This window comes from Mesorhizobium sp. P2_C4 (genome assembly GCF_056404575.1).
In genome coordinates this window covers 500,090-556,509 of sequence record NZ_JBFUDT010000001.1, presented here as the reverse complement: position 1 = coordinate 556,509, position 56,420 = coordinate 500,090, and the positions used below count along the sequence as shown (strand labels likewise).

Here is a 56,420-nt window from a genome sequence, read left to right as displayed (position 1 = left end):
CCACTTCCCGCGCGGCCTGCTTCAGCGCGTCGAAAGCCGGCGGCAAGGGGTGGCGGACGAGATCGGTCCAGGTCGTGCGCGCGCCGATCGTCCAATGGGTCTCGGTTTCAGCGATGCCGCGCAACGCCGCGAGGCCATTGATGTCGAGCACATTGTCGCGAAACGGCTTAGCGCCTTGCGCCGGATAAAAATCGGTACCGCCGGCAAGGATGCGCCAAGGCGCTTCGCCAAGCAAAGCGAGCGCCTCGTCGACCGTGGTGGGTTTCGCGTAACGGATCACGCTTTGCCTTCCCAAAGGGGGATCTTGCGGAAGAACCCGCCGACGTAAGAGCCGGGCAAATTCATTCGTATGCAAATGATATCAAGCCGGCAGGATTTGTCAAAGCCAGAGTTTGCGCCGCTGTGTGCATCAATCCCGCGCACAAGCATTTGTTATGCCGTTGGCGGTTGACGCCGCCGCCCATCTGGTCAAGTTTCTGCATCCGGTCGCATCAGCGGCATTTCTTCACTGGAGCCTGAGACAAAAGAGGGAGGCCCCATGGCCGACGAAGCGCTTGTTGTCATCGACTTGCAGAACGATTTTTGCCCGGGCGGCGCACTGGCTGTGGCCGGCGGCGACGAGATCGTGCCGCTGGTCAACGATCTGATCCGGCGCACCGAGCATGTCGTGCTGACGCAGGACTGGCACCCCGCCGGACATTCGAGCTTTGCCTCCAGCCATCCGGGCAAGCAGCCCTACGAGACCATCGACATGCCCTACGGCCAGCAGACGCTGTGGCCGGATCATTGTATCCAGGGCAGCCTGGGTTCGGATTTTCATTCGGGCCTCGCCTGGACCAAGGCCGAACTGGTGATCCGCAAGGGCTTTCGCCCTGATATCGACAGCTATTCGGCTTTCTTCGAGAACGACCACACGACGCAGACCGGGTTGGCCGGCTATCTGCGCGAACGCGGCATCGACAGTCTCACGCTGGTCGGTCTCGCGACCGACTTCTGCGTCGCCTTTTCAGCGCTCGACGCGGTGAAGCAGGGTTTCAGGACGACGGTGCGGCTCGATGCCTGCCGCGGCATCGACCTCAATGGCTCGGTCGCGACGATGCTGAAGCGGATGCATGAGGCCGGCGTGGTGCTTGAAGACCATTTGTCGGACTAACGGGACTGTGAAGCGTCAAGGGGGCTTCACACGATTGGCGACGGCCCTGGCTGCATGCATACCAGCTGTAGCCATCCTCCTGTTTCCGCAATTCGCCTTCGCGGCTGAGAGCCCCGAATTGCCCGGTGCCGCCATGTCGCTTTGGTGGGCGCTGCCTTTCGCTGGTCTGCTGTTGTCGATCGCCACCGGGCCTTTGCTGTTTGCCCATATCTGGGAGCATCACTACGGCAAGATCGCAGCGCTCTGGGCGGCGCTGGTGGTGGTGCCACTGGCACTCGCCTTCGGCATGAATTCGGCCACGGAGGCGGTGCTGCACACATTGCTCACCGAATATATGTCGTTCATTGTCCTGCTCTTCGCGCTGTTCACCATTTCGGGCGGCATTCTGGTGGCCGGCAACATCCACGGCACGCCGCTGGTCAATGCCGGGCTGCTGCTGGTCGGGGCGATCCTCGCCTCGGTCATCGGCACCACCGGCGCCTCGATGATTCTGATCCGGCCACTCATCCGCGCCAATGACGCCAGGCGGTACAACGCCCATGTCGTGATCTTCTTCATCTTCCTAGTGTCGAACATTGGCGGCTCGCTGACGCCCTTGGGCGACCCGCCATTGTTCGTCGGCTTCCTCAGGGGCGTGGACTTCTTCTGGACGACCGCCAACCTCTATCGCGAGACGCTGTTCGTTGGCGGCGCGGTGCTGGCGGTCTTCCTGGCCATCGACATCATCCTGCACCGGCGCGAAGGCGGCGCGCCCAAGATCAAGGATCCGACGCCGGTTACGAAAGTGCGCATCCTTGGCCTGCCCAACATTCCGCTGCTGGCCGGCGTGATCGGCGCCATCCTGCTTTCGGCGACCTGGAAGCCGGGTATTAATTTCTCGATCCTGGGCGTGGGCCTCGAATTGCAGAATCTGGTGCGCGACGCAATCATCCTGGCGATCGCTTTCCTGTCGCTTGCCGTGTCGCGCAAGAGTCATCGCGAGGCGAACGGCTTCAACTGGGGGCCGATATCAGAGGTGGCAAAGCTGTTTGCCGGCATCTTCATCTGCATCGTGCCGGTCATCGCCATTCTCAGGGCCGGCCACGGCGGCGCGCTGGCGCCACTGGTGGCGCTGGTCACCTCGCCCACCGGCCAGCCCAATGACCTCGCCTATTTCTGGCTGACCGGGGCGCTGTCGTCCTTCCTCGACAATGCGCCGACCTATCTGGTGTTCTTCGAACTCGCCGGCGGCAATCCGCAGCATCTGATGACCGAGGCTGCATCGACCCTGGCGGCGATTTCGGCGGGGGCGGTGTTCATGGGCGCCAATACCTATATCGGCAACGCGCCGAACTTCATGGTCTACGCCATCGCCAGGCATCGCGGCGTCAAGATGCCGGGCTTCTTCGGCTATATGGCGTGGTCGGGCGCGGTGTTGATCCCTGCTTTCCTGATCGCCGGCTTCCTGTTTTTCGGCTGAGCCGACAAACCAACCGGTGCTTGCGTATGCGGGACCGGCAATTTCTGCTATTGTCGAGGGGTGCGGGGTTAGGTCGGGGGCGACATTGACCATCGAGAAGCTGCCCTATCTGTCAGCCGAATTCCTGGATGGCCTGGTGATTTCGACATCCGATGTGGTCAACGAAATCGAGCGGCAGATCATAGGTCAGAGGCGAGGCGAAGTGTGGTGTGCGCCGAAGGCAGTGGTGCTGCCGGGCGACGACCGCTACATCATGGCAACTCTCGGAGTCGCGACCGAACCCCGGGTGCTGGCCACCAAATCGCTGGTGGTCAATCCCCGTAACCCCCAGCGAGGACTTGCAACCCTGAACTCGCTGGTCACCCTTCTCGATGCTGAGACGGGACTGCCGCTTGCTGTGGTCGATGGCAATTGGGTGACTTCGAAGCGCACGGCCGGTCTAAGCTGCGTGGCGGCCAAGCGTCTGGCCCGGGCTGGCTCGGCGTGTGTCGCATTTATCGGGTGCGGCGTTCAGGCGCGCGCTCATCTCGAGGCTCTGGCCGATCTTTTCCCGTTGCAAGAGATTCGGGCCTTTAGTCGGGGCAAAGGCAGTCGTGAGGCACTATGCCAGATAGCTGAGACGCGCGGTCTAACTGCAGTACCGAGTGATACTGCCGAAGCGGCGGTCGAATCTGCTGATATCGTGGTGACGACAGTCACTTTGGTGCCCGAGCCTGTTCCATTTCTGGATGCGCGCTGGCTGAAGGCTGGAGTCTTCGCGACCATGACCGATCTGGCCCTGCCTTGGTTGCCTGAAACCATGGCTGTCTTCGATCGCATCGTCATAGACGATTTGGCGCAAGAGGCGCAGATGAGCAAGCCGATGGTGAGGCCCGAACTCGTCGCCGGCGACCTGACAGGTTTGGTCAGCGGCGACGTGTCAGGTCGTCAAAGCGCGAGCGAGCGAACAGCTTTCGCGTTCCGTGGCATGGCGGTCGGCGATCTCGCAATAGCCGGCCTGGCATTTGTACGCGCGAAAGCGGCTGGCGCGCTGGCTGCTTAGCACTCGACCGTTACCTGATCACCCGACCCCCACATACCGCCGCACCGCCGACGGGTCGGCGCGCAGGTCCGCGACATCGACGGTTTCGCGGTTGCGGCCGTTCTCGATGAAGCAGACGCGGTCGGCGACCGACAGCACGGCGTCGACGCGCTGCTCGACGAGGATGGTGGAGACACCAAGCTCGCGCAATTTCGACACCGTCTCGCGGATTTTGGCGATCATCGACGGCATCAGCCCTTCGGTCGGCTCATCGAGCAGAAGCACCTGCGGTTCGATGCACAGCGCCCGCGCCATGGCCAGCATCTGCTGCTCGCCGCCGGACAGTGTGCCGGAACGTTGTCTCAACCGCTGGCGCAGCAATGGAAAAAGGTCGAGCACATTTTCCCGCGTCGCCTTGCCCTTGCCACGCGCCATCAGGCCGATCTCGATGTTTTCGGCCACCGTCATCTCGGCGAACAGCCGCCTTCCTTGCGGCACATAGGCGACACCGGCTTTCGGCACTTCATGCGCCGGCAGCCCGGTCAGCTCCGTACCATCGAGGCTTATCGAACCGGCACTCGCGGGAACCAGGCCCATGATCGCCTTCAGCGTCGTCGTCTTGCCGGCGCCGTTGCGGCCGAACAGGCACAGCACCTCGCCCTTGTTCAGCACGAGATCGAGGCCATAGAGCACCTGGACCTCGCCGTAGAAGCAGTCGAGCCCGGAGATGGTCAGCGCCCTTGTTTCCGTCATGGCGCCGTCCCCAGATAGGCCTCCTGCACCGCGGCGTTGTCGCGAATCGCCTGAGGCGTGCCTTCGGCGAGAATTTTGCCGGCGTTGAAGACGGTGATGCGGTCGGCCAGTTGCATGACGACCGGCATGTTGTGCTCGATCAGCAGCACGGTGGCGCTCTTGGCGATCTCGCGCACCAAAGTGATGAAATTGTCGATCTCGCTGTCGGCCAGCCCTTGCGTCGGCTCGTCGAGGATCAACAGGCGCGGCTTCAGCGCCAGGCCCATGGCGACCTCCAGCAGGCGCTGGTGGCCGTAGGACAATTGCCCCGCCGGCATGTGAGCACGGTCGGCAAGGCCGGTGCGCTCGAGCGCTGCCATGACGCCGGCTTTGACCGCTCCCTTCGAGCGGCCATCGGTCAGCGTGCGCTGCACCGGCAGCGCGACATTGTCGTAGGCGGTGAGGTTGGCGAAGACGCTGGTGATCTGGAAGGTGTAGGCGACGCCGAGGCGGACCCTGGCATAGGCGGGCAGGTTGGTGATGTCGGCGCCGTCGAAGACGATCATGCCCGAGGACGGCTGGATGCGGCCGCTGACCAGGCTGACGAAGGTGGTTTTGCCGGCGCCGTTGGGGCCGATGACGGCGCGGATCTCGCCCGGCATCAGCGCGAAATCGACGCCATCGACGGCGCGCAGGCCGCCGAAATTGCGTGACAGCCCCTTGGTGGTCAGCAGCGGCATCATGGCAGCCACCCAAGCCAGCGCTGGCGGATGCTGCCCAAAATGCCCTTGGGGAAAAACAGCACCAGCAGGATGAGGGCGATGCCGACGATCAGCAGATAGGCGGAGGTAAAGCCGCTGGTGATGTCGGTGACGTAGTACATGAACAGCGTGCCGATCAGGGCCCCGAGCGTTGTGGCGGCACCGCCGAGCAGGACCCAGAGCAGCGGCAGGATGGAATATTGCACCGAAGCGAAGCTCGAGCCGATATAACCGAACAGCAGCGCATAGGCGGCGCCCGACGCCGCGCAGATGGTGCCGGAGACGACGACGGCGACGAGCTTGTTTGAGAAAGTGTCATAGCCGAGCATTTTCGTGCGCTCCTCGTTCTCACGGATGGCGACCAGCACGCGGCCATAGCGGGAGTGGACGATGGCAAGCGTGACGAGCAGCACGACCGAGAACAGGGAGAGCGCAGTCATGTAGCGCACGGTCGGATTGGTGAGATCGAGCGATGTCGCACCGAAGGAGAGCACACGCGCCGGCTGCGGCACCACCATGCCCTGGTCGCCGCCGGTCCAGGCGGCGAAATAGAGGATGATGAGATAAAACACCTGCGCGAACATCATGGTGACGATCATGAAGGCGACACCGGTGGTGCGCAGCGCCAAGAGGCCGATCACCAGCGCCAGCAGCGCGCCGCAGGCAAGCCCGGCGGCAAAGGCGGCAGGCACGCTCCAGCCGAGATGGATGACGGTGAGGCCGGCACCATAGAGGCCGGCGGAAAAGAACATGGCGTGGCCGAGGCTGAGCAGGCCGACATAGCCGAACAGCATGTTGTAGCCCATGGCGAAGACCGCCAGCACCATGATGCGGGCAATGAGCCCATGGTGATAGTCGGGCAGGACGAAGCTCAAGGCGAAGAGCAAGGCAATGACGCCGAGATGCAACGCATAGGCCTTTGCCGGCGAAGCCTCGCTCATCGCGACGCCGTGCCGAACAGGCCTTGCGGCCGGAACACCAGCACCATGGCGACCAGCAGCGTGGCGATGATCTTGGCCAGGGTCGGCGAGAAGAACACCGAGATGATGCCGTCCGACATGCCGATCAGCGCGGCAGCGACGACGGAGCCACGCAGCGAGCCGAGGCCGCCGATGATGACGATGATGAAGGAGAGCAGCAGCGGGTCCTGCCCCATCAGATAATGCGCCTGGCTGATCGGCACGATCAGCACTGCGGCGACGGCCGCCAGCATGGCACCGAGCGCGAAAACACCGGCATAAACCCGGTCAACCGGAATGCCGAAGGCCTGCGCCGTCTCGCTGTCATATTGCGTGGCGCGCATGACGAGGCCGATTTTGGTGCGCGTCAGCACGAACCATGTCGCGAGCAGCAACAGCGCGGACGCGGCGATGATCGACAATTTGTAGCCTGAATAGCCGAACCAGGGCAGAAGGATGCGGTAGCTGAAAGGCGGCTCCACCGGGCGCGCCTCCGGGCCGTAGAAAGTCAGCGCCAGCTGCTGGATGATGTAGAGCATGCCGATGGTGGCGACGATGGTGGCTTCCGGATTGTAGTTGAGCCGGCGCAACACCAGCCGTTCGGCGACCAGAGCAATGGCGCCAACGATCAGCGGCGCGATTACCAGGGCCGCCAGGAAGCCGAGCGCCGGATGGCCACCGATGGCTGTGGTGATCGCCCAGGCCAGCACCGCGCCCAGCATGAAGAACTCGCCATGGGCAACATTGACGACGCGCATGACGCCGAACACCAGCGACAGGCCAAGCGCCGTCAACGCCAGCACGGCGGAAGTGACGAGGCCTTCGAGGGCGGCGAGGAGGAGATGGGGTCCGAAGTGCATGGGCTAAGCTCCGGCGGATGCGCGAGGCACCCCCCTCTGGCCTGCCGGCCATCTCCCCCTCAAGGGGGGAGATCGACTGTCGCGACGGCTTTCGCCAATCGCCAAGGTCGGAAGGTGATCGCCATCGCAGGAACTGCCAATCTCCCCCCTTGAGGGGGAGATGTCCGGCAGGACAGAGGGGGGTGACTCGAAGCGCACTATGCTTGAGGGGCTAAGCTCACAGCGCCTGCGTCGTATAATCCCCCTCAGCCTCATAAAGACCGTCCTCGATCTTGGTCTTGTGCACGACCTTCAGCTTGCCGCCTTCGACCTTGGAGATGTTCTGGATACCAAAACACTGGTGGATCTTGCCGTTGAAGGTCTTTGCGCCCTGCGGGTGCTCGGGACCCTCGGCGAACTCGGTCAGCGCCTCGGTCGCCTCGACCAGCTTGGCGCGGTCTTCCGGTCCCTTGTAGCCGGCGTCTTCCATCGCCTTCTTGACGACGTAGAGCGTTTCCCAGCAACCGAACATGTGCGACGCGGTGGAGACGTCCTTGGCATCGCCGACGGCGGCGCCATTGTCGTCGATGCCGACGGCGGCGCGGTAGGCTTTTTGTGCAGCGGAGTCATCGGCCTGCGCGTAGCGCGGCGAGCCTTCCCAGAAATGGCTGCCGTCGAGAAATTCGAGGCCGGGGCTGTTGATGTCGGTGGCTTCGAGTGAATCCATGAAGCCGAACAATTGTGGCCGGCTGGAGCCGTAGAATTCGCCGAGTTCCTTGACGAAGGTGAGCACGGCCGGACCGACCATGACGTGGTAGATGACCTCGGTTTCGGCGGGGATCTGCGGAAAATATTTGGTGAAAGACGACTCCGTCGGCGGGATGGCGATCTGGGCGATGACGTCGGCGCCTTGCGCCTTCAGTGCCGGCGGCAGGTAGTCGCGATGGTCGTAGCCGAAGGCGAAATCCGGGAAGATCTGTGTCACCTTCTTGCCGGCATTCGCGGCGATCCACGGCGCCATCGACTGGATCTGGCTCTTCACGTCGGTGATGCCGGGCTGGAAGACGTAGCGATTCAATTTGGTCGAGGCGACGTGGTGGCCTTCGCTGACGACGAAATAGGGGATCTTGTTCTCGCCGGCCGCCGGCGCCGAGCCGATGACAACATGCGAAAACAGCGTGCCGAAGACGATGTCGGTCTTGTGCTGGGTGGCGAACTTGCCGACCACCTCGGCGCCACGGGCGGGATCGGTGCCGTCATCCTCGATCACCAGCTCGACCGGACGGCCATTGATGCCGCCGGCATCGTTGATCGCCTTGACCGCTGCGGCGCTCGTCTTTTCGTACCAGCGGCCATAGGCGGCGCCGATGCCGGTGCGGTGCGACTGGAAGCCGATCTTGATCGGCGCCGAGCTTTGCGCCTGGCTGTAGCGGACGAAGCCGGGGGCGAGGGCAAGGCCGGCGCCGGCGGCGAGGCCCTTCAGCGCGGTGCGGCGGCTAAGGGCGGTTTTGGAGAGATCGAAAAACCCATTCTTGTCGGTCACGGCAGTTCCCCTGTTTTTGAGTTTTGACTGGCTGTAACGAGGCAAGGCCACTCCCAAGTGGGAGGGCAGAAATCGCATGTGTACAAACTAAATCACCAAAGCCTCGATGTGGCAAGCGAGCTTTCCGCAAAGGCATGCTGGTCGCCTTGTTTCATCCGGCAGTCGGCGTGGCAAGCAACCAGAGGCCGAAGACAGTGTAGGCGATCATCAGCAGGGTGAGCGGCAACTGGCTGAGCGCGGCTCGGGTGGGAACCGGGTGCAGCCGCCAAGCAAGACCGTGGGCGACAAGCACGGCGAGCATGTGGCCGGCGATGATGATTCCGGCCTGTACATTCCACAGCCACCAGGCGGAGTCGGCGCCGGCGACCACGCCGGCTTCGATCTGCATGTCGGCGGTGCCGAACAGGTTCCAGCCCAGCGCAAACGGGTCGGAAAGGGCAGCGACGGCATACTGGCCATCGACCAGCAGCGCCGTCAGATAGTGCGCCACATGATAGGCGAGCGCGATCGGCACGATCGACCAGACCAGCAGCCCGGCGGCATGACTGAACGAGTGCGGACTGGCGGCCAGACGTTGGCCGAGGATGACCGCGAGCGCAAAAGCGGCTGCCAGCAGGACAAAGGTCAGCACGAGGCCAAAATTGCCGATGCCGATCACCGCCGTGCGGCCGGGAAATTCGAGCGGATTGACGCCGAACAGGCCGAGCCAGAAGAAGGTTTTCGACAGGCCGTCGAAGGAGACGGACGACAGGCTGAGCAGCAGGAAAGCGATGCCGCTGAGCGACAGCGGCTCGGCGGCGAGCAGCTTGGCGCCCGGCCAGCAGAGATTGAGCCGGTCGTCATCGTTGCGCTCGACAATGGCGAAGCGCGCCACCATTGAGAAAAAGACAGTCAGGAATTCGCCGCGCCGGCTCCAGTGGGGATAGCCGAACGCCAGCATGGCGACAAAGGTGCCCAGCCAATAGAAGCCGGCAGCAAAGGCCAGCCGCGCCGGATCGTCGGGCGCAGGGTCGATCAGCTCGAACCAGGCGAAGGCGAAGAACAGCGCGACCGCCGGCCGCCAGCCGAGCCACACAGGCAGGCGCGATGCCGGCGTTTCGACGTTGGAACGACCAATCAGGCGAGTGGCGATGCGCCACGGCCCGTACCACGGGTTCAGCCACGACCAGAGGTCGCCGAGCAGGCCTTGCAGCAGGGCCAACCCGACCCAGAGCAGCGTCCAGATCACCAGGGGCAGCGGATTGGAGAGCGGGTCGCGGCTGCCGAACAGGCCGGTGGCGATGAGAATTGCAAAGCCGGCAAAGGATAGCAAGCTGATGAGTGTGCGTGGACCGTCGCTGAAGGCGAAGAGTGAGAGGCGCCGGCGCCAGAAGCGGTCTAGCGCGTCCGGTGGGAGCAGCGCCAAGACAAGGAAGCTGGCGGCAACGGCGAGCGCGCCGCCGGCGACGTAGTAGCCGGTGGGGAGAAGCAGGACATGGCCGCGGTCGGAGGCGTGGGCGAAGGCTGGGGTGGGCGACAGGAGGGCCAACGAAGCGACAAAGCCTAGAATGGCCTTGGTTGCCGGGCGACCGCGCTCTACGGCGCCCCCCTCTGTCCTGCCGGACATCTCCCCCACTTGGGGGGAGATTGGCAGATCGTTCGGTCGGCGCTCTTCTTGCAGCGTCGAAGATTCGCGAAGGCAGAGATGAAAGCCAATCTCCCCCCTCGTGGGGGAGATGTCCGGCAGGACAGAGGGGGGCGCGAAGGAACTCATACTATCCCGGAGTTCCTCACCACTCACACCTTGACCAGCTGCTCCACGCGATCCTTCTGGCCGAATATCCGCAAATAGCGGTCGATCTCTTTCAGGTCACCCGTCGCCTTGGCCGGATTGTCGGACAGCTTGACCGCCGGGCGGCCATTGGCTTCTGTCACCTTGCAGACCAGCGAGATCGCGTCGAGGCTGTTGGTTTCGGTCGGCGCGCAGCCTTCGAAATCATTGGTCAGGTTGGTGCCCCAGCCGAAGGACATGCGCACCTTGCCGCGGAAGTGGCGGTAGGTTTCCTCGATGGTTTCGACCTCGAGCCCGTCGGAGAAGATGAGCAGCTTCTGCTTGGGGTCCCTGCCCTTTTCGCGCCACCACGAAATGATCTTCTCGCCGCCTTCGATCGGCGGTGCGCTGTCGGGGCGAAAGCCGGTCCAGTCGGCGACCCAGTCCGGCGCGTCGCGCAGGAACGAGGCGGTGCCGAAAGCATCGGGCAGCACGATCAGCAGGTTGCCGCCATAGTAGCGCTGCCAGTCCTGCAGCACCTTGTATGGCGACTGCTTCAATTCCTTTTCCGAATCGGCGAGTGCGGCAAACACCATCGGCAGTTCATGCGCGTTGGTGCCGAGCGCTTCGAGGTCGTTGTCCATGGCCAGCAGCACGTTGGAGGTGCCGGTAAAAGCCTCGCCGATGCCTTCCTTCAGCGCTTCGACGCACCAGCGCTGCCACAGGAAGGAATGGCGGCGGCGGGTGCCGAAGTCGGAAATGCGGATGCCGGGCAGCGCCTTCAGCCGCTCGGTCTTGGCCCACATCTTGGCCTTGGCGCGGGCGTAGAGCACGTCGAGCGCGAACGGGCCGAAGGCGCGCATGGCCGCGCGCGATCGGAGTTCGTTGATGATGGCCAGCGCCGGTATCTCCCACAGCGTGGTGTACATCCACGGCCCGCTGAAGGTCAGCTCATACTGGCCGCCGTGCCTGGAAAGCTCGTATGCGGGCAACCTGAAATTCTCGAGCCAGGCGAGGAATTCCGGTTCGAAGATCTGCTTGCGACCGTAGAAATTATTACCGCCGAGCCAGATCATCTCTTTCTTCGAGAAGCGCAGCGTGCGGGCATGGTCGAGCTGCTCGCGCAGTTCGCCTTCGTCGATCTCGTCGGCGAGGCGCACCGTGGTGGTGCGATTGATCAGCGAGAAGGTGGTGTCGACCTTGGGGTACATGCCCCAGATCATCTGCAGCATCAAGAGCTTGTAGAAGTCGGTGTCGAGCAGGCTGCGCACGATCGGGTCGAGCTTCCAGGTGTGGTTGTAGACGCGCCGCGCTATATCGGTCTTTGCCATATCTCGATGCCGCCTTCGCTCGCTCCCCGCAAAAGCCTCTTAGCATTGAATTTTTGAAAGCGCCTCCCGCTTTGCGGCTGGCCCGACAAAAAGAAGGCCCTGCGGCCAGCCTCAGGTTGCGGCCTTGGTGCCGATCACGCGCAATGCGGGGCGTTTCCGGCGAATGCCGATGCGGCCCGCCACCGGCGCGTCGGCGCGGCTGTCGGCCTGCTCCTTCTCGGCGAACAGCCAGTCGATGAACAGCTGCACGATCGGCGTCGATTTCATCTCGTTGCGGCAGACGACATAGAAATCGTCGACCGCCGGCACCGACAGGCTGAACGGCGCCACCAGCAGACCCCTGGCGAGCAGCGCACTCGCGGTCACCGAATCGCCGAGCGCCACGCCATGGCCATGAACCGCGGCCTCGGTCGCGACGCGCGCATCGCCGAGATGGTGGCGGCGGCCGCGCTCCAGATCGAGCCCATCGGCGGCGGCCAGCCAGGTGTGCCACTCGCGGCCGTCATCGCCATGCAGGAAGACATGATCGGCGAGATCGCGGACCGTGCGGATCGGCCGGTTGTTGATCAGCGTCGGGCTGACCACCGGAAACAGTTCGAGGCCCGACCATTTGCGCATCCAGCAATCGGTCCAGCTGCCGTCGCCATAATGCACGCAGACATCGATCTGCGGGGCGCGGATGTCCTTGGCGTCGTTGGATGGGATCAGCGTCAGCCGGATATCGGGATACTGCGCCATGAAGCTGCCGAGCCGCGGCGTCATCCACAAAAGCAGCAGCGCCGGAACGCAGGAGACCGAGAGCGTGCCGGCGCTGGCCGGCCTGGTCATGCGCTGCGTGGCGGCAGCAATGCCGTCGAAGGCGGTCGACACCGCCGGCAGCAATTCAGCGCCGTGCGGCGTGAGCTTTACCCGCTGGCCGGTGCGCTCGAACAGTTTTACGCCGAGCGATTGCTCGAGCGCCTTGATCTGGTGGCTGATGGCGCCGTGGGTGACATTCAGCTCGGCCGCCGCCTTGGTCAGCGAGGCGTGGCGCGCCGTCGCCTCGAAGGCGCGCAGGGGATTCAGAGGTGGCAGACGTTTGGCCATTGATGTCCGGATTCACTGTGAGATTTTCTCACAAGCAACACCCTAACAATATCAATTGATTTTTCAATGCGGCTGCCGGACACTTTGGCAGGTCAACAGCATCAATGACGTGAAATCTGCAGGCAGCCAGCGGGACAGCGACCCGGCCGGATGACGGTCAGTTCGCAGACGTAACCTGCCGCCGCATGCACCAGCCCGGCAGGAGGAGACCGACATGGGTTACGATCGTGGCAAGCTCGACGCGTTGCGCCGCAAATATGGCGAGAGCCATGGCGGCGAGATGTTCGACCCGAAGTTCCGGCAGGTCGCCGACAAGATCTTCAACAAGAGCGGCACAAGGCTGGCGCCCTATTCCGGCATTCCGACCTTCCTCGCCGCACCCTATCGCGAAATATCAGCCGACAATCCGGATTTCGGCGATCTGCAGGTGGCGATCATCGGCGTGCCGATGGATCTCGGCGTCACCAACCGGCCGGGCTCGCGCTTCGGGCCAAGGGCGCTGCGCGCCATCGAGCGCATCGGCCCTTACAACCATGTGCTGGAATGCGCACCGACGCATGAACTGCGGGTCGCCGACATCGGTGACGTGCCGTTCCAGAGCCGCTACCGGCTGGAAACCAGCCATGAAGACATCGAGCGCCGCACCAACCAGATCGTCGATGCCGGCGTCATTCCGCTTTCAGTCGGCGGCGACCATTCGATCAGCCATCCGATCCTGAAGGCGGTCGGCAAGAAGGCGCCGGTCGGCATGATCCATATCGATGCCCACTGCGACACCAGCGGCCTGTTCGACATGACCAAGTTCCACCATGGCGGACCGTTCCGCAACGCGGTGCTGGACGGCGTGCTCGACCCGTCGCGCACCATCCAGATCGGCATCCGCGGCTCGGCCGAATATCTGTGGGAGTTCACCTACGAATCCGGGATGACCGTGGTGCATGCCGAAGAGGTCACTGGGCTGGGCATCCCCGCCATCATCGAGAAGGCGCGGAAAATCGTCGGCGACGGCCCGACCTACATTTCCTTCGACGTCGACAGCGTCGATCCGGCCTTCGCGCCGGGCACCGGCACGCCCGAAATCGGCGGACTGACGACACGCGAAGTGCTTGAACTGCTGCGCGGTCTGAAAGGCCTCAACATCGTCGGCGGCGACGTCGTCGAGGTGGCGCCTCAGTATGACGCGACCACCAACACCGCGCATGTCGGCGCCCAGGTGCTGTTCGAGATCCTGAGCCTGATGGTGTTCAGCCCGGCAATCACCGGCAAGGGAGCCTGACACTCAAACACATCCCAAGGCGGCTGCCGCGCTGGAGCCGGCGGCTGCACTCAAACAAACAAGCTTCCAGAAGGGAACGACAATGACACTTCACATGAAACTCAAATCATCCATTGCCGCCGTGCTGATGCTCGGCGCTACCGGCTTTGGCTTTACCTCACAGGCCAATGCCGACGCCGTCGACGACATCACCAAGGCCGGCGCGATCAACGTCGGCATCTTCTCCGACTTCCCGCCCTTCTCCTCGGCCAGCGCCGATATGAGCATCAAGGGCTATGACATCGACGTGGCGCAGGCGATCGCGGATTCGCTCAAGGTGAAGCTCAACCTGGTCAGCGTCACCGGCCAGAACCGCATCCCGTATCTCACCGACAAGCGCGTCGACATATTGATGAGCGTCGGCTACTCCAAGGAGCGTGAGCAGGTGATCGATTTCGCCGCTCCCTACGCGCCCTACTACATCGCCGTCATCGGCCCGGCAGCGCTTGCGGTCAAAGGCAAGGAAGACCTCGCCGACAAGTCGATCGCCGTCAACCGCGGCACGCTGGAAGATACTTCGCTGACCGAGGCTGCACCGGCGTCGGCCGATATCAAGCGCTTCGACAACTACAATTCGGTCATCCAGGCCTTCATCTCGGGCCAGACCCAGCTGATGGTGGTCGGCAACGACGTCGGCGCCCAGGTGCTGGCCAAGCAGGACGCGCTGCAGCCGGAGCAGAAGTTCCAGCTGCTGACCTCGCCCTCGCATATCGGCCTCAACAAGAACGAGGACCGCTTGAAGACAGCGGTCAATGACGCGGTCGCCAAGATGCTGGCCGACGGCAAGCTCGACGAAAGCTCGAAGGCCTGGCTGAAGACGCCGCTCAATCCCGACAACCTCAAGGATTGATGTGCCGTGGCCTTTGCTTGGCTTCCAGGTGCTGTGGGCGACATCGCGCGCGGAGCGATCACGACGGTCTTGCTGATCGTCGTGACCACTCTGGTGGGAACGCTGCTCAGCATCCTCGGCGCGGCTGGCCGGCGAAACGGCCCGCCGCTCGTGAAGCGAGCGATCGCCATCTATGTCGAGGTGATGCGCAACACGCCGTTCCTGGTGCAGCTGTTCTTCATTTTCTTCGGGCTGCCCAGTCTTGGCGTCAGGCTCGATCCGCTGCTCGCGGCCATGCTGGCGATGACGCTCAACATGGCGGCCTACACGATCGAGATCGTCGGTGCCGGGCTTGACGCGGTGCCGCGCGGGCAGACGGAAGCAGCTCTCGCACTGGGCTTGAGACCCCGCCAGGTGTTCATCAAGATCGTGCTGCCGCAGGCGCTCAAGGTGATCTATCCGGCGCTGACCAGCCAGATCGTCATCATGATGCTGGAGTCCGCCGTGGTGTCGCAGATTGCGGTGCGCGAGCTGACCTACGAGGCCGACATGCTGCAGGCCCGCACCTTCCGCTCCTTCGAGACCTACCTCGTGGTGACGATGGTCTACCTCGTCCTGTCGATGGGCTTGCGCCGGCTGCTGGTCACAGGCGGACGCCGCGTGCTGGGGGCTGGCGTGACATGATCGAATTCACCTTCTGGGACATCGTGCGCAACCTTCTGCTCGCCGCCCGCTGGACGGTGCTGCTCTCGCTGGCCGCCTTCATCGGCGGCGGCATCGTCGGCATGGTCGTGCTGTTCTTCAGGATCGCCAATAACAAGTGGAGCCAGCGTATTGCCTCCGGCTACATTGCGCTGTTCCAGGGAACGCCGCTGTTGATGCAGCTGTTCCTGATGTTCTTCGGCCTGCCGATGCTTGGTCTTCGTATCGAACCGTGGACCGCGGCGGTGCTCGGCCTCACCTTCTTCGCCAGCGCCTATCTCGCCGAGATCTGGCGCTCTGGTGTCGATGCACTGCCGCGTGGCCAGTGGGATGCCGGCGCCAGCCTCGGCCTGCACTATCTGCAGGAGCTGAGACTGATCATCCTGCCGCAGGCGTTTTCGATCACCCGGGCGCCGACCGTCGGCTTCCTGGTGCAGCTGATCAAGTCGACGGCGCTGACCTCGATCATCGGCTTCGAGGAACTGGTCAGGACCTCCAACGCCATCAACAACGCCACCTTCGAACCGTTCAAGGTCTACGGGCTGGTGGCGCTGATCTTCTTCGTCATGTGCTTTCCACTGACGCAATACGCCCGCACGCTCGAACAACGAGCGGCGGCCCACTGACGCCAGGCGGCGAAACAGTGCGTGAAGGGAACCGCCGGTTAGCCGGCATCAACTGAGGAGAAACAAGATGAACAGACTGATCGGAAAATCCCTGACACGGCGCGGCGTGCTTGGCGCCGGCCTTGCCACGGCCGGCGTGCTTGCCATGCCGTCGATCCTGCGGGCGCAGGAGAAGTCGCTGAAGGTCGGCGTCTATGGCGGCTACTTCAAGAAATCCTTCGACGAGCATGTCTTCCCCGATTTCACCAAGGCAACCGGCATCGCGGTGGAATCAGTCGCCGAGCCGACCGGCGAGGCCTGGCTGGTGCAGCTCGAACAGGCGGCCAAGGCCGGCCAGGCCCCAGCCGACCTCTCGATGATGTCGCAGACCTCGACGCTGAAGGGCCAGTCGACCGAACTTTGGACGCCGCTCGACACCTCGAAGTTCAAGCACTATGGCGACCTGCTGCCACGCTTCATCAACAAATATCCGGATGGCCGCGTTGCCGGCATCGGTGCCGTCGCCTGGTGGATCACGCTGGTCAGCAACACCGACGTCTACAAGGATGCGCCGACGTCATGGGCGGCGCTTTGGGACAAGGCCAACGAGGACAAGCTGGGCCTGCTGGCGCTCGCCTCCAACTCGTTCCTGCTCGAAGTGACGGCCAAGACCTTCATGGGCGGCACCAACGCGCTCGACACCGAAGAGGGGCTGAACAAGGCGTTCGAGAAGCTCGCCGAGGTCAAGCCGAACGTCCGCCTCTGGTATCGCGACGAGGCGCAGTTCGAGCAGGCGCTGAAGTCGGGCGAAATCCCGATGGGCCAGTATTATCACGACGTCACCGGGCTCGCGGTCGCCGACGGCTTCCATGTCCGTTCGACCTTCCCGAAGGAAGGCGGCATCCAGGATTCCGGCAATTGGGTGCTGTCGCGCGCCTCGACCAAGGTCGAAGAGGCGCATGTCTTCATCGACTATATGAGCCAGCCTTCGATGCAAGGTGTGATGTCGCGCAAAGTCGGCACCACGCCGACGCTCAAGAAAGAGGTGCTCGACCTGACGCCGGAAGAGTTCGCCTCGGTGTCGTCGGAGATCGAGCCGATCATCCCGCGCTACGACCTCTATACGTCGAAGGCCGACTGGATCAACCAGAAGTGGACCGAGCTGATCGTCGGCTAAGCCGAACAGCTCGCCTTACATCGCATATTGCCTCTCCCCTGCCAGGGGAGAGGTCGCCGATTGCAGATCGCCGCAATTCCCTTTCGCTTCGCGAAGTGGGGAAGCGGGCCATTCGCACTATCCTCCGGTTAACAGGATCAACTCATGTCCGGACTAGACATCAACGCCATCACCAAGAAATTTGGCAATTTCGCCGCGGTCGACAATGTCCAGTTAAACGTGCCGCACGGCACGTTCGTGTGCCTGCTTGGGCCCTCGGGCTGCGGCAAGACCACGCTTTTGCGCATGATCGCCGGGCTGGAGGAGCCGACCAGCGGCGCCATCGTGCTCGACGGCGAGGACATCACGCCGCTGCCGACGCACAAGCGCAATCTCGGCATGGTGTTCCAGTCGCTGGCGCTGTTTCCGCATCTCTCCGTCGGTGACAACATCGCCTATGCGCTGCGCATTCGCGGCGCCTCGAAGGAAGAGCAGAAAAAGCGCGTCGACGACTTGCTGACGCTGATCCATCTGCCCGGCTTTGCCGACCGTCCGGTGGCAAAACTCTCCGGCGGCCAGCGCCAGCGTGTGGCGATCGCCCGCGCCTTGGCGCTGTCGCCAAAACTGTTCCTGCTCGACGAGCCGCTCTCGGCACTCGACGCCAAACTGCGCGAGGCCATGCAGGTGGAACTGCGCCAGCTGCAGCAGCGGCTGGGCATCACCACCATCGTCGTCACCCATGACCAGCGCGAAGCGATGACCATGGCCGACCTCGTCGTCGTCATGGGCCATGGCAAGATCCTGCAGGCGGCGCCGCCGATCGAGATCTACCGCAAGCCGGCCGATGCCTTCGTCGCCGACTTCATCGGCATCACCAATCTGTTGCCGGCGGAGCTGGACAGCGCTGGGCGCACCACCATCCTCGGCACCGCCATTCCCGGCCTTGCCATGCCCGCCGGGTTGACCAAGGCTTCGGTATCGATCCGGCCCGAGGACGTGCATCTTGGCGAACCCGGCAGCCGCGCCATCACCGGCCAGGTGAGCTTCGTGCGCGATCTCGGCGGCACCATCGAGACCTTCGTCGAGGTCGGCAGCACCAGCATCATCGCCGTGACGACGCCGCGCGAGCGGCTCAACGTCGCGGTTGGTGCGCAGGTCGGCGTCATGCTGCCGCCGGAGAGTTGCGTGGTGCTCGGCTCATGAGACGCGAAGCTCCCAAGTCGGTAGCCGACTACACACCTTTGTTCTTTCCGGGCCTGATGCTCGTCGTCTTCTTCGTCGTGCCGTTCTCGACGATGATCGCGGTGAGCTTCTTCAAGCGCAACCCGGCCGGGTTCTACACGCCGGATTTCGTCTTCGACAACTATGCACGCTTCCTGTCGGTGTTCTTCGGCGGCGTGCTCGGCTTCTCGCTGATGCTGGCGGTGCTGGTCGCCGTCTGCTGCGTCGCCATCGCCTTTCCCTTCACCTACCTCCTGACCAGGCGACCTCGCTCCGTGCAGACGCTTTGGCTGGTCGGCCTCTTGTCGGTGCTGTCGCTGTCGGAGGTCATCATCGGCTTTGCCTGGTCGACGCTGTTCTCGCGCACCGCCGGCATCACCAATCTGTTTGTGGCGCTGGGGCTGATGGACAAGCCGGTGGCGCTGCTGCCGACCTTCGGCGCGGTGCTCACCGGCATGGTCTACCAGGCGCTGCCCTATACGATCCTGGTGCTCTATCCCGCGCTTGTACGCCTCGACCCGACATTGCTCGAGGCCGCGCGCACGCTTGGCGCTTCGCCGATCAAGGCCTTCTTCAACGTCGTGGCGCCGGCGCTGCGAAACACCATCGTGGCGACGCTGATCATGGTCTTCGTCTTCGCGCTCGGCTCTTATCTGTTGCCGCAGATTCTTGGCCGGCCGCAGCACTGGACCTTGTCGGTGCTGATCACCGACCAGGCGATCTACCAGTCCAACATGCCGTTCGCCGCAGCAATGGCGGTGTTCCTGGTGCTGATCTCGCTGGCTCTGGTCGGCATGACGCTGCTCGTCGGACGCCGGGAGAATGCGCTATGATCGAGACCTTGCTTCGCCGCTTCTATTTCACTGTCGTCGCGCTGTTCCTGGCAGCGCCACTGATCGTCGTTGCCGGCGTGTCGGTTAACGAGAAGCAAGACCTGGCCTTCCCGCCGGTCGGCTTCTCGCTGGCCTGGTACGGGCAGATCTTCAACGATCCGGAATGGCGTCTGGCACTGATCCATTCGGTGACGCTGGCCGTCTGCTCGGCAGCCATTGCCGTGGCAATCGCATTGCCGCTGGCCTGGTTCCTGTGGCGGCGCATCGCGCCATGGGCGAACATCTTTCAGGTGCTGGGGCTGGCGCCGTTCATCCTGCCGCCTGTCATCACCGCGCTCGGCTTCCTCACCTTCTGGGCGACGGTCGGGCTGTTCGGCCAGTTCTTCACCGCCATCATCAGCCACGCCATCTTCTTCGTGACGCTGCCGCTGGTGACGCTGTCGCTGGGCTTTGCTTCGATCGACCGCTCGCTGGTCGAAGCTGCCGCGACGATGGGCGCCGACGACCGCACCGTGCTGAAGACGGTGGTGCTGCCGCTGATCCTGCCTTACCTCGTCTCGGGCTACGCCTTCGCCTTCGTGCTGTCGCTCAACGAATACATCGTCGCCTATATGACGATCGGCTTCACCACCGAGACGCTGCCGATCAAGATCTTCAACGCACTGCGCTACGGCTACACGCCGACCATGGCCTCGGTGTCGGTGTTCTTCGTCGCGGTGGCGGCCCTGGTGTTCGGTTCGATCGCCAGGTTCGGCGATATCCGTCGGCTGCTCGGCGCCATGTCGTCCGACGGCAACTGAGTGCATCCATGCAAAGGCAACCCCCGACAATTGGTCAGGACCTCCAACGCCATCAACAACGCCACCTCCGATGAGCGCCTTCCATTTGGCGCCCTGGCTGACGTTGCGCCGGCAGAGTGGCGCTTGGCGGGGGTGATGCGGCCGGCAGTGTCGAAACACCGCGGGCTCGATTTCATGAAGATATCAAGGACGAGCTGAAGCGGTGGCCGTGTGAGTTTGAACAGCAGCATATGACCCAAAGCAGACTCTCAGGGGCGACGGGGCATATGACCGCTTATTTGCGCTCCAGAAGCTATACTGACATTGTATTACTCCTTTCGATGGTAGGTTTCATCCAATAGTCGATTAGATTATCCGGCTATGGCCGCTATCACAAAGAGGTACGCTATCACAAAGAGGTACAAGAGCGGCGCCAATCGGAACTCGTGCATTTGTTGCTAGTCCAAGAGACGCAAAAGGGACGCACGAATCGTGCCTAAGCCAAGAAGATTCCGGCTTGCGGGCCGGATATTTTGCTGACATATTTCCCTGTTTCTGAGTTTTGAACTGTGGCAATGGGGGCATAGGGATGGCCAAAGAATCTTCGAGTACCGCTTCTTCAGAAAAGAAGGCGGACGTAAATCTGACAGGTAACGCAGAAGGAAACGGGCTGAACTTCATGGGGGTCCAGGCTCGCGAGAACGGGGGCCCCGGCGACGCTGTAGGTGTCGACAAGATACGTGATCTGCTGTTCGGCAACCAGATGCAGGACTATGACCGCCGCTTTTCCAAGCTTGAAGAACGGGTCTTGCAGCGCTTCAAGGATGTCGAATCCGACGCCAAGCGCAATCTCGACATGTACGAGACAAATGCAAAGAAGCAGGTCGATTCGCTTGCGGGGCAATTGCGGAGTGAAAAAGATTCACGAGCCGATGCCGACAAGGAGATTGACCGGAATCTTCGCGAGCAAAACCAGGCACTTGAAAAGCAGGTGCGCGCGTTGTCGGATCAATTGAGCGAGCTTGAGCGCGACGTTGCAGACCGGATAAATCGAAACGATCATTCGCTGCGTGAGGAGATCAAGCAGAAGAATGAAGGCGTTCAGATGCTGATTGAGAAAATGTTTGCCGATCTCAGCAACGTCAAGACCGACCGAAATCTTTTGGCCGGCCTGTTTGTCGAGGTTGCAAAATGCCTGAATCAGGATCCCGTCGGCAGCAAGAACAACAACTCGGACCGTAGCTGGAAAGTGAGTTGATGGGACCTTGACGTCGAGCGTCGACCCAATCAGCCTTCCACAAAGAACAGCCTCGAACGATACAGAGATTGATCGCGAGGCTCTGGCTCGTCTTTTGATCGAAATTGCCCGGAACGTTGATCCGGACTACCGAGCGCGTTTCGACGGAGTTCCAACCGCCGATCCTCGCATGGAAACGCTGCGCCAGTTGCTGGTCAGCCGCGAAATTTCAGAGCTTTCACGGGTTACGCATCTTCTCGACGAACCGGAGCAGCTTGCGGCAGCAGTGGGCGGCGTTCTTCCGAGTGCGGCCGCACGAGCGCCTCATGCGCAGCTCGGCGAGGCCCTTGCGCCAGCTGTCGAAAGAGCTGTGCAACGGTCGATCCAGAAGAGCCCGCGCACGCTGACGGATATATTATACCCGGTGTTTCTGCCGGCAATTCGCAAGTCGATCGGGGAAAAGATCGACCAGACCTTTCAGTCGCTGAATGAAACTTTAAGACATATATTTACCTGGCATGGGCTCAAGTGGAGGCTTGAAGCCTGGAGAACGGGGGCAAGCTTCTCGGAAGTTGTTCTGAAGCATTCCCTTGTCTACCGCGTAGAACATGCCTTTCTCATTCATCGCAATTCCGGCCTTTTGATAGCGCATGTAACTGCCGATAACGCGACGAGCGAAGATCCTCAGCTTATTTCTTCGATGCTCAGCGCAATTCAGGATTTTGTGAAGGACTCATTCAACGAGAAAGAGCAGAGCGGCCTGGACACGATCCGTTTTGGCGAGCTTCGTCTCTGGTCGGAAGTTGGACCGTTTGCGACCCTGGTTTCGGTGATCCGGGGAAATCCGCCAGAGGAATTGCATGAAATCGTTCGCGATGTATTGCTTCGCATCCATGAGGAATCCTCCCAGGCTTTAGAGCAGTTTGACGGCGACGGTTCGCAGTTGGCCTCCGTAGAAGCGCAGTTGCAGACCTGCGTCGAGCTGAAGCAGGAAGAATCAAACGACGGGTTTCCCTGGCTGGTGGTGGCTGCGGCCCTGCTGCTTTTGAGTCTGGCAGGCGGTTGGTTCTTTCTTTCCTGGCAATCCGGGCACCGTTGGCAAGCCTATGTGTCGCGACTGGAGACCCAGCCGGGCATCATCGTTGCCGAACAAAAGATAAGCGGCGGCGAATTCTATGTCGCCGGCCTGAGAGACCCGCTTGCTGTCGACCCGCAGTCGCTGCTGTCAGGCACGGAGGTCGATCCCGCCCGCGTTCATTCGCAGTGGCGGTTCTATCAGAGCCTTGAGCCGGAGTTCGTGTTGAAGCGGTTGACGGCGTCGCTGTATCCGCCGGATACAGTACGACTTTCGATCGTCAATGATCGCATCGTTGCCGAGGGTGAGGCTCCCGACACCTGGATAGATCGAGCGCGCGCAGCGGCCCGGCAGCTTTCGGCAGGCGGGCCGGTATTCGACATCTCCAAGGTTCGTGATGTGAGCCCCGAAACACGCGCGGCGGAGCGCTGGCAGGCCTATGTGTCGCGACTGGAGGCCCAATCGGGAATTATCGTGTCCGAACAAAAGATACGCGATGGCCAATTCTATATTGCCGGCCTGAGGGACCCGCTTGCCGCCGACCCGCAAGCTCTGCTGTCCGGAACGGAGGTTGATCCTGCCCGCGTTCATTCGCAGTGGCAATTCTATCAGAGCCTTGAGCCGGAGTTCGTGGTGAAGCGCCTGACGGCGTCGCTGGCTCCGCCGGATTCAGTGCGACTTTCGATCGACAATGGTCGCATCGTTGCCGAGGGTGAGGCTCCCGACACGTGGATCAACCGGGCGCAGGCCGCCGCCCAGCAGCTTTCGGCAGGCGGGCCGGTATTCGATATCTCCAAGGTTCGCGATGTGAGCCCCGAAGCACGCGCGGCGGAGCGCTGGCAGGCCTATGTGTCGCGACTGGAGGCCCAATCGGGAATCATCGTGTCCGAACAAAAGATACGCGACAGCCAATTCTATATTGTCGGCCTGAGAGACCCGCTTGCCGCCGACCCGCAGTCGCTGTTGTCGGGAACGCAGGTCGATCCCGCCCGGGTTCATTCGCAGTGGCGGTTCTATCAGAGCCTTGAGCCGGAGTTCGTGTTGAAGCGGCTGACGGCGTCGCTGTATCCGCCGGATACAGTACGACTTTCGGTCGTCAATGATCGCATCGTTGCCGAGGGTGAGGCTCCCGACACCTGGATAGATCGGGCGCGCGCAGCGGCCCGACAGCTTTCGGCAGGCGGACCGGAATTCGACATCTCCAAGGTTCGTGATGTGAGCCCCGAAGCACGCGCGGCGGAGCACTGGCAGTATTATGTGGCGCGACTTGAGGCCCAACCGGGAATCATCGTCGCCCAACAAACGGCGAGGGGCGGACATTTCTACATTTCCGGCCTGAGAGACCCGCTTGCCGCCGACCCGCAAGCTCTGCTGTCCGGAACGGAGGTTGATCCTGCCCGCGTTCATTCGCAGTGGCAATTCTATCAGAGCCTTGATCCGAAGTTCGTGGTGAAGCGGCTGACTGCGTCGCTGACCCCGCCGAAATCGGTCCGGCTTTCGATCATCCAGGGTCGCATCGTTGTCGTGGGCGAGGCTCCTGCCACGTGGATCAACCGGGCTCAGGCCGCCGCCGAACAACTTTCGGCGGACGGAGTGGTTCTGGATGTTTCGCAGCTGCGTGAGCTGGACCTTGCAGAACTCAATCATTTGAGAGAGGCCATCCAGACGACCGATATTTTCTTCTCTTCCGGCAAAGTTGTGCCGGGACCAGAGCAGGTGCCGGTTCTCGACAGGTTGGCGGATCAAATAAAGGAATTCGCCCAAAGTGCCCGCAACTCAGGCGTAACGGCGCGGTTTATGTTGACCGGGCATTCGGACACCACGGGCCGTGAGACGGCCAACGCGTCGATCAGCGCCGCCCGCGCCGAGACAGTTCGTGCGCTTCTCAACAAGCGCGGCGTCGCTCCGGAACTGCTGCTGGTTCGCGGCGCGGGCACCTTTGAGCCGGCAGTGCCTGAAAATAGTCAAACTGGTAGCTCCACCAATCGCCGGGTTTCGGTTACGGTAAACCTGGACTAGGGCGGGGCCTAAGATGTTGCAAAAAAAGATCTGCATGTTGGGCGGGTTCTCCGTCGGAAAGACGAGCCTGGTTCGCAGGTTTGTGCAAAGCATCTTTTCAGACACCTACTTGACCACGGTGGGAGTGAAAATCGACAAGAAGAGTGTCGCACTTCCGGACAAAACCGTGGATCTGATTTTGTGGGATTTGGCCGGCGAAGACGATATCGGCTCATTCCGCGTCAGCCATGTCCGAGGTGCGACCGGGCTCGTGCTTGTCGTCGATGGAACCCGTGCCGCTACTCTTGCCGCGGCGCTCACGCTGCGCGAGCGGGTCGAGGCCGAATTCGGCGCCATGCCGTTTGTATTGCTGTTCAACAAATCCGATCTGGCCGATCGGTGGGAAATATCGGATAGTGAGATTGACGAGCTGAGGCAATTTGGATGGCAAATCTATCTAACAAGTGCGCTTTCGGGCGAACATGTCGATGATGCGTTTCTTCAACTTGCTTCGATGGTCACTAAATAGACCATGCATAGATTGCCAAGACAAGTCGGTGACTGGATTTACAATTTCTTCTACAACGAGCACTCTATCGCATATGTGAAAATTGACGCCCAGCTTTGCATAGCGGCGAAGGGCGGCAACGTTAAACATTACGGGCTCTCATCCCTCCGTATCGGTAAGCCAGTTACCGATCAGCTTGAATTCATGGAGGGTTTGCTGCCTTGCCCGGAGCTTCCATATCATATGGCCATGGTCGAACTGCCCAGCGGACGTGTCGCGGACCTTCATCTTTTTGCTGACGATGCCTTCGTGTGGCTGCTCTTTCTCGACGCCACTGCCGAACGCGACAACAAGCAGCGGCTGCAACAGAAGGCTTATGAAATGACGCTCCTGCAAGAGAGGGAGCGTCAACTCAACGAGAAATTACAATCGACGAACGAGGCGTTGAGGAAGAGCCAAGAAGGATTGTCGCGTGAATACCAGCGCGCCGAAACCCTGCTCCTCAACATTCTTCCGGCGTCGATCGCGGAGCGGTTAAAAGCGCGGGAACAAATTGCAGACAACCACGCAGAGGTGAGTGTGCTTTTTGCCGACATCGTCGGTTTTACGCAACGAGCGCGGAGCGTCGGAGCCGAGACGACGCTCGCTATGTTAAATTACTTCTTCAAGGCGGCGGATCTGCTCTCGGAACGATACGGCTGCGAAAAGATCAAGACAATCGGCGATTGTGTGATGGCGGTCGCTGGCCTGCCCGTCGCGCGATCCGATCATGCAGAAGCCCTTGCGCACTATGCACTTGAACTGCGGAAGGCGGTCAAGCTCGAACGCTTCGCAGGAGAACCGCTAAGACTCAGAATGGGAATTCACTCCGGACCAATCGTCGCGGGCGTCATAGGCGAAAGGCGGTTTGCCTATGATCTGTGGGGCGACACCGTTAATCTCGCCGCACGTATTCAAACGTCCGCGGAGCCCGATGAAATCCGTATTTCGGATGCAACTCGCAAACTGCTTGGACCGGATTTTGCTTGCGACCCACTCGCGGAAACGGAATTGCGTGGTACAGGTCGTGTGCAAATGTGGCGGCTCACGGCCTGATTCCCTGCATCACCATGTAGCTCCAGCCGGCCACCATCGGCAGGCAATTGGCAACCTTGCCATCGCATCCTCCTCCTGACGAGTCAGGATCGATGACACACCATTACAGTCCGGGACTGCACACCTAAATTAGTGCGGTCAAGCCGTCGGCGCCGCGCTACGCCGTTCGAGCGCGGTCTTGCGGATGATTTCCGCGATCTCCGGGCTGCTGCTGCACAGCATCTGGAAATCCACCGCGTGCAGCGACAGGAGTGAGACCGCCGTTGCGGCGCTGACGGTCGCCATACGCGGTTCGCCGCTGATCAGCGCCATCTCGCCGAAGAAGGCGCCAGGGCCAAGCTCCACCGGGTTCGGCGTCGCGACGGTGACGCGCCCCTCCACAACGAAGAACATCCGGTCACCGGGCTCGCCAACGCGGCAAATCACGGCGCCCGCCGGCACCGTGCGAGTTCTTAACGCGGCCACGATGTCGACCAGCACGGCCGGGCCGAGCTTCTGAAACAACGGCACGGCGGCGACCAACTGCCAGTTGCGGACGAATTCCCCGCGGCGAACTTCCTGATAGAAGCCGGTGGCAAGAATGCCGGCCCAGAGCGCGAAGATGCCGATGCCACTCATCATGACCGCCCCGGCGAGGACGCGGCCGGCGAAGCTTTGCGGAATTTCGTCGCCATAGCCGGTGGTGGACAGCGTGACCACCGCCCACCACATTGCCTGGGGGATGCTGCCGAACTTTTCCGGTTGGATGCCGCGCTCGATGACATATCCCGCGAGCGCGACACCGAACAGAACGACGCCGAAGAGCGTGGTGACACCGACCAGGTTGCGCGCTTCGTTGGCCAGCACCCTGCCCAGCACCGGGAAGAAGGTCGAGTCGCGCAGCGGTTTCAGCAGCCAGACGGCACAGTAGAGGCTCCAGTCGGGCGTGCCGACGAGCAGGAATGCCGCGAGTGGAACCACGACCGCGAGCACATCGATGGCGATTTCGGCCGTGTTGTTTTGTACGTCTCCCGCCCGGCGCTTGAGCAGCGTCGCGGCCAGTTGCAGGAGATAGGCGCCCCAGATGACCGCGAGCAGGGCAGCCAGTGCCAGTCTGCTTCGTCCGGACATGTCCGGCATCGTGAGCGCAGCCACCGCCAACAACCCAGGCGCAGCCAGCACCGCGTTGAGCGGCGCGTAAATTCTTAAGAAAGGCAGAACCGACATTCTATGCCCACGAGCCGCTACTACCTTCCAAAATAGATGCCTTCAAGGCAAGCGCAAAGGTGTGCTTACTGTCGCTGCGATGTGCATCACCCACGGTGAACACAGATGTCGGGGATCGCTTCGTGACCAAACGCGGACGGACAGGCCATAACCGACGAGAATGACCCGATCCGGATAAATGTAATAGCGACGAAAAATATCGGACCGTCGCTTTCACTCGAGCCCGATCCACACAAAGCCATCCTGCTTTCGGCAGGGATAAACGATCAGCTTTGTGCGGTTTTTCGAAATGTCACCCAAATATTCCATGCCCGCCCTGGTACCGTCGTGCTCCAACTTGGCCCAGTCCCTGATTTCGCCGGTAAGCAGGTCAAAACAACTCTGATGCCAGCGGCAGACCAAGCCAAGATCTGCAGTGATCGTGCTCTCCGTGTGTGGGAGTTTCAGCTTTTCGGCTTGAGTGGAACTTCGGCGTTCGTAGAGCGGCAGATGAAGATGCGGGCAGGCATTGTTGAAGGCGCAATAGTTGTCGGATCCGCGAACGACGACGATGTCGTAGTTTTCAAAATCGAGTATCCGGCGTTCGTAGGGCTGAAGCTCGTCGGCGGCGAAAGCGCGAATCCACCTCCTGCCGCCCTGACGGATGGTTTCGCGAAGCCCCCTGGCATTCAGGTTGGCGTCAGTTTCGGGCTTCAGCCTGACGATTTCGAACAGGCTTGTGCGCTCGCCGACGCCGCGAAGGCGTACCCTGACGAAGTCGCCGATTTCTACCTTGTCGGCGATCTGGTCGCGGAGGGCCTCGGATATCAGCAATCGCGTACCGGCGTCTTTGTTGGCGGCCTCGACCCGGCTGGCCAGATTTACAACGTCGCCGATGGCCGTGAGACGTTCATGTCCAGCAAAACCCAATGTGCCGATGACGGCTTCGCCATAGTTGAGGCCGATACGAATATCGAAATCGATGCCATACATCGAGGCAAAGAACGGCTTCAGACGATCGACTGTGGCGAGGGTCTGAAGTGCGGCGTTCACGGCGCGGAGCGGAGCGTCGGGCTCGTCGTCGATACCGAATATTGCCATCAGCCCATCGCCGATCAATTTGTCGATGAAGCCGCCATTCTGCTCGATGATGTCGCCGACCTGGGCGAAGTAGCGATTGAGCAGATACATTACGTCGTAGGGGGAAAGTCGCTCCGACAGCGCTGTGAAATCGACAATGTCGCTGAAGAAGACCGCAACATGCCTTGCTTCGCCGCAACGCGTCGCGGCAGAAGTGCCAAGCTGGCTGGTGATCATCATGTCGGTTTCGTCCAGCACCAGGCGTCGGACGCGAAGCTCGCCTTCCGGCCTGAGCTGACAGGCCAGCCGAACCTCATCGGCCAATCTCAACCGGTTCGCCATCAGGGCTTCGTCCGAGTTCCGGTCCGGGCAAGCCTCAATGCCGTCGAGAACCCAAACGCGGCATGTCGAGCATTTCGCCCTGCCGCCGCATGCGTGGGCAAATGGTACGCCCGATCTGAGAGCCGCCTCAAGCAACGTCTCGTCGGCGCCCACGTCGAAATCCACTCTGTCGGGTAAAGCGGTTACTTTGGTCATATCACCGAACACAGGTCCGTCGCGCTAACTGGCTTGTCAGTGTAGCACCAATCGGCTCAGGCAGCGCTCTTTGCGAGGAACGACCGCTCTGCATCGGTAGTGATCGTCCGCCTGGCGGAACACGAATGTCGGCTGGTGGCGCTCAGCGAACCCTTCGATGGCTATCACGGCGCGCCGTTTAGCAACCGCCGGCCATCCGTTTCAATGCCCTAGGGCGAGCCGCGGCACGATCCGGTCGCGGCGCAGCCAGCGCGCCAGCAGCAGTGCCGCCACCACCGCCAGCCCCGACGACAGGCCGATCCAGATGCCGACGCCATGGAAGCCGAAGCGGAAGGCCAACAGCACGCCGAGCGGCAGGCCGACGCCCCAATAGCCGATCGCGGCATAGATCATCGGCACCTTGGTGTCGTGCAGGCCGCGCAGCATGCCGGCGGCCACCGCCTGCGCGCCGTCGAAGATCTGGAACAGGGCGGCAAACACCAGGAACGACACGGCAAGTGCCACCACCCTGGCATTGGCCGGGTTGCTGAGATCGATGAAGGCGCTGATCAAGAGATGCGGCCACAGGATCATCACCAGCCCCATCAGCGCCATGAAGGAGACGCCGATGACAAAGGCGGTCCAGCCGGCGCGCGAAACCCCTTCCGGATTGCCGGCGCCATGGGCAAGCCCGACGCGCACCGTCACCGCCTGGTTGAGGCCGAGCGGCACCATGAAGGAGATCGAGGCGATCTGGATGGCGATGGCGTGCGCTGCCAGCGAGGCCGCGTCGATCAAACCCATGAGAAGAGCTGCCGCGTTGAAGATCGTCACCTCGAAGGCGAGAATGCCGGCGATCGGCAGGCCGAGCCGCAGCAAGCCTTTGAAGCGCGGCCAGTCGGCCCGCCAGAAGCGTCCGAACAGGCGATAGCGCCGGAACCTTTTCTCGAGCATCACCACCACGGCCAAGCCGACGAACATCAGCGTGCTGGACAGCGTGGTGGCGAGGCCGGAGCCGGCAATGCCCATCGACGGCACGCCGAGATTGCCGAACATGAACACCCAGTTGAAGAAGACGTTGCAGGCGACGGCGACGAACACGATGACCAGCGCCCAGCCCGGCCGCTCCAGCGCCGAGATGAACGAGCGCAGCACGATATAGCCGTAGAAAGGCAGCACCGCCCATTCCAGCCAGCGCAGGTAGATGCCGGCCTGATGCGCCAATGCCGGTTCCTGGCCCATGGCCAAAAGCACGCTCTCGCCATGCCAAAGTGCGAACCAGATCGGGATGCTGATCAGGATCGCCAGCCACAGGCCCTGGCGCACGGTGCGGCGCAGGTCGCGCACCGAATGGCGGCGGCGGCCAAGCTCGGTCGCCATCATCGGCGATGTCGCCAGCATCAGGCCGAGCCCGAAGATCAGCGGCATGAAATAGAGGTTGGCGCCCAGCGCGCCGCTGGCCAGCGTGTCCGGTCCCAGCCGCCCCATCATCATGACGTCGGTCGCGGTCATCGCGGTCTGGCCGAGATTGGTCAGCACCATCGGCCAGGCGAGCGCCAGCGTCGCCCTGATTTCCTGACGCCAAAGATTTTCCGGTGCGCGAGCACCGGCTTCGATCGCAGACATTTTCCGCTCTTTCCAGGTACGGCACGTCGGCAAAGGCCGGAAGCCGCATTTCAAACAGCAAAACCTTCGGTTTCGCGGCGTTTGGGCGGTGTTTTGAACGAAACCCTAGACGAAGGCAAGGGAGGAGGGATGGTGAGCGATTGAGCCAGCAGCAAGCCGGAAGCCGCCGGCGCCTCGTTCACTTGCAGGCCCGGGGCTGCTACGGATTGCCTGGAGTATCGGCAGCCGACGCAGTGCCGGGAGGTTTGGATGCAGTTCCGACAGCGAAAAAACCCGGCCGCGATCCCGCGGACAGCGCCGTCCTTCGAGCACATCGTCACCGAGGCGAGCGACAGTTTCCTGTGGCGGCTCGATGACTATCCGTGGGAGCGCAACGTCTGGAATTTCCACCCGGAATACGAAATCCACCTGCTGCGCAAATCCTCCGGCGTTGCGCTGGTCGGCGATCATATCGGCGAATTCGGCCCGGGCTATCTCTCCATCGTCGGCGGCGGCCTGCCGCATGACTGGGTCACGGCGGTACAGCCCGGCGAACTGATCGAGGGCCGTGACATCGTCCTGCAGTTCGATGCGCAAAGGCTGCGCGGATCGGCCGGCCTGCTGCCGGAACTGCGCGAACTCGAACCGTTTCTGGAGCGGTCGCTGCGCGGCATCGTCTTCCATGGCGATACGGCGCTGAAAGGCGCCGAGATGATGGAAGGGATGGGCAAGGTGCATGGGCTCGCCCGACTCTGCCTGTTCCTCGAACTGGTGGACCTGCTGGCCAGGACCGACGAGTATGAGTTGTTGTCGTCGCCGGATTTCTCGCCGGTTCTCGATGCCGTTTCGCTCGACATCGTCCAGCGTACGCTGACCTACCTGTTCCAGCATTTCGCCGAAGATTTGAAGCTGCCGGAAGTGGCGGAACTGGCCGGGATGAGCGAAAGCACGTTTTCGCGTTTCTTCCAGAAGAACACCGGCAACAGCTTCAGCGACCACCTTGCCAAGCTCCGGCTCTGGCAAGCCTGCAAGCTCTTGGCGGATACCGATATTGCCATCACCGACATCTGTTTCCAGGTCGGCTACATGAACATCTCGAACTTCAACCGGGCCTTCATGCGCAAGCACAAGATGACGCCGTCATCCTATCGTCGGCTGTCGCGGCAGCGGCTGACAATGCGGGCTTAAGCGCCCTCAAAACCACCGCTTCAGACTCAACCAATACTTGTGTGACGGGGTCTGCAAGTCTGCGCCGGTTTTTGCGCTGCACAATGCATAAAAGTACAGGTCAACTGCACCGGGGCTTCTAGCATGGCCCGCCACAACTCCGCATTTTGGCGATGGGTGGCTTGTCGCTCGGGCGATGGTGAGGATCGCACAACCCGAGGACTTGCGCTTCCTGCGAAGTGTTCCTGGAGGAGAAAAGATCATGCAACCAATTCGGCTCGCTGCGAGCTTGAGCGCAGCTTTCATGCTTTCCGCTACCGTATCCACCGTGGCCCTGGCGCAGGCGCCGGTCTGCTCGGCGCCGGTCAAGGTGTTGGCGCAGCCACGTGACGGCCTGACGCTGCTGGAGGACTCGAAGGACGAGTTCCAGAAGCTCGCCGGCGCCAGCTTCCAGATCGACTATCTCAACGAAAACGACCGCCGGGCCAAATCGCGCGCCGATGCATCCACCGTCGGCAATTACAACGTCTACTATGTCGATGAGGCCAACGTCGCGCTGTTTGCCTCGTCGAAATGGATCGTGCCGCTGACCGATTATTATCCGGCTGACTACGACTACGTCGATTTCGATCCGGGCCGCCAGAAAGTCGCCACCTATGACGGCAAGGTCTGGTTCGCGCCGCTGACCGGCGGCGGCGACCTGATGGTCTATCGCAAGGACGTGCTGGAAGCCGCCGGCATCCAGCCGCCGAAGACGCTGGACGAACTGATCGCCGCCGTGCCGAAGCTGACCAATCCGGACAAGGGCATGTACGGCATCGCGCTGCGCGGCGCGCGCGGCTCGGGCGCCAATGTCTGGCGCTGGATGCCGTTCTTCAAGGCCTATGGCGGAAAATGGTTCGACGGCGACAAGCCGGCTTTCAATTCGGATGCCGCGGTCAAGGCAACGGAGACCTATCTGCAGCTGTTCAAGGATTCGGCACCCGGCACGCAGACTGGCAGCTGGGATGAATCGACTGGCGCCTTCCTGTCGGGCCAGGTCGCCATCCTCGTCGAATCGACGCCGCTGTCAGGCATGTCGGTCGATCCGAAGACCTCGCAAGTGGTCGGCAAGGTCGGCTTCTTGCCGCCGCCGGCGCCGCTGACCGGCGGCGGCTATGGCCATGGCCTGGCCATCGCGGCAAAAGCCAATGCCGACGACGCCTCCAAGAAATGCGCCGGGCTGTTCATTGCCTGGGCAACGTCGAAGGAAAACGAGAAGCGCCGGCTCGACGCGCATCAGTTCGGTGAGCTCAACCGCACCAGCATCCTGTCCAGCAAGGAATTCGCCGACATCTACGGCGCCGACCTCGGCCAGGCGCTGGCCGAGACAGGCAAGGTCACGGCGGTCAACTTCTGGCAGGACCCGCGTTGGCCGGATCTCGGCGACCGCTGGGGCATCATCCTCGAGGAACTGGTCACCGGCACCCGCACCGACGTCAAGGGCGGCCTCAACGAGCTTGAAGCCTACGCCAACGAGCTGGTGAAGAAATAAGCCATCCTCCCGCCTGCGGCGCGCGATCCACGGCATTCAAGCGAATGTCGGGATCTGTGCGCCGCAGGATTTCTGCTCTGCATGCCAAGCGTTCGAGACACGCGAGATAGCCACCAATGCCGCGACGTTCATCCCTGCCGGTCACCTTTGTCGTTCCGACGCTCGCCATCCTTTTGGTGCTGTCGATGGTGCCGACGCTGTATGCGATCGTCATCGCCTTGCAGAACCGCGAGCTGAGTTCGGCGACCTATTCCTATGTCTGGTTCTCGAACTTTTACGACCTGTTCTTCGACCGCCGCTTTCTCAACGCCGTCTGGGTGTCGGTGAAATGGGAAATCGTCACCGTTGTCGCGACGATGGTGGTGGCCATTGGCCTCGGCGTGCTGATGTTTGAAGTGGCGTCGCCGCGCCTGCGCAACATCTACTGCCTGCTGTTCATCATCCCGGTGTTGCTGCCGCGCGTCTCCGCCGCCTTCGTCTGGAAATTCGCCTATCACCCGCTCTATGGCATCGCCACCTACCCCTACAGGCTGCTGACCGGTGGGCTGATCTTCGATCCGCTGTCCAAGCCGTCGACGGCGCTGTTCGCCGTCGCCTCGGTCGATGTCTGGCAATGGGGGCTGTTCTTCGCCGTCATCGTGCTGAAGCTTTTGGAAACGCTGCCGCCGCAGCCGATAGAGGCCGCACGGCTCGACCACGCCAGGCTCTGGCAGATCCATGCCTATGTGACCTTGCCGATGCTGAAGGCGCCGCTGATCAGCCTGATGTTCGTCAAGATGATCGAGTCGCTGCGCTCCTTCGACCTGATCTATGTGATGACCCGCGGCGGGCCGGGCGTCGCCACCGAAACGCTCGACATGTACGCGTTCTCGCAAGGCTTCATCGAATCCGGCAAGGTGTCCTACGCCTCGGCGATGGCCGTACTGATGATGATCGCCACCGTCATCACCTTCACGGCGCTGTGGAAGCGGGTGCAGGCATGAGATCATACCGCATGAAACCGGGCCGCCTGATCGCCAAAGCCATCCTGGCCTTTGCCGGCTTCATGGCGGTGTTTCCGCTATTGTGGACAGCGCTCAATTCGCTGAAGAACAATGTCGACATCATCACCCGCGTCCCACGTCTCGTGTTCACGCCGACGCTGGCCAACATCAGCTATATTCTCGGCCGCGACAGCGTCATGACCGGGCTGCACAATTCGGTGATCGCCTGTGGCGTCGCGGTGCTGATCGGCGTGGTGCTCGGCCTGCCGGCGGCTTACGCGGTGGCGCGCTACCCCAACCGCTGGGCCGGCGACATCCAGTTCTTCGTGCTGTCGCTGCGCTTCTTGCCGCCGGTGGCGGTCGCCATCCCGCTGATGGTGATCTGGCTGCAGATCGGCCTCTACGACACGCTGGCGGCGCTGATCGTCACCTATTGCCTGCTCACCATCTCGGTGATCATGTGGCTGGCCATTCCCGCCTTCCAGGCCGTGCCGAAGGAGGTCGAGGAAGCCGCCTTTGTCGATGGCTATGGCGCCTATTCGGTGTTCTGGAAGATCGCTTTGCCGGTCGCGGCGCGCTCGCTGATCGGTGCCGTCGCCTTCAGCTTCGTGCTGGTCTGGAACGAGTTCCTGATCGCGCTGATGCTATCCAGTTCCAACGCCAAGACCTTGCCGATCGTCGCCTCGGAACTGTCGCAGCAAGGCATGAACGTGCCGTGGGGCATCCTGAACGCCTCGGTCGTGCTTTTGTCACTGCCGCCGCTGCTGTTTCTCGGTGTGCTCAGTGGCTTCCTGAATTCCGTTTTCCGGCAAAAAAAGACCTGAAGTGAGGACGACCCGATGCGGGCTTTGGTACTTGAGAAAAAAGGCGAACTGGCGCTGCGCGAGATTGCGTTGCCGCTCGATGTCGGGCCGGACGATGTCAAAATAGCCATCCACACGGTCGGCGTCTGCGGCAGCGACGTGCACTATTACACCCACGGCGCCATCGGCAGCTATGTCGTGCGCGCGCCGATGGTGCTGGGCCACGAAGCCTCGGGGATAATCGTCGAGGTCGGCGCCAATGTCAGGACGCTGAAGGTCGGCGACCGCGTCTGCATGGAGCCGGGCGTGCCGAACATGTCGTCGCGGGCGACCAAGCTCGGCATCTACAATGTCGACCCGGACGTTTCCTTCTGGGCGACGCCGCCGGTGCATGGCGTGCTGGCGCCTTATGCGGTCCACCCGGCCGCGTTCACATACAGGCTGCCGGACAATGTCTCGTTTGCCGAAGGCGCGATGGTCGAACCCTTTGCCATCGGCATGCAGGCGGCGGCCCGCGCCCGCATCGTTCCGGGCGATGTCGCAGTCGTCGTCGGTTGCGGCCCGATCGGCATCATGATCGCGCTGGCGGCGCTCGCCGGCGGTTGCTCAAAAGTGCTGATTTCCGATTTCTCCGCCCCTAAGCTCGAAATCGCAGCTCGCTATCCGGGCATCGTCCCGGTCAATGTCGGCGAGCGGTCGCTGGTCGATGCGGTTGCAACTGCGACCGACAATTGGGGCGCCGACATCGTGTTCGAGGCCAGCGGCCACCCGAAGGCGTTCGCCAATCTGTTCGAAATCGTGCGTCCCGGCGGCGCGGTGGTGCTCGTCGGGCTGCCGGTGGAGCCGGTGAGCCTGAACGTTCCGGCGGCGATTTCCAAGGAAGTGCGCATCGAGACGGTGTTCCGCTACGCCAACATTTTCGACCGCGCGCTGCAGCTCATCGCCTCCGGAAAAGTCGATCTCAATCCCCTGATCACCGGCACCTATGCTTTCTCAGACAGTATCGAGGCGTTCGAGCGGGCAGCTGCAGGCAGGCCGGAAGACGTCAAGCTGCAGATCCTGCTTTCCGGCGAGAAGGGCTGAGACGACCATGTCCGCGATTGTCTGTTCGCATGTCGACAAATCCTATGGCGCCACCACCGTCATCCGTGATCTGAACCTCAGCATCGAGGACCACGAATTCGTGGTGTTCCTCGGCCCCTCCGGCTGTGGCAAGTCGACCTTGCTGCGCATGCTGGCCGGGCTGGAGGACATCAGCGGCGGCGAAGTCTCGATCGGCGGCAAGGTGGTCAACGATCTCGACCCCGGCGACCGCGGCATCGCCATGGTGTTCCAGAATTATGCGCTCTATCCGCATATGACGATCTTCGACAACATCGCCTTCGGCCTGAAGCGGCAGAAGGTGGCGAAGGCCGAGATCCAGCTGCGCGTCGAGGCGGTTTCAAAGACGCTCGGCCTCGAGCCCTATCTCGGCCGAAAGCCGGCCGAACTGTCCGGCGGCCAGCAACAGCGCGTCGCCATTGCACGCGCCATGATCAAGACCCCAAAAGTGTTTTTGTTCGACGAGCCGCTGTCCAATCTCGATGCCAAATTGCGCAACCATATGCGCATCGAAATCGCCCGGCTGCACCAGTCATTGAAGACGACGACCGTCTACGTCACCCACGACCAGTTGGAGGCTATGACGCTCGCCGACCGCATCGTGTTGTTGCGGGACGGCAGGATCGAGCAGATCGGCTCGCCGGCGGAGATCTATGAGCGGCCCGGCAATTTGTTCGTGGCCGGGTTCATCGGAACACCGAACATGAACTTCATCGACGTAGCGGTTGGCCGGAAAGGGAACGGCTGGACGCTGACCAGCGCGGAAACCGTATTTGCCATCGACGGCTCGCGCTTCGATCTGCAAGGCGTCGACCGCGCGGTGCTGGGGATCAGGCCGCCGGATTTGAAGACCGCAGGTCCTGAAGCAACCGGAAATCTTCTGCAGGGTACGGCCGATCTCATCGAGTTTCATGGCAACGATGCGCTGGTGATCTTCGGTTTCGGCGGCAAGGAGATCAGCGCGCTGGTGTCGACCCGCGAGTGCCCGGTCCTGCGCAGCGATGTCCGCTACACGATCGACGAACAGAGCCTGCACCTGTTCGATGCGAAATCGGGCGTGTCCCTGCTGAGACGGCAGGACGGCAAAAGCAGCCTGCCTATCTGATGGCGTCCAGCACCTGCCGCTGCCGGTGCATTTCGAGGAACACCTTGTAGTCGCGGTCGAAGCGCCCCGCTGAGGCCGGGTTTGACGGCCGCTTCTTGCCGCCCTGCTGCATGGCGACACAAGCGGCGTTCAGATCCGGGAACAGCCCAGCGGCGGTAGCAGCAACCATACCGGTGCCAAGCAGCACCGCCTCGTCGGCCAGCGGCTCGATGACCGTGCAGCCGGTGGCGTCGGCATAGAGCTCCATCAAAAGCGGGTTCTTGGTGTGGCCGCCGGTGACATGCAGCGTGTCGATCAGATAGCCGTTTTCGTTCAGCGCCTCCAGCACATGCCGCACGCCAAGCGCGATGCCGACGGCGGTGCGCCAATAGAGCTTGCACAGGCTGTCGAAGGACGCATCCAGCGTCAGCCCGCTGACGACGCCGACGGCATGCGGGTCGGCAAGCGGCGAACGGTTGCCGTGGAAATCCGGCAGCACATGCAGCCTTGCGGCGAGATTGTCGCCCTCCGCGGTGCGCAATTCGGCGACGCGGCGGGCGATCCTGGCATGCATCGCCGCGTCCGGCTCGCCGCCGGCGCCATGCCAGCGGATGATGTGGTCGAGCAAGGCGCCGGTGGCCGACTGGCCGCCTTCCGAGAGCCACAGCTTCGGCAAGGCTGCGCCGTAGTACGGCCCCCAGACGCCGGCGAAGGGCTGCGGGTCCGGCGACATCGCCATGACGCAGCTCGACGTACCGGCGATCAGCGCCAGATGCCGGCCGATATTGCTCTCGTCACCGGCGAAGCCACCGAGCACGCCGAGTGCGCCGGCATAGGCGTCGATCACGCCGGCGCCGACCCGACATTGCTCCGTCAGACCGAGCTGAGCGGCGGCTTGTGCGTTCAGCGCCCCGATATCGGCGCCGACCGGGCTCGCCGTCTCCGGCAGATTGCCATGTTCGAAAAGATCGCCGAGGCCGACGGTTTCGAAAAAGTCGCGCCGCCAGCCGGTTTGCTCATGCGCCAGATAGGTCCATTTGGCGGTCAGCGTGCACTGCGAGCGGGCCAGCGAGCCGCTCGCCTTCCAGGTCAGGAAGTCGGTGAGGTCGAATAGATAGCTGGCTTCATTCCATGTTCCCGGCAGCTTCCGCTTCAGCCACATCAGCTTCGGCGTCACCATCTCCGGCGACATGACGCCGCCGATATAGTCGAGCACGGCATGGCCGCTTTCGGTGCACTCATCAGCCTCGGCAATGGCGCGGTGGTCGAGCCAGACGATGGTGTCCCAGCGCTTTTCGCCTGACACCGACACGCTGAGCTGACCGCCATCCCTGCCGCGCACCACCAGCGAGCAGGTGGCGTCGAAGGAGATGCCAACGATATCCTGCGCCGCGACCCCCGCCTTTTCGCGGGCGGCGCGCACGGCGATGCAGACGGCCGACCAGATATCCTCGGAATTGTGCTCGGCGTGATCAGCCTTCGGCTGGTTCATGACAATCGGGTGCTCGGCGCGGCCAAGCAAGGTGCCTTTGGTGTCGAGAATGCCCGCACGGGCGCTCCCGGTGCCGACATCGACCGCGCAAACGAAGCTTTTCGTCAAGATGCTTTTACTCTCGCTCCCAGGCCTGCAATCAGATCGGGCAATTGCAGCATGTCAGCGAATATAAAGTCCGGTTCACTCGACGCAAGCCGCGCTTTCAGCGCCGGGTTGCCGGCATGGGTGCCGCCGGTGAAGGCAAGCACGCGCATGCCCGCCGCCCGCGCCGCCGCAATGCCGGCCGGGCTGTCCTCGACGACGACGCATTGCCGCGGATGGGCACGCATACTGGCAGCCGCATGGAGAAAAAGATCCGGCGCCGGTTTTCCCTTTGCCACCATGGCAGCGCTGAACAGATGTGGCTCCAGCAGTCCAAGCAAACCGGTGATGTCGAGCGAATAGCGGATGCGGTCCAGCGTGCCGGAAGAGGCGACGCAGAACGGCACGCCGAGCCTGGGCAAAACCTTGGCAATGCCGGGCATCGGTTTCAGCTCCTCGCGAAATTTGCGCATCAGTTCGACGCGCATCGCGGTCAAATGCTGGTCGGTGATCTCAACGCCAAAGTCGCGGCCCAAAATTTCGCGGACGCTCTTCATGCTCTTGCCAAGGAAATGCTCGTAGGCGGTGTCCTCGCTGACAGTCCCGCCGGCGAGCGCGATCATGCCGAGCAACGCCTCCACCGACAGCGCCTCGCTGTCGACCAGCACGCCGTCACAGTCGAAAATGACCAGCTCAGGCGCCATTGCCGTCATTGCTTCGCTTCAGAGCTTGCCGGCGATATAGCGCGTCAGCGTCGCGCGGGCGCCGTTCGCCCACAGCACGTTGAGCGCATGGGCAAAGGCATCGGCGAACGTTGCCGAGCGGCCGACATCGCCATAGATGTCTTCCATGGCAAGCCAGGCGCCGGGCACATCCTTCGCCGCCCTGGCGGTTGCCTGCAGCCTGTCCCAATTCGGGTCGTTGGCTTCGATGACGGCGCCGCTGTCGGTGGTGCCGAAGCAGTAGCGGCACCAGAGTGCGGATTCCAGCGCCAGACCCGTGACGCTTTTTCCCGCCTTCAGCCGGTCTGCGATGGTCGGGATGATGAATTTCGGCTGGCGGTTGGAACCGTCGAGGCAAAGCCGGCGGATGGTGTCGCCGATCTTGGGATTGGAGAAGCGGCGCTCGATCAGCTGGTAGTACTCTTCCAGCACTGTATCCGGCACCGGCGGCACGGTCGGAATGATCTCGTCTCGCTCCAGCTTGGCGAGAAAGCCGCGCACCAGCGGCTCCTGCATCGCTTCATGGACGAAATGGATGTCCATCAGCCCGGCTGGATAGGCGATGGTGGCGTGACCGCCATTGAGGATGCGGATCTTCATCAGCTCGTAAGGCGCGACATCTTTTACGAACTGCACGCCGACCTTTTCCAGCGGCGGCCGGCCGTCGGTGAAACGATCCTCCAGCACCCATTGCTTGAACGGTTCGCAGAACACCGGCCAGTTGTCGTCGAGGCCGAATTCGCTGGACAAGATGGCGCGCTCACGGTCGCTGGTTGCCGGCGTGATGCGGTCGACCATGCCGTTGGGAAAGGCGACTTTCGCGCTCACCCAGTTTGCCAGGTCTTCGTCGATCAGCCGCGCCAGGCCGATAACCCCGTCCGAGGTGACATGGCCGTTATGGGGAATGTTGTCGCAGGACATGACGGTGAACGGCACGATGCCGTCGTCGCGGCGACGGATCAGCCCGGCAAGGATGAGGCCGAAGACTGTCTTCGGCACAGCGCCGGGTTGCGCATCGGCGACGATGTCGGGGTGGGTCGGGTTGAACACGCCCGATGCCGGGTCGATGAAATAGCCTCCCTCGGTGATGGTCAGCGAAACGATCCTGATCGCCGGATCGGCGAGCTGATCGATGATCGCCGCCGCATCGCCAGGCGTCAGGAAGTCGATCATAACACCGGTGACGCGGGCGCTCATATGGCCACTGTCCTGCTCGACCACCGTGGTCAGCCAGTCCTGTTCCTGCAGCTTGCCGCGACCGATCTTCTCGCCCTCGAAGACGCCGGCGCCGATCAGCGCCCAGTCGTGGCCGATACCGGAATTGAACAGGTCGTCGAGATAGACGGCCTGATGCGAGCGGTGGAAATTGCCGACGCCGAAATGCACGATGCCGGCCTTGAGCTTTGAGCGATCGTATTTCGGGCCGGCGACCTTGGCAGGGAGCTTGGCGAGGACGGAAGACGAGAGTTTCATGGTCATCTGCTTTTACCCTTTGGCCGGGCTGCGGCCTGCATAATCCGGGCCTCTTCTCCCCGTGGAGGGACGGGGAGAAGAGTGCCTTCGCCCCTCAACTCATCCACTGGCCGCCATCGACATTGTAGGTCTGGGCGACGATGTATTCGGCGTCCTCGCTGGCCAGGAACACGGCCATGCCGGTCAGGTCCTCCGGCTTGCCCATGCGGCCGTAAGGCACGCCCTCGCCGACCAGCCGCTTCTTCTCGCCCTTCGGCCGGTTCTCGTATTTGGCGAACAGCGCATCGACCTCATCCCACATATCGCTGTCGACGACGCCCGGTGCGATGCCATTGACGTTGATGCGGTGCTTGATCAGGTCGAGCCCCGCCGACTGGGTGAGCGAAATGACCGCGGCCTTGGTGGCGCAGTAGACGGCGACCAGCGGCTCGCCGCGCCGTCCCGCCTGGCTCGCGATGTTGATGATCCTGCCGCCCTTGCCCCTTGCGATCATCGAACGGGCTGCTGCCTGCAGCATGAACAAAGTGCCGGCGACGTTGACCGAAAACAGTTTGTCGAAGCTCGCTTTGGTGATCTCGACGATCGGCGCCAGGTCAAACAAGGCGGCGTTGTTGACCAGTATGTCGAGGCCGCCGGTTTTTGTCTCCGCAGCCTTCACCGCCGCCTCGATCGAAGCGAGGTCGCTGACATCGAGCCTGACCGCATAGGCCTTGGTGCCGATCTCGGAGGCTGTCTTTTCGGCAGCCTCCAGATTGATATCGGCAATGGCGACGGTCGCACCCTCACGCACATAGGCTTCGGCGAAGGCTTTGCCGATGCCACGTGCCGATCCGGTGACCAGCGCCGATTTGCCTTTCAGCCTCACTGCGCCATCGCCTTTCCGTCGGCGCCGAAGCGATGCATCCGGACCTTGTCGGGCGATAGATAGATGGTGTCGCCGTGGCGGACGGCCATTTCGCCGTCGGCACGCACGGTCAGCGGACCGACGCCGTCGGCCTGGACGTGCAAGAACGTGTCGGAGCCGAGATGTTCGGCGACGCCGACAACGGCTTTCCATTCGCCCGCCGTCGTTGAGATGTTCATGTGCTCGGGACGGATGCCGATGGTCTTGGCGCTGTATTTTGCGGCCGGCGCGCCCTCGATCAGGTTCATCTTCGGCGAGCCGATGAAGCCGGCGACAAACAGGTTCTTCGGCGACTTGTAGAGTTCCATCGGCGAGCCGACCTGCTCGATGTTGCCGGCGTTGAGCACGACGATCTTGTCGGCCATGGTCATGGCCTCGATCTGGTCGTGGGTGACGTAGATCATCGTCGTCTTGAGCTGATGGTGCAGCTCGCTGATCTCGAGCCGCATGGTGCCGCGAAGTGCCGCGTCAAGGTTGGACAACGGCTCGTCGAACAGGAAGGCTGAGGGCTGGCGCACGATGGCGCGGCCGATGGCGACGCGCTGGCGCTGGCCGCCGGAGAGCTGGCCGGGGCGGCGTTCGAGGTAGTTGGTGAGGTTCAAGACGCGCGCGGCGTCCTTCACCTTCTTGTCGATGGTCGCCACATCCTCGCCGGCCATCTTCAAGGGGAAGCCGATGTTCTTGGCCACCGTCATATGCGGATAAAGGGCGTAGGACTGGAACACCATGGCCAGCTTGCGCTTGGCCGGCGCCTCGCCGGTGACGTCGCGGCCATCGATGTTGATGGTGCCGCCGCTGGTGTCCTCGAGACCAGCGATGAGGCGCAGCAGCGTGGACTTGCCGCAACCCGACGGGCCGACGAAGACGACGAACTCGCCATTTTCGATAACCAGGTCGAGGCCTGGAATGATGATCGTCGATCCGAAGTGCTTGGAGACGTTCTTGAGCGTGATGTTTCCCATGGTTTCCTCCCCCGAAGGGTTATTTCTGGTGGATTGCTTCAGGCAAGGTTCGCTACTTCACGGCGCCGAATGTCAGGCCGCGCACGAGCTGCTTCTGGCTGAACCAGCCCATGATCAGGATCGGCGCGATTGCCAGCGTCGAGGCTGCCGAGAGCTTGGCCCAGAACAGGCCTTGCGGGCTGGAGAACGAACTGATGAAGGCCGTCAGCGGTGCTGCTTCGGTGGTGGTCAGGCGGATGGTCCAGAATGCTTCGTTCCAGGCCAGGATGATGTTCAAAAGCATGGTCGAAGCGATGCCCGGCACCGCCATCGGGGTCAGCACATAGGCGATCTCGCCCCACAGCGTGGCGCCGTCCATGCGCGCCGCTTCGAGGATCTCGCCCGGGATCTCGCGGAAATAGGTGTAGAGCATCCACACCACGATCGGCAGGTTGATCAGCATCAACATGACCATCAGACCGATGCGGCTGTCGAGCAGTCCGGTATCGCGGAAGATCAGATAGATCGGGAACAGCACGGCAACCGCCGGCATCATCTTGGTGGAGAGCATCCACATCAGGATGTCCTTGGTCCACTTGCCCGGCGAGAAGGCCATCGACCACGCCGCCGGAACCGCAACGATCAGCGCCAGAATGGTCGAGCCGACCGAGAGCAGCACCGAGTTGAGGAAGAACTTGAAGTAACCACTCTGCGCCTGGACCTCGGAGTAGCTCTCAAAGGTCCCCGACGGGATCAGCGCGAAGCCCTGGATGGCCTCCTGCTCCGACTTGAACGAAGTGATGATCGTATAAAGGATCGGGAAGAAGATCAGCAGCGCGACGATCCAGGCGGCCGCGGTCGCAATGACCTTATGTTGGGTGGTGACTGCACGTGCCATCGTATCCTCCCTTACTTGTCCAGGTTCTTGCCGACTGCGCGCATGGCGAAGAAGGCGACGATGTTGGCGAGAATGACGGCGATGACACCACCGGCGGATGCCTGGCCGATTTTGAACTCCAGCAGCGCCTTCTGGTAGACGAGGAAGGGCAGGTTGGTGGAGGCATAGCCCGGACCGCCATTGGTGGTGACCAGGATTTCGGCATAGACCGACAGCAGGAAGATCGTCTGGATCAGGATGACGACGGTGATGGCGCGCGACATGTGCGGCAGCGTCAAATAGATGAAGCGGCTGACGAAGCCGGCGCCGTCCATTTCGGCGGCTTCCTTCTGCTCGCCGTCAAGCGACTGCAGGGCCGTCAACAGGATCAGCGTCGCAAATGGCAGCCACTGCCAGGCGACGATGATGATGACCGCCGTGAGTGGATGCTGCCCGAACCAGTCGATCGGCTGGCCGCCGAAGAAGCGCGCAATGTCGGCAAAGACGCCGTATTGCGGATGCATGATCATGTTCTTCCAAACCAGCGCCGCCACCGGCGGCATGACGAAGAACGGCGAGATGACGAGGATACGCACGAGGCCTTGTCCCCACATCGGCTGATCGATCAGCAGTGCCAGCAGGATGCCGCCGATCACCGTGATCAAAAGCACGCTGACCACGATGGTAAGCGTGTTGAGGATCGACTGCAGGAAAGCCGGGTTGGAGTAGAACAGCGCGTAGTTGGAGAAGCCGACGAACCCATCGCGGATCGGGTTGAGCGGATTGTACTGCTGGAAGGAGAACCACAGGGTGATGACCAGCGGCACAATCATCCAGACGAACAGCAGCACCACGGATGGCGCCATCATGAAACGGGCAAGCGAACGGGTCTGCTGAGTAGCCATGACGGTCACCCTCCAAAGGTCAGTCAGATTTTCAGAGTTGTGCCACAATTCCTAGGATTGTGAAGGCGGCCGCCCGAACTGGGATTCGGGCGGCCGTTGCCGGTCATGATCGACGGCCGGCATTCGGCACCGGGAGGAGCCTACTTGATATAACCGCCCTCGGTCATTGCCGCGGTGGCAGCGTCCTGGGCCTGCTTCAGGGCATCGTCGACGCTAGACTGGCCGGCAAGGGCCGCCGAGAAGAGCTGGCCGACGGTGGTGCCGAGACCCTGGAACTCAGGGATGGCGACGAACTGGACGCCGACATAAGGCACTGGCTTGACGGTCGGATGCGTCGGATCGGCGGCGTTGATGGAGTCCAGCGTCATCTTGGCGAAAGGCGCCGCCTTCTGGTACTCGGCATTGGCGTAGAGTGAGGTGCGCGTGCCGGGAGGAGCGCTGGCCCAGCCTAGCTTGGAAGCGACGAGCTCGGAGTAATGCTTGCTGGTTGCCCAGGAGACGAACTTCTGAGCCGCGTCTCCCTTCTGCGTACCGGCCGGAATGGCCAGCGACCATGCCCAGAGCCAGTTGCCGCGCTTGCCGAGACCGGTGTCCGGCGCCAGCGCATAGGCAACCTTGTCGGCGACCTTCGAGCTCTTCGGGTCGGAGACCATGGATGCCGCGACCGTGGCATCGATCCACATGCCGCACTTGCCCTGCTGGAACAGCGCCAGGTTTTCGTTGAAGCCGTTGGACGAGGCGCCCTCGGGGCCGTCGGCCTTCATCAGATCGACGTAGAACTGCAGCGTATTTTTCCATTCCGGCTGGTCGAATTGCGGCTTCCAGTTCTCATCGAACCAGCGGGCGCCGAAAGAGTTCGACATGGCGGTGAGGAAGGCCATGTTCTCGCCCCAGCCAGCCTTGCCGCGCAGGCAGACGCCGTTCACGCCATTGGCGCGGTCGGTCATCTTGTCGGCGGCCTGCTTGATGAAGTCCCAGGTGGGCGCGTCGGGCATGGTCAGCCCTGCCTTCTCCATCAGGTCCTTGCGGTACATGACGAAGGAGCTTTCGCCGTAGAACGGTGCCGCATAGAGCTTGCCGTCGACCGAAAGGCCGCCGGCAATGGCCGGAAGAATATCCTTGGCGTCGTAGTCGTCGCCGAGCTTGTCGAGCGGCAGCAGCCAGCTCTGCTTGGCCCAGATCGGAACCTCATAGGTGCCGATGGTCATAACGTCATACTGGCCACCCTTGGTGGCGATGTCGGTGGTGACGCGCTCGCGCAGCACGTTCTCTTCGAGCGTGACCCAGTTGAGCGTGATGTCGGGGTTCGCCTTGCTGAAGTCATCCGTCAGCGTCTGCATGCGGACCATATCGGCGTTGTTGACGGTGGCGATGGTGATGGATTCGGCGTGAGCGGCGAACGCAAGGGCGCTGGCCGACAACAGGCCCAGTGTGAGCGTGCGAAGTTTCATCAAATTCCTCCCATAAACCAAGATGAGCATTTGCCTTGGTGGTGAGCAATTACTCACTTGCCATTAATTATGTCAAGCCGGATTCGATGCTGCAGCGCAGCACGCGGGATGTCGCGCGGCATCCGATGCGAGGCGTCTTGCGGTGTTTTTGGGAAAGGGTTCGGAACTGGCGAACCGTGGAGCGAAACGGCAAAGTTCCGGCTGGCGGTGCGGACAGGCTGCCCTTCTTGTGAAATGGCGAAGGATGGCGGCCTATGTCGACCGGCTGTCGCGGCCTATTGCCAGCAGAGTGCCCGGGGCGAGGGTCATCCGTGCGACGGATATCGTCCGACGCAATATTCGAAACTGTCGCCGTCGCGGCTTTGCCTGGCCCGGGTCAAGATTTCCGTCACCCTGACCCATTCGGATTCATCTTTCCGAAGTGTAACTTCCCGGCGGATGGCCAGCGCGGCAGCTTGAAACGGAGTAAACGCGTCGATCAGATGTGTCGCGCGCACGGCGTTGTCTTCAATTTCCTCGACACGATAGACTTTCATCGGCCTGACAATCTCACTGATCAACGGCATTTTACTGCGCCGATTGATCCAACTTGATTGAGTCGCCACAAGCGCGGTGCAGGCCAGGAAGATGATGTCGACAGTGTTTTTCCGGACGATGGTTAACCGGGTGCTTACCATTGGTTAACCATGCCGGCGCGATTGCAGGCCCCTCAGGCGAGAGCTGTCTTGGGTCGAAGGGGTCGCGGAGGACAGGCCTCGTACTAAGGCGACGGGCATCTTCCGCTTCGCCTAGGGGCAAGCGATCTCGGCCAGCACCCAGTCGCGAAAGGCGCGGATCTTCGGCACGTTGCGGCGCGCTTCGGGATAGACCAGCCAGTAGGCGTGACCGTCGTCGCCGACGAGGTCAAAGGGCTGGATGAGGCGGCCATCGGCAAGTTCGGTCTTGAACAGCGCCCTGGTCAGGATGGCCACGCCCTGGCCGGCGATGGCGGCATTGGCCTCGTAGGCTTGCGCACCCATGCTCGAGCCGGGACGCGTGGCAAGATCGTGAGACTGCACGCCGGCAGCCGCGAACCAGTCCCTCCACCAGATATCGCCGGGATCGAGAATGGGCAAGCGCAACAGATCGGCCGGCTCGTTGACGCCGCCAATGCTGGCAGCCAGCTTGGGACTGAGCATCGGCGTGAAGTCGGCATCGAGAAGCTTGTGCACCTCCATGCCCGGCCAGTTGCCGCCGCCCGAGCGGATGGCGATGTCGATGTCCTCGCGGGCGAAATCGACGATGCGGTTCGACGTGTCGAGACGGACGGCAAGTGCCGGATGCGCGAGCTGGAACGAGCCGAGATGCTGCGCCAGCCAGTTGGAGGCAAAGGTCAGTAGCGTCGAGACACAGAGCAAGCCGTCGGTGCCGGCGCGCGCCGCGGAATAGGCTCCGCTCAGCAGTGCGAACGCCTCGCTGACCGCAGGCGCCAGACGTTGGCCGGCCTCGGTCAACACGATCTGCCTTGGCCGGCGCAGGAACAGCGGGCCGCCAACGCGCTCTTCCAGCAGCTTGATCTGATAGCTCGCCGCCGCCTGGGTCATGCCGAGCTCGTCTGCCGCCTTGGTGAAGGAGAGATGCCGCGCCACCGCCTCGAACACCCGGATCGCTTGCAGCGGCGGGAGCTGGGAAACCTGTCGTGCCTCGAGATTCGGCATAAGCCCTCCTTATGGGCCGTGATCGACGTTTGATTGGAAGCGAGGGCTTATCCTGCCGATATTTGGGGTCGACGATCAATCTCGTCCAGACATAGCGGAGGCTGACGATCATGACCACGGTACAGGAAAAGCTGATCCTAACTCCAGGCCACAGCTGGTTTTCGCGGCTGACGCTTGGATTCGCGCGGAAAATAGGCCGCAGACGGACCTATCTCGACATCCGGGAATTGCCGCCGCATCTGCAGCGCGACATGGGTTTTCTGGACGGCAACGATCCTTGCGGGCGGCGCCAATAACCCTTGTTCAATCTATCGAAAAGTCACCCGGCCGCGAGCAAGGCGGCAGCGGTCCGCTCATCGGTGATCAGGCCGTTGACCAACCGCCGGTTGACGGCGGCAAGGATGCCCGGCAGCTTGCGTTCGCCCATGGCCAAGGCGATGACCAGCGACTTTTCGCGCGACGGCAGCGACGCCGAGGACACACGGTCGTTGGTGATGCCGTCGATCATGCGGCCGTCGCGGTCGAATACCCAGCCGACGATTTCGGCGACGCCGCCTGCCTTTTGCAGCGCCTTCAATTCAGCTTCCGAAATAAAGCCGTCCTCGTAGAGCGGCGCCTTTGGGCCGAGGTCGCCGATGCCGACAAAGGTGACGTCTGCCTCCGCGGCCAGCGCCAGCGTCGGCTGGATCATCGGCTGGTTGAGCAGCATTTCGCGCTCTTCCGGCGACGAGGCGATAACCGGCAGCGGCATCGGGAAGGAGCGCGCCTTGACCCTGTCGGCCATGGTGAAGATGACGTTGTAGAAAGCGGCCGAACCGTCGGGCGAGATGTTGCCGGTCAGCGACACCACCTTGTGCTGTGGGCATTCCATCGGCGGCAGTTGCTCGATCGCCGCCTTCAGCGTGCGGCCGGTGCCGATGGCCATGACGATCGGCGTCGGCGACCTTAGCCGTCTTTCGATCTCGGCTGCCGCCGCTTCGGCGACGCCGATGATGGTCGAGGACGAAGCCGGATCGCTCGGCACCACCTCGACCAGATCCAGCGCAAATCGCGATTTCAGCCGTGCTGCAAGGTCGAGGCAATTGGCGATCGGGTGATCGACGCGCACCTTGATCAGCCCCTCGGACACCGCCAGCGACACCAGCCGCTGCGCCGTCTGCCTGGAAATGCCGAGCGTGGACGCGATCTGGTCCTGCGTGTTGCCGGCAACATAATAGAGCCAGCCGGCGCGCGCTGCGTCGTCCAGCCTGTTGCTGCCGCCATCCTGCCGGGAATTCACCGTCCTGCCTCCCATGCCCGCCAAGCCTCGAGGCGGAACGCTATAGTCTTGCAGGGAATGCGCTCGCGCGCAATTGTCTATCACAAGGGCAATTGCTTGCGGTCCTAGGACGCCGGTGATGCGACAACCGCCCAATCAGCATCGCGGATAACAGGCTCAAAGGTTTATCTCCTGCTACAAACGCTTTAAGGGGATCGAAAAAGGAATTCTTGCATGACGCCGAAAGCGGTTTTCTGGGACATGGATGGAACACTGGTCGACAGCGAGCCGCTGCACGAAGCGGCGCTGGTGGCGGCGCTGCACAGCGTCGGCATCGCGCCGCCGGCCAATTTGCATGAGCGGGTGCTGGGTGTTGCCGCATGGCCGGTCTATGAGATGCTGCGCGATGACTTTGGCCTCGACCTGCCTTTCGACGACTGGATCGTGCGCAAATACGATCACTACCTGCCGATGGCCGAAACGCTGAAGCCGCGCCCCGGCGCGATCGAGGTGTTCAACGAATTGCGGGCGCTTGGCGTGGCGCAAGCAGTGGTGTCGAACTCCGACCGGCTGATCGTCGACGCCAATCTGCGCGCGGTCGGTCTCATCTATCCAGGCATGAAAACCATCAGCCGCAACGACGTGCATGAAGGCAAGCCGCATCCCGAGCCCTTCCTGCGCGCCGCCTGGCTGGCCGGCGTCGATCCTGCCGATGCAGTCGCGGTCGACGACAGCCGCACCGGCGCCATGGCCGGGCTGGCGGCGGGGATGCGGACGATCTTCTGGCCGGAAGCGCCGATGGAGGGGCCGCCCGGAGCTATCGTCATCAACAGCGCCGAGGAATTGCGGGCCGAGCTGTTTTAGCTCGCCCCGGCGTCTCACCTCGATCTCACCGTCCGAGCCCTCCATGGAAAAGATCGATCTCAAGAAACTGTACAAAGTCCTCTACAGCGGCCCGGTCGGGGAGTTCGCCATCATCGACGTGCCGCCACTCAACTATTTCATGATCGACGGCTTCGGCGATCCCAATGTGGAGCCGGACTACAAGGCGGCCGTCGAGGCGCTCTATGTGGCCTCCTATACACTCAAGTTCATGAGCAAGGATGCCCTGGCCAAGGATTACGTCGTGCCGCCCTTGGAAGGATTGTGGTGGGCCGAAGATTACGACCACTTCCTGTCTGGCCGGAAGGATCAGTGGTCATGGACGATGATGATCATGGTGCCGGATTTCATCGAACAGGCAACGGCCGAGGAAGCGGTCATCCAGGCTCGGGAAAAGAAGGGGCTGCCGGCATTGTCGAAACTGCGCTTCGCACGGCTTGAGGAAGGACGGGCCGTCCAGACCCTGCACATCGGCTCCTATGCCGAGGAAGGCCCCGTTCTTCAAAGGCTGCACAAGGAATTCATCCCGGCGAACGGCCTGGTCGAAACCGGGCTTCACCACGAGATCTACCTCGGCGACCCGCGCAAGACACCGGCCGAAAAGCTCAAGACCCTGCTCCGTCAGCCGGTGCGACCTGCCACCTGACGCAGCCGGTCGAAATCTCCCAACAATCAGCTCCGGTACACCGGCTCCTCTTCGTCGAGGATAGCCTTCAGCTCGCTGAGATGGCGCTCGGCCTGGCCGGGATAGTCGTCCATCTCGCTCGCGGTCTTTTCGGCGATGGCGTCAGACAGGGTGCGCAGCGGCCGGCCGGTCCACAGCGCCTTGATGTAGGTTTCGGCGGCGCGCTCGAAATAGAACATGCGATTGAAGGCGTCGGCGACACTGTCGCCGATAACCATCACACCGTGATTGCCCATCACCATGACCTTGACTTTGGGATCGGTGAGCAGCTGCGAGCAGCGCTCGCCCTCCTCCTCGAAAGCCAGCCCGCCATAATGGGCGTCGACGACATGGCGGTTGAAGAACATAGCCGAGTTCTGGTCGATCGGCGGCAAGGTCGAGTCGGCCAGAGACGCCAGCACGGTGGCATGGATGGAATGCACATGCATGGCGCAGCGCGCATGCGGCACATTGCGATGGATAGCGCCGTGCAGACCCCATGCGGTCGGGTCGGGCGCATTGGGACCGGTCAGCGTCTCGGGATCGTTGGCGTCGATCAGCAAAAGGTCGCTCGCCTTAATGCGCGAGAAATGCACCTGGTTGGGGTTCATCAGGAACTTCGTGCCGTCCTCGTTGACCGACAGCGAGAAATGATTGGCCACCGCCTCGTGCATGTTGAGCCGCGCCGTCCAGCGAAAAGCGGCGGCGAGATCGACGCGCTCCTCGTAGAAGGGCAGGTTGGTCAGCATTTCCTTCTGCAGCCGGGCGATGCTCATCGACAAAACTCCGTGAAAGAAACAAGGATGCCGCGCGGCGGACAGGCGCGCAACCGGTTTCGTTTGGTGCAGACAACCAACTTTGTCCGCGCCGCAAGGAGGCGTCAGGCGGCCGACCGCGCGGCCCTGAGCCCGCCATGTTCGACGATGAAGTCGATCACCTCCTGCAGCCCTTTGCCGCGTGACAGGTCGGTGAAGCCGAAGGGCCGCTTGCCGCGCATGCGGGTGGCGTCGCTCTCCATGACATCGAGATTGACGTTTACATAGGGCGCCAGATCGCTCTTGTTGATGACCAGGAAGTCGGAGCGGGTGATGGCCGGCCCGCCCTTGCGTGGGATTTCCTCGCCCTGGCATACCGAGATGACATAGAGCGTCAGGTCGGCGAGATCCGGAGAAAAAGTGGCGGCAAGGTTGTCGCCGCCGGATTCGATGAAGACGATGTCGAGATCCGGAAACTTCCGGTTCATCTCGGCGATCGCCTGCAGGTTGATCGAGGCGTCCTCGCGGATGGCGGTGTGCGGGCAGCCGCCGGTCTCGACACCCATGATGCGATCCTCGGGCAGCGCCTGCAGCCGCGCCAGCATCATGGCGTCTTCCTTGGTGTAGATGTCGTTGGTGACGACGGCGATGGAAAACTCGTCGCGCAGCGCCTTGCAGAGCTTCTCGGTCAGCGTCGTCTTGCCGGAACCGACAGGGCCACCAATGCCGATACGCAGAGGGCCGTTGGCTTGTGTCATGCGGGGAACTCCGTGATGGCAAGAATGGCGAAGCCGAACCCGATCAACAGGCACAGCGGCGAATAATAGCGCAGGTCGAGCCGCGCGAAAGGCTGTTCCGGCGCCAGCCGGCGCCACCAGGGCGTGAAGCCGGCCATGCCGCGCCCGAGGAAAACCAGGGCAATGAGCAGCGAGGTGGCGGCGAGCCCGGCTTTGGGAAAGGGCGAGGCGAACACACCTTCCAGCGCCAGCGGCCACAGCGTGGCCAAGGCCAGACAGGCGGCGACGGCGAACGAAGCGAAAGGCGTCGGCATCTCGTCGACGCCGCGAAAGCCGACCACGGCGCGGGCGCAGGAGGCAGCGTCCCTGCCCGGCCAGATGCCGCCGATGCCCCAATAGACATGCAGCGCAGTGATCAGCAGCAGGACGAAGGACAGTGCAAAGGCGAGGAGGATCATGAACGGAACAGCCTGGAGTATTGGGTTTCGTGCTTCATCGCCATGATGTCCGAAATGAAGGCGCAGCCGCCGAGATCGTCAAGCGTCGAGCGCGCCGCCCGATCGGCCGTCGCCAATGCCAGCGGCTCGAAGCCGGCAAGCAGCGCGGTCGCGCCGGTCTGGCCGACGACACCGAGCCTGATCGCCGCCTGGACGAGGTTGGAAAAGAAGGTCTGCAGGAATGCCGACAGCGCGTCCGACAAGGCAATGGCGTTGCCGCCGGCAACGCCGCCGACGGCGACGCAGTAGGCGCATTCCTCGGGCAGGCGGTGCAGCACAGGATTTGGCCAGGCAGAAGCCGCCTTGAGGAAGGCGGCACCCTGCAGCATGGTCTCCGCGTGGCGCTCGCGCGATCCGGCCAGCGCCTCGGCGAGCCCGGCAATCTCGTCGAGGTCGCCGCCTGCGCGGGCGCGCCGCCAGCTTTCGGCAAACAGCACAGCGTCGTTCCAGCCCGAGCCCATCTCGACCAGCGTCTCCAGCCAAGCGGCGAGGCTTTCAGCGTCGGCAACCAGCCCATCATGCACGGCGCGTTCGAGGCCGTGGCTGTAGGAAAAGCCGCCGACCGGAAAGGAAGGCGACAGCCACGCCATCAGCCGCAACAAGGCGATGTTGGAAGGCTGGTCAATCATGGTCGTGGTGATGGCCGGCGTGCGAATGGCTGTGAGAATGGGAATGCGACTCGCCATGCGCGTGGGAATGCGCCTCGGCGTGGCTGTGCGCATGCGCCTCGGCATGTGAATGGCCGTGGCCATGCCCGCCTTGGCCGGAATAGGCGCCGCGCACCGGCTTGAACGGCTCCGACACATCGTCGACCGTAGCGCCCAGCCCTTCCAGCATCGCCTTGATGACATGATCGCGCAGGATGAGGATGCGCCCGGTCTCGATGCTCGCGGCGAGATGGCGGTTGCCGATATGCCAGGCGAGTTCGGACAAATGCACGGGGTTGCTGGCGCGGATGTCGTAGAGCGGCTCCTCCGCCGCAACGATCTCGACATGGCGGCCATCCTCCAGCACCAGCCGGTCGCCATCGTTCAGGGCCACCGCCGCAGGCAGGTCGACCAGAACCTTGTCGCCACTTGCCAGTTCGATGGCCCGGCGGCGCAGATGCCGCTCGTCATGGGCAAGCACGGCACGACCGTATGGTGTGATGCTTCCAGCATGGCAGGCCGATAGCACCGAGACGGCGCGCGGGAATTTGGTGAAGTCGGTGTTTATGTTGAGTTTCATCTCATGGCTCCACCATTGGCCTGCGCGCGGGCCCGGGCGGGGCGCGCCAGCAGGCGGTCGAAATAGGCGCTGACGCGGTCGGATTCGATCGGGAATTTTCCAGCGCGGGCCCAGCTGCCCATATCGCCAAGCAGCACGTCGACGGCGGAAAAGCGATCCCCCAACGCAAAGGGATTTTCGCCAAGCCGGCGGTCGAGCGCCTTGACCTCCGTGGCGAAGTCATGCGCCGCGGCGGGGCCGACATCGACCCGCATTTCCTTCGGCAGCAGAAAGCGATGGCGCACCTTGTTCCACAGCGGCGCTTCAAATTCCGATTGGGCAAAATGCATCCAGGAATCCATCTCGGCGCGGCCGACAACACCGGGATTGGCGCCCATGCCCTTCTCCGCATGCTTGTCGGCGAGATAGACGCAGATCGCCGCCGAATCCGTCACCTTGAGCTCGCCATCGATCAGGATCGGCACCTTGCCTGATGGGTTGAGCGCATAGGCTTCCGGCGAGCGCAGTTTGACCTCGACGAATTCATAGGGCTGCCCGAGCTCCTCGAGCATCCAGAGAACACGGCTGACCCGGGATCCGCGCGATCCAACGGCCTGGTACATGGTTGAAACCTCTGCCTTTCCCTTAGACCGTAGACCATCGCGGTCGCTCAGACGATGGTGTCGAAGAGCCGCAGGATGAACGATACCTGGTAGATCAGCGTGCCCACGACGAAGGCGATGTGAAAGCGGCGATCGCGCACCAGGATGGCGACGATGCACAGCACGACGAAAACCGGGGTGCGGAACAGATATTCATTGCCGTAATGGGCGAAATGCTCCGGCCCCTTGAGCAGCGTGTCGACAACATCGAGCAGATAGGTCATCGCCAGCAGGCCGAAGAACCAGGCGCGGCGTGAATACAAGAAATCCTCGTAGCTGGTGTAGTCGAGCATCGAATCCGGAAACAGCAGCGCGCAGAGCAGAAACAGCGCGATGGCATAGAAGATGAGGAACAGATATTTGCCGAAGGTCCAGGTCTCGATGGCGTACAGGCCGAACTCCCACCACCAGAAATGCACCAGCAGCAACAGCATGGAGGCAACCCAGGCCAGGTGCACGGGATAGAGCTTGTACTGGCCGGGATGCTGGACGATGCGGATGTGCGGGAAGATGTCGTGGGCGGACGCTATTTCAGTGGCCATACCTGATCACAATGCGGCTCTTGGCAGGCTGCATATTGCTGCGGCCAGCCACCAGCCGCAACGGATTTTGCAGCGCTCGGCGCGATCGCCAGTTTCGCGTCAGAACAGAAAATACCTTTGTGCCATCGGCAGCACAGTCGCCGGCTCGCAGGTCAAAAGCTCGCCATCGGCGCGAACCTCGTAGGTTTCCGGGTCGACCTCGACGTGCGGGGTGGCGTCGTTGAGCACCATCGAATGCTTGCCGATGCCGCCTCGGGTGTTTTCGACGGCGACGAACTGCTTGTCGACGCCAAGCCTGCCATGCAGGCCCGATTCGAGCGCCGCCTTCGACACAAAGGTTACCGACGAGTTGGTCCGCGCCTTGCCAAAAGCGCCGAACATCGGCCGGTAGTGCATAGGCTGCGGCGTCGGGATCGAGGCGTTGGGGTCGCCCATCGGAGCGGCCGCGATCATGCCGCCGAGCAATACCATGTCCGGCTTGACGCCGAAGAAGGCCGGGTTCCACAGCACCAGGTCGGCGCGTTTGCCGACCGCGATCGAGCCAATATCCCTGGACAGGCCATGCGCGATGGCCGGATTGATGGTGTATTTGGCGATGTAGCGGCGGACGCGGAAATTGTCGTTGTTGCCGGTCTCCTGCCGCAGCGAGCCGCGCTGGCGCTTCATCTTGTCGGCGGTCTGCCATGTGCGGATCGCCACCTCGCCGACGCGGCCCATGGCCTGGCTGTCCGACGAGATGATCGAGAAGGCGCCGATGTCGTGCAAAATATCTTCCGCCGCGATGGTTTCCTTGCGGATGCGGCTTTCGGCGAAGGCGATGTCCTCGGGGATCGACGGCGACAGATGATGGCAGACCATCAGCATGTCGAGATGCTCGGCCAGCGTGTTGACGGTGTAGGGCCGGGTCGGATTGGTCGAGGACGGAATGACGTTGGGCAGGCCGCAGACCTTGATGATGTCAGGCGCATGGCCGCCGCCGGCGCCTTCGGTGTGGAAGGCGTGGATGGTGCGGCCCTTGATAGCGGCGACCGTGTTTTCGACAAAGCCCGACTCGTTCAGCGTGTCGGTGTGAATCATCACCTGCACGTCGTACTCGTCGGCGACCGACAGGCAGCAGTCGATGGCCGCGGGCGTCGTGCCCCAGTCTTCGTGCAGCTTCAGGGAACAGGCGCCGCCGAGCACCATTTCCTCCAGGGCTGCGGGCAGGGACGCGTTGCCCTTGCCCGACAGGCCGATGTTCATCGGGAAGGCGTCAAAAGACTGGATCATCCGCGCCATGTGCCACGGCCCCGGCGTGCAGGTCGTCGCCAGCGTGCCGTGCGCCGGACCGGTGCCGCCGCCAAGCATGGTGGTGATGCCTGACATCAGCGCTTCCTCGATCTGCTGCGGGCAGATGAAGTGGATATGCGCATCGAAACCGCCTGATGTGAGGATCTTGCCCTCGCCGGCGATGATCTCGGTGCCGGGGCCGATGATGATGGTGACGCCGTCTTGCGTGTCCGGATTGCCGGCCTTGCCTATGGCCGCGATGCGGCCGTCTCTGAGGCCGATATCGGCCTTGAAGATGCCGGCGCTGGCATCGACGACCAGCGCGTTGGTGATGACGGTGTCGACCGCGCCCTGCGC

At 62.4% G+C, this 56,420-nt stretch carries 55 protein-coding genes (2 of these 55 running past the window's edge); 24 read left to right on the top strand and 31 right to left on the bottom strand.

Annotated features, from left to right (window positions below; translation table 11 throughout):
• A protein-coding gene (locus tag AC1DX6_RS02815) for an FAD binding domain-containing protein (protein ID WP_477310996.1) crosses the window boundary here: on the bottom strand, positions 1-280 show its 5' end (the start). The gene continues 581 nt to the left of window position 1, outside the view; the window shows 280 of its 861 coding nt (coding positions 1-280); it begins with the start codon at positions 278-280; its stop codon lies beyond the left edge, outside the window.
• A 258-nt stretch (positions 281-538) separates the two neighbouring features.
• Here AC1DX6_RS02815 and pncA point away from each other — a divergent pair, with 258 nt between their 5' ends.
• From pncA to AC1DX6_RS02800, 3 genes are all read left to right on the top strand, one after another.
• Positions 539-1,153: a bifunctional nicotinamidase/pyrazinamidase gene (gene pncA, locus AC1DX6_RS02810; protein WP_477310994.1), complete on the top strand. Its 615-nt coding sequence runs from the start codon at positions 539-541 to the stop codon at positions 1,151-1,153.
• 7 nt (positions 1,154-1,160) lie between these two features.
• Positions 1,161-2,612 carry a sodium:proton antiporter gene (locus AC1DX6_RS02805; protein ID WP_477310992.1) on the top strand — a complete coding sequence of 484 codons (1,452 nt, stop codon included), beginning with the start codon at positions 1,161-1,163 and terminating at the stop codon, positions 2,610-2,612.
• A gap of 85 nt (positions 2,613-2,697) precedes the next feature.
• Positions 2,698-3,654: an ornithine cyclodeaminase family protein gene (locus tag AC1DX6_RS02800; RefSeq protein ID WP_477310990.1), complete on the top strand. Its 957-nt coding sequence runs from the start codon at positions 2,698-2,700 to the stop codon at positions 3,652-3,654.
• An 18-nt stretch (positions 3,655-3,672) separates the two neighbouring features.
• On the opposite strand, the gene AC1DX6_RS02795 is transcribed toward AC1DX6_RS02800, so the two are convergent.
• From AC1DX6_RS02795 to gcvA (AC1DX6_RS02760), 8 genes are all read right to left on the bottom strand, one after another.
• Positions 3,673-4,386, bottom strand: coding sequence for an ABC transporter ATP-binding protein (locus tag AC1DX6_RS02795; protein WP_477310988.1), 714 nt, complete (start codon positions 4,384-4,386; stop codon positions 3,673-3,675).
• Positions 4,383-5,108, bottom strand: coding sequence for an ABC transporter ATP-binding protein (locus AC1DX6_RS02790; RefSeq protein ID WP_477310986.1), 726 nt, complete (start codon positions 5,106-5,108; stop codon positions 4,383-4,385). Before AC1DX6_RS02790 ends, AC1DX6_RS02795 begins: the two co-directional genes overlap by 4 nt.
• Entirely contained in the window at positions 5,105-6,067 is a 963-nt protein-coding gene (locus AC1DX6_RS02785; protein ID WP_477310984.1) for a branched-chain amino acid ABC transporter permease, read from the bottom strand. The genes AC1DX6_RS02790 and AC1DX6_RS02785 overlap by 4 nt, the downstream gene beginning before the upstream one ends.
• Positions 6,064-6,945, bottom strand: a complete 882-nt coding sequence (locus AC1DX6_RS02780) for a branched-chain amino acid ABC transporter permease (protein WP_477310982.1) — start codon at positions 6,943-6,945, stop codon at positions 6,064-6,066. Before AC1DX6_RS02780 ends, AC1DX6_RS02785 begins: the two co-directional genes overlap by 4 nt.
• A 217-nt stretch (positions 6,946-7,162) precedes the next feature.
• The gene (locus tag AC1DX6_RS02775) at positions 7,163-8,467 is read right to left on the bottom strand and encodes an ABC transporter substrate-binding protein (RefSeq protein WP_477310980.1); all 1,305 of its coding nucleotides are present in this window, start codon (positions 8,465-8,467) and stop codon (positions 7,163-7,165) included.
• Positions 8,468-8,618: 151 nt separating this feature from the next.
• Positions 8,619-10,073 carry a hypothetical protein gene (locus AC1DX6_RS02770; RefSeq protein WP_477310978.1) on the bottom strand — a complete coding sequence of 485 codons (1,455 nt, stop codon included), beginning with the start codon at positions 10,071-10,073 and terminating at the stop codon, positions 8,619-8,621.
• A 170-nt stretch (positions 10,074-10,243) separates the two neighbouring features.
• A complete protein-coding gene (gene pncB, locus AC1DX6_RS02765; RefSeq protein WP_477310976.1) occupies positions 10,244-11,548 on the bottom strand; it encodes a nicotinate phosphoribosyltransferase in 1,305 nt (434 codons plus the stop codon).
• Positions 11,549-11,659: 111 nt separating this feature from the next.
• The gene (gcvA, locus tag AC1DX6_RS02760) at positions 11,660-12,634 is read right to left on the bottom strand and encodes a transcriptional regulator GcvA (RefSeq protein WP_477310974.1); all 975 of its coding nucleotides are present in this window, start codon (positions 12,632-12,634) and stop codon (positions 11,660-11,662) included.
• Positions 12,635-12,848: 214 nt separating this feature from the next.
• Between gcvA (AC1DX6_RS02760) and speB the strand changes: the two genes are divergently transcribed.
• From speB to AC1DX6_RS02700, 12 genes are all read left to right on the top strand, one after another.
• Complete coding sequence (gene speB / locus AC1DX6_RS02755; protein ID WP_477310972.1) at positions 12,849-13,910, top strand: agmatinase; 1,062 nt, start codon at positions 12,849-12,851, stop codon at positions 13,908-13,910.
• 82 nt (positions 13,911-13,992) lie between these two features.
• The gene (locus AC1DX6_RS02750; protein ID WP_477310970.1) at positions 13,993-14,799 is read left to right on the top strand and encodes a transporter substrate-binding domain-containing protein; all 807 of its coding nucleotides are present in this window, start codon (positions 13,993-13,995) and stop codon (positions 14,797-14,799) included.
• Positions 14,800-14,805: 6 nt separating this feature from the next.
• Positions 14,806-15,462 (top strand): amino acid ABC transporter permease, encoded by a 657-nt coding sequence (locus tag AC1DX6_RS02745; RefSeq protein WP_477310968.1) that lies wholly within the window; start codon positions 14,806-14,808, stop codon positions 15,460-15,462.
• Positions 15,459-16,106: an amino acid ABC transporter permease gene (locus tag AC1DX6_RS02740; RefSeq protein WP_477310966.1), complete on the top strand. Its 648-nt coding sequence runs from the start codon at positions 15,459-15,461 to the stop codon at positions 16,104-16,106. The genes AC1DX6_RS02745 and AC1DX6_RS02740 overlap by 4 nt, the downstream gene beginning before the upstream one ends.
• 67 nt (positions 16,107-16,173) lie before the next feature.
• Entirely contained in the window at positions 16,174-17,262 is a 1,089-nt protein-coding gene (locus tag AC1DX6_RS02735) for an ABC transporter substrate-binding protein (RefSeq protein ID WP_477310964.1), read from the top strand.
• Between the two features lie 144 nt (positions 17,263-17,406).
• Positions 17,407-18,444 carry an ABC transporter ATP-binding protein gene (locus tag AC1DX6_RS02730; protein ID WP_477310962.1) on the top strand — a complete coding sequence of 346 codons (1,038 nt, stop codon included), beginning with the start codon at positions 17,407-17,409 and terminating at the stop codon, positions 18,442-18,444.
• Positions 18,441-19,295 (top strand): ABC transporter permease, encoded by an 855-nt coding sequence (locus AC1DX6_RS02725; protein ID WP_477310960.1) that lies wholly within the window; start codon positions 18,441-18,443, stop codon positions 19,293-19,295. The genes AC1DX6_RS02730 and AC1DX6_RS02725 overlap by 4 nt, the downstream gene beginning before the upstream one ends.
• Positions 19,292-20,095, top strand: a complete 804-nt coding sequence (locus AC1DX6_RS02720; RefSeq protein ID WP_477310958.1) for an ABC transporter permease — start codon at positions 19,292-19,294, stop codon at positions 20,093-20,095. The genes AC1DX6_RS02725 and AC1DX6_RS02720 overlap by 4 nt, the downstream gene beginning before the upstream one ends.
• A 568-nt stretch (positions 20,096-20,663) precedes the next feature.
• Complete coding sequence (locus AC1DX6_RS02715; protein ID WP_477310956.1) at positions 20,664-21,332, top strand: hypothetical protein; 669 nt, start codon at positions 20,664-20,666, stop codon at positions 21,330-21,332.
• A gap of 7 nt (positions 21,333-21,339) precedes the next feature.
• Positions 21,340-24,405 (top strand): OmpA family protein, encoded by a 3,066-nt coding sequence (locus tag AC1DX6_RS02710; RefSeq protein ID WP_477310954.1) that lies wholly within the window; start codon positions 21,340-21,342, stop codon positions 24,403-24,405.
• A gap of 13 nt (positions 24,406-24,418) precedes the next feature.
• The gene (locus tag AC1DX6_RS02705; RefSeq protein ID WP_477310952.1) at positions 24,419-24,913 is read left to right on the top strand and encodes a Rab family GTPase; all 495 of its coding nucleotides are present in this window, start codon (positions 24,419-24,421) and stop codon (positions 24,911-24,913) included.
• A gap of 3 nt (positions 24,914-24,916) precedes the next feature.
• The gene (locus tag AC1DX6_RS02700) at positions 24,917-25,987 is read left to right on the top strand and encodes an adenylate/guanylate cyclase domain-containing protein (RefSeq protein ID WP_477310950.1); all 1,071 of its coding nucleotides are present in this window, start codon (positions 24,917-24,919) and stop codon (positions 25,985-25,987) included.
• A 138-nt stretch (positions 25,988-26,125) separates the two neighbouring features.
• Here the strand turns inward: AC1DX6_RS02700 and AC1DX6_RS02695 are convergent, their stop codons facing one another.
• The 3 genes from AC1DX6_RS02695 to AC1DX6_RS02685 form a co-directional block, all read right to left on the bottom strand.
• Positions 26,126-27,193 (bottom strand): cyclic nucleotide-gated potassium channel, encoded by a 1,068-nt coding sequence (locus tag AC1DX6_RS02695; RefSeq protein ID WP_477310948.1) that lies wholly within the window; start codon positions 27,191-27,193, stop codon positions 26,126-26,128.
• Between the two features lie 213 nt (positions 27,194-27,406).
• Positions 27,407-28,789, bottom strand: a complete 1,383-nt coding sequence (locus AC1DX6_RS02690) for an adenylate/guanylate cyclase domain-containing protein (protein ID WP_477310946.1) — start codon at positions 28,787-28,789, stop codon at positions 27,407-27,409.
• 201 nt (positions 28,790-28,990) lie between these two features.
• Entirely contained in the window at positions 28,991-30,394 is a 1,404-nt protein-coding gene (locus tag AC1DX6_RS02685; RefSeq protein WP_477310944.1) for an MATE family efflux transporter, read from the bottom strand.
• A 249-nt stretch (positions 30,395-30,643) separates the two neighbouring features.
• Between AC1DX6_RS02685 and AC1DX6_RS02680 the strand changes: the two genes are divergently transcribed.
• The 6 genes from AC1DX6_RS02680 to AC1DX6_RS02655 all read left to right on the top strand — a co-directional run bounded on the left by AC1DX6_RS02680 (position 30,644) and on the right by AC1DX6_RS02655 (position 37,066).
• Positions 30,644-31,561, top strand: a complete 918-nt coding sequence (locus tag AC1DX6_RS02680; RefSeq protein WP_477310942.1) for an AraC family transcriptional regulator — start codon at positions 30,644-30,646, stop codon at positions 31,559-31,561.
• Positions 31,562-31,802: 241 nt separating this feature from the next.
• Positions 31,803-33,074 carry an ABC transporter substrate-binding protein gene (locus tag AC1DX6_RS02675; RefSeq protein WP_477310940.1) on the top strand — a complete coding sequence of 424 codons (1,272 nt, stop codon included), beginning with the start codon at positions 31,803-31,805 and terminating at the stop codon, positions 33,072-33,074.
• 116 nt (positions 33,075-33,190) lie between these two features.
• Complete coding sequence (locus tag AC1DX6_RS02670; protein WP_477310938.1) at positions 33,191-34,057, top strand: carbohydrate ABC transporter permease; 867 nt, start codon at positions 33,191-33,193, stop codon at positions 34,055-34,057.
• Positions 34,058-34,068: 11 nt separating this feature from the next.
• A complete protein-coding gene (locus AC1DX6_RS02665; RefSeq protein WP_477310936.1) occupies positions 34,069-34,881 on the top strand; it encodes a carbohydrate ABC transporter permease in 813 nt (270 codons plus the stop codon).
• A 15-nt stretch (positions 34,882-34,896) separates the two neighbouring features.
• Positions 34,897-35,943: an NAD(P)-dependent alcohol dehydrogenase gene (locus AC1DX6_RS02660; RefSeq protein ID WP_477310934.1), complete on the top strand. Its 1,047-nt coding sequence runs from the start codon at positions 34,897-34,899 to the stop codon at positions 35,941-35,943.
• Between the two features lie 7 nt (positions 35,944-35,950).
• Complete coding sequence (locus tag AC1DX6_RS02655) at positions 35,951-37,066, top strand: ABC transporter ATP-binding protein (protein WP_477310933.1); 1,116 nt, start codon at positions 35,951-35,953, stop codon at positions 37,064-37,066.
• Here AC1DX6_RS02655 and AC1DX6_RS02650 read toward each other — a convergent pair.
• From AC1DX6_RS02650 to gcvA (AC1DX6_RS02605), 10 genes are all read right to left on the bottom strand, one after another.
• The gene (locus AC1DX6_RS02650; protein ID WP_477310931.1) at positions 37,059-38,645 is read right to left on the bottom strand and encodes an FGGY-family carbohydrate kinase; all 1,587 of its coding nucleotides are present in this window, start codon (positions 38,643-38,645) and stop codon (positions 37,059-37,061) included. The genes AC1DX6_RS02655 and AC1DX6_RS02650 overlap by 8 nt on opposite strands.
• Positions 38,642-39,325, bottom strand: a complete 684-nt coding sequence (locus AC1DX6_RS02645) for an HAD family hydrolase (protein WP_477311885.1) — start codon at positions 39,323-39,325, stop codon at positions 38,642-38,644. Before AC1DX6_RS02645 ends, AC1DX6_RS02650 begins: the two co-directional genes overlap by 4 nt.
• Before the next feature lie 18 nt (positions 39,326-39,343).
• The gene (locus AC1DX6_RS02640) at positions 39,344-40,822 is read right to left on the bottom strand and encodes a mannitol dehydrogenase family protein (protein ID WP_477310929.1); all 1,479 of its coding nucleotides are present in this window, start codon (positions 40,820-40,822) and stop codon (positions 39,344-39,346) included.
• Positions 40,823-40,910: 88 nt separating this feature from the next.
• Positions 40,911-41,681, bottom strand: a complete 771-nt coding sequence (locus AC1DX6_RS02635; RefSeq protein ID WP_477310927.1) for an L-iditol 2-dehydrogenase — start codon at positions 41,679-41,681, stop codon at positions 40,911-40,913.
• Positions 41,678-42,682: an ABC transporter ATP-binding protein gene (locus tag AC1DX6_RS02630; RefSeq protein WP_477310925.1), complete on the bottom strand. Its 1,005-nt coding sequence runs from the start codon at positions 42,680-42,682 to the stop codon at positions 41,678-41,680. The genes AC1DX6_RS02635 and AC1DX6_RS02630 overlap by 4 nt, the downstream gene beginning before the upstream one ends.
• Positions 42,683-42,734: 52 nt before the next feature.
• Positions 42,735-43,559 carry a carbohydrate ABC transporter permease gene (locus AC1DX6_RS02625; protein WP_477310923.1) on the bottom strand — a complete coding sequence of 275 codons (825 nt, stop codon included), beginning with the start codon at positions 43,557-43,559 and terminating at the stop codon, positions 42,735-42,737.
• Between the two features lie 11 nt (positions 43,560-43,570).
• On the bottom strand, positions 43,571-44,443 hold the full coding sequence (locus tag AC1DX6_RS02620) for a carbohydrate ABC transporter permease (RefSeq protein WP_477310921.1): 873 nt from the start codon (positions 44,441-44,443) through the stop codon (positions 43,571-43,573).
• Between the two features lie 140 nt (positions 44,444-44,583).
• Positions 44,584-45,894, bottom strand: coding sequence for an ABC transporter substrate-binding protein (locus AC1DX6_RS02615; RefSeq protein ID WP_477310919.1), 1,311 nt, complete (start codon positions 45,892-45,894; stop codon positions 44,584-44,586).
• A 305-nt stretch (positions 45,895-46,199) separates the two neighbouring features.
• Positions 46,200-46,571, bottom strand: coding sequence for a hypothetical protein (locus AC1DX6_RS02610; protein ID WP_477310917.1), 372 nt, complete (start codon positions 46,569-46,571; stop codon positions 46,200-46,202).
• Between the two features lie 111 nt (positions 46,572-46,682).
• Entirely contained in the window at positions 46,683-47,591 is a 909-nt protein-coding gene (gene gcvA / locus AC1DX6_RS02605; protein WP_477310915.1) for a transcriptional regulator GcvA, read from the bottom strand.
• Between the two features lie 110 nt (positions 47,592-47,701).
• Here gcvA (AC1DX6_RS02605) and AC1DX6_RS02600 point away from each other — a divergent pair, with 110 nt between their 5' ends.
• Entirely contained in the window at positions 47,702-47,887 is a 186-nt protein-coding gene (locus AC1DX6_RS02600; RefSeq protein ID WP_477310913.1) for a hypothetical protein, read from the top strand.
• Positions 47,888-47,910: 23 nt separating this feature from the next.
• On the opposite strand, the gene AC1DX6_RS02595 is transcribed toward AC1DX6_RS02600, so the two are convergent.
• A complete protein-coding gene (locus AC1DX6_RS02595) occupies positions 47,911-48,870 on the bottom strand; it encodes a sugar-binding transcriptional regulator (RefSeq protein ID WP_477310911.1) in 960 nt (319 codons plus the stop codon).
• A 213-nt stretch (positions 48,871-49,083) separates the two neighbouring features.
• Here AC1DX6_RS02595 and AC1DX6_RS02590 point away from each other — a divergent pair, with 213 nt between their 5' ends.
• Together AC1DX6_RS02590 and AC1DX6_RS02585 are read left to right on the top strand one after the other, a co-directional pair.
• On the top strand, positions 49,084-49,713 hold the full coding sequence (locus AC1DX6_RS02590; RefSeq protein ID WP_477310909.1) for an HAD family hydrolase: 630 nt from the start codon (positions 49,084-49,086) through the stop codon (positions 49,711-49,713).
• A 43-nt stretch (positions 49,714-49,756) separates the two neighbouring features.
• The gene (locus tag AC1DX6_RS02585) at positions 49,757-50,377 is read left to right on the top strand and encodes a GyrI-like domain-containing protein (protein ID WP_477310907.1); all 621 of its coding nucleotides are present in this window, start codon (positions 49,757-49,759) and stop codon (positions 50,375-50,377) included.
• 26 nt (positions 50,378-50,403) lie between these two features.
• On the opposite strand, the gene AC1DX6_RS02580 is transcribed toward AC1DX6_RS02585, so the two are convergent.
• From AC1DX6_RS02580 to ureC, 8 genes are all read right to left on the bottom strand, one after another.
• Entirely contained in the window at positions 50,404-51,171 is a 768-nt protein-coding gene (locus tag AC1DX6_RS02580) for a class II aldolase and adducin N-terminal domain-containing protein (RefSeq protein ID WP_477310905.1), read from the bottom strand.
• Between the two features lie 104 nt (positions 51,172-51,275).
• Positions 51,276-51,908 (bottom strand): urease accessory protein UreG, encoded by a 633-nt coding sequence (gene ureG / locus AC1DX6_RS02575; protein WP_477310903.1) that lies wholly within the window; start codon positions 51,906-51,908, stop codon positions 51,276-51,278.
• A complete protein-coding gene (locus AC1DX6_RS02570) occupies positions 51,905-52,345 on the bottom strand; it encodes a DUF3995 domain-containing protein (protein ID WP_477310901.1) in 441 nt (146 codons plus the stop codon). The genes ureG and AC1DX6_RS02570 overlap by 4 nt, the downstream gene beginning before the upstream one ends.
• Positions 52,342-53,013, bottom strand: a complete 672-nt coding sequence (locus AC1DX6_RS02565; protein ID WP_477311884.1) for an urease accessory protein UreF — start codon at positions 53,011-53,013, stop codon at positions 52,342-52,344. Before AC1DX6_RS02565 ends, AC1DX6_RS02570 begins: the two co-directional genes overlap by 4 nt.
• Positions 53,006-53,611: an urease accessory protein UreE gene (locus AC1DX6_RS02560; protein WP_477310899.1), complete on the bottom strand. Its 606-nt coding sequence runs from the start codon at positions 53,609-53,611 to the stop codon at positions 53,006-53,008. Before AC1DX6_RS02560 ends, AC1DX6_RS02565 begins: the two co-directional genes overlap by 8 nt.
• The gene (locus AC1DX6_RS02555; protein ID WP_477310897.1) at positions 53,608-54,213 is read right to left on the bottom strand and encodes a glutathione S-transferase family protein; all 606 of its coding nucleotides are present in this window, start codon (positions 54,211-54,213) and stop codon (positions 53,608-53,610) included. The genes AC1DX6_RS02560 and AC1DX6_RS02555 overlap by 4 nt, the downstream gene beginning before the upstream one ends.
• A 47-nt stretch (positions 54,214-54,260) precedes the next feature.
• Positions 54,261-54,794, bottom strand: coding sequence for a hypothetical protein (locus tag AC1DX6_RS02550; protein ID WP_477310895.1), 534 nt, complete (start codon positions 54,792-54,794; stop codon positions 54,261-54,263).
• Between the two features lie 99 nt (positions 54,795-54,893).
• Positions 54,894-56,420, bottom strand: partial view of an urease subunit alpha gene (gene ureC / locus AC1DX6_RS02545; protein ID WP_477310893.1) — the 3' portion only. 189 nt of this gene lie beyond the right edge of the window; only the last 1,527 of its 1,716 coding nucleotides appear in the window; its start codon lies beyond the right edge, outside the window — the gene reads right to left on this strand; it ends in the stop codon at positions 54,894-54,896.

Bases quoted from the DNA above. Each gene is read 5' to 3' on its own strand.
- pncA (WP_477310994.1), top strand. From the start codon at position 539: ATGGCCGACGAAGCGCTTGTTGTCATCGACTTGCAGAACGATTTTTGC.
- AC1DX6_RS02795 (WP_477310988.1), bottom strand. From the start codon at position 4,386: ATGACGGAAACAAGGGCGCTGACCATCTCCGGGCTCGACTGCTTCTAC.
- AC1DX6_RS02790 (WP_477310986.1), bottom strand. From the start codon at position 5,108: ATGATGCCGCTGCTGACCACCAAGGGGCTGTCACGCAATTTCGGCGGC.
- AC1DX6_RS02785 (WP_477310984.1), bottom strand. From the start codon at position 6,067: ATGAGCGAGGCTTCGCCGGCAAAGGCCTATGCGTTGCATCTCGGCGTC.
- AC1DX6_RS02780 (WP_477310982.1), bottom strand. From the start codon at position 6,945: ATGCACTTCGGACCCCATCTCCTCCTCGCCGCCCTCGAAGGCCTCGTC.
- AC1DX6_RS02770 (WP_477310978.1), bottom strand. From the start codon at position 10,073: ATGTCCGGCAGGACAGAGGGGGGCGCCGTAGAGCGCGGTCGCCCGGCA.
- pncB (WP_477310976.1), bottom strand. From the start codon at position 11,548: ATGGCAAAGACCGATATAGCGCGGCGCGTCTACAACCACACCTGGAAG.
- gcvA (WP_477310974.1), bottom strand. From the start codon at position 12,634: ATGGCCAAACGTCTGCCACCTCTGAATCCCCTGCGCGCCTTCGAGGCG.
- speB (WP_477310972.1), top strand. From the start codon at position 12,849: ATGGGTTACGATCGTGGCAAGCTCGACGCGTTGCGCCGCAAATATGGC.
- AC1DX6_RS02750 (WP_477310970.1), top strand. From the start codon at position 13,993: ATGACACTTCACATGAAACTCAAATCATCCATTGCCGCCGTGCTGATG.
- AC1DX6_RS02740 (WP_477310966.1), top strand. From the start codon at position 15,459: ATGATCGAATTCACCTTCTGGGACATCGTGCGCAACCTTCTGCTCGCC.
- AC1DX6_RS02735 (WP_477310964.1), top strand. From the start codon at position 16,174: ATGAACAGACTGATCGGAAAATCCCTGACACGGCGCGGCGTGCTTGGC.
- AC1DX6_RS02730 (WP_477310962.1), top strand. From the start codon at position 17,407: ATGTCCGGACTAGACATCAACGCCATCACCAAGAAATTTGGCAATTTC.
- AC1DX6_RS02725 (WP_477310960.1), top strand. From the start codon at position 18,441: ATGAGACGCGAAGCTCCCAAGTCGGTAGCCGACTACACACCTTTGTTC.
- AC1DX6_RS02720 (WP_477310958.1), top strand. From the start codon at position 19,292: ATGATCGAGACCTTGCTTCGCCGCTTCTATTTCACTGTCGTCGCGCTG.
- AC1DX6_RS02715 (WP_477310956.1), top strand. From the start codon at position 20,664: ATGGCCAAAGAATCTTCGAGTACCGCTTCTTCAGAAAAGAAGGCGGAC.
- AC1DX6_RS02705 (WP_477310952.1), top strand. From the start codon at position 24,419: ATGTTGCAAAAAAAGATCTGCATGTTGGGCGGGTTCTCCGTCGGAAAG.
- AC1DX6_RS02700 (WP_477310950.1), top strand. From the start codon at position 24,917: ATGCATAGATTGCCAAGACAAGTCGGTGACTGGATTTACAATTTCTTC.
- AC1DX6_RS02695 (WP_477310948.1), bottom strand. From the start codon at position 27,193: ATGTCGGTTCTGCCTTTCTTAAGAATTTACGCGCCGCTCAACGCGGTG.
- AC1DX6_RS02690 (WP_477310946.1), bottom strand. From the start codon at position 28,789: ATGACCAAAGTAACCGCTTTACCCGACAGAGTGGATTTCGACGTGGGC.
- AC1DX6_RS02685 (WP_477310944.1), bottom strand. From the start codon at position 30,394: ATGTCTGCGATCGAAGCCGGTGCTCGCGCACCGGAAAATCTTTGGCGT.
- AC1DX6_RS02680 (WP_477310942.1), top strand. From the start codon at position 30,644: ATGCAGTTCCGACAGCGAAAAAACCCGGCCGCGATCCCGCGGACAGCG.
- AC1DX6_RS02675 (WP_477310940.1), top strand. From the start codon at position 31,803: ATGCAACCAATTCGGCTCGCTGCGAGCTTGAGCGCAGCTTTCATGCTT.
- AC1DX6_RS02670 (WP_477310938.1), top strand. From the start codon at position 33,191: ATGCCGCGACGTTCATCCCTGCCGGTCACCTTTGTCGTTCCGACGCTC.
- AC1DX6_RS02665 (WP_477310936.1), top strand. From the start codon at position 34,069: ATGAAACCGGGCCGCCTGATCGCCAAAGCCATCCTGGCCTTTGCCGGC.
- AC1DX6_RS02660 (WP_477310934.1), top strand. From the start codon at position 34,897: ATGCGGGCTTTGGTACTTGAGAAAAAAGGCGAACTGGCGCTGCGCGAG.
- AC1DX6_RS02655 (WP_477310933.1), top strand. From the start codon at position 35,951: ATGTCCGCGATTGTCTGTTCGCATGTCGACAAATCCTATGGCGCCACC.
- AC1DX6_RS02645 (WP_477311885.1), bottom strand. From the start codon at position 39,325: ATGGCGCCTGAGCTGGTCATTTTCGACTGTGACGGCGTGCTGGTCGAC.
- AC1DX6_RS02640 (WP_477310929.1), bottom strand. From the start codon at position 40,822: ATGACCATGAAACTCTCGTCTTCCGTCCTCGCCAAGCTCCCTGCCAAG.
- AC1DX6_RS02630 (WP_477310925.1), bottom strand. From the start codon at position 42,682: ATGGGAAACATCACGCTCAAGAACGTCTCCAAGCACTTCGGATCGACG.
- AC1DX6_RS02625 (WP_477310923.1), bottom strand. From the start codon at position 43,559: ATGGCACGTGCAGTCACCACCCAACATAAGGTCATTGCGACCGCGGCC.
- AC1DX6_RS02620 (WP_477310921.1), bottom strand. From the start codon at position 44,443: ATGGCTACTCAGCAGACCCGTTCGCTTGCCCGTTTCATGATGGCGCCA.
- AC1DX6_RS02615 (WP_477310919.1), bottom strand. From the start codon at position 45,894: ATGAAACTTCGCACGCTCACACTGGGCCTGTTGTCGGCCAGCGCCCTT.
- AC1DX6_RS02610 (WP_477310917.1), bottom strand. From the start codon at position 46,571: ATGGTAAGCACCCGGTTAACCATCGTCCGGAAAAACACTGTCGACATC.
- gcvA (WP_477310915.1), bottom strand. From the start codon at position 47,591: ATGCCGAATCTCGAGGCACGACAGGTTTCCCAGCTCCCGCCGCTGCAA.
- AC1DX6_RS02600 (WP_477310913.1), top strand. From the start codon at position 47,702: ATGACCACGGTACAGGAAAAGCTGATCCTAACTCCAGGCCACAGCTGG.
- AC1DX6_RS02590 (WP_477310909.1), top strand. From the start codon at position 49,084: ATGACGCCGAAAGCGGTTTTCTGGGACATGGATGGAACACTGGTCGAC.
- AC1DX6_RS02585 (WP_477310907.1), top strand. From the start codon at position 49,757: ATGGAAAAGATCGATCTCAAGAAACTGTACAAAGTCCTCTACAGCGGC.
- AC1DX6_RS02580 (WP_477310905.1), bottom strand. From the start codon at position 51,171: ATGAGCATCGCCCGGCTGCAGAAGGAAATGCTGACCAACCTGCCCTTC.
- ureG (WP_477310903.1), bottom strand. From the start codon at position 51,908: ATGACACAAGCCAACGGCCCTCTGCGTATCGGCATTGGTGGCCCTGTC.
- AC1DX6_RS02570 (WP_477310901.1), bottom strand. From the start codon at position 52,345: ATGATCCTCCTCGCCTTTGCACTGTCCTTCGTCCTGCTGCTGATCACT.
- AC1DX6_RS02565 (WP_477311884.1), bottom strand. From the start codon at position 53,013: ATGATTGACCAGCCTTCCAACATCGCCTTGTTGCGGCTGATGGCGTGG.
- AC1DX6_RS02560 (WP_477310899.1), bottom strand. From the start codon at position 53,611: ATGAAACTCAACATAAACACCGACTTCACCAAATTCCCGCGCGCCGTC.
- AC1DX6_RS02555 (WP_477310897.1), bottom strand. From the start codon at position 54,213: ATGTACCAGGCCGTTGGATCGCGCGGATCCCGGGTCAGCCGTGTTCTC.
- AC1DX6_RS02550 (WP_477310895.1), bottom strand. From the start codon at position 54,794: ATGGCCACTGAAATAGCGTCCGCCCACGACATCTTCCCGCACATCCGC.